This window comes from Enterobacter cloacae complex sp. IR5441 (genome assembly GCF_049238215.1).
Classification (GTDB): domain Bacteria; phylum Pseudomonadota; class Gammaproteobacteria; order Enterobacterales; family Enterobacteriaceae; genus Enterobacter; species Enterobacter hormaechei_C.
Window position 1 is genome coordinate 55,798 of record NZ_JBMKIA010000015.1, and the last position, 47,974, is coordinate 103,771.

Sequence of the window (47,974 nt, forward strand, 5' to 3'; positions counted from 1 at the left end):
CCCAGCGGTAGGGGAAGGAAAGGAGTTTTTACTTATGGAGCTGAATAAAAAGAAGACGATCACAAAGCGCCGAAGAAACGTGTAGGTCCGGGAAGCGAAGCGCCACCGGGCAATGACTGGCACCGGCGCGAACAAAAAAGCCGGGTGGCGGCGACGCCTTGCCCGGCCTACATACAGTATGCAAGTAAGTGAATGCTTACATTACGGATGCAAACGCCTGCGCCACGCGCTGGACGTTGCTGGCATTCAGACCCGCCACGCACATACGGCCGCTGGCGATCAGGTAGACACCGAACTCTTCGCGCAGGCGATCGACCTGCGCTGCGCTCAGTCCGGTGTAGCTGAACATCCCGCGTTGCTTGAGAAGATAATCAAAGTTATGCCCAGGCACGGCCTCTTTCAGGACGTTAACCAGCTCCTGACGCATCGACAGGATGCGCTTACGCATCGCTTCCACTTCCGCAAGCCAGGACGCTTTCAGCGTTTCGTCACCGAGAACTGTCGCCACCACCTGCGCACCAAAGTTCGGCGGGCTGGAGTAGATCCGGCGGACCGTCGCTTTCAGCTGACCGAGTACGCGTCCCGCGGCTTCGGCGTCTTCACACACCACGGACAGGCCGCCAACGCGCTCGCCGTACAGGGAGAAGATTTTTGAGAACGAGTTGCTGACCAGAGCGGGAAGCCCCGCGCTGGCAATCGCGCGAATGGCGTAGGCGTCTTCCTCCATACCCGCGCCAAAGCCCTGATAGGCGATGTCGAGGAACGGGATCAGGTTACGCGCCTTCAGTATCTCGATCACCGCATCCCACTGGGCATTGGTGAGGTCCGCACCGGTCGGGTTATGGCAGCACGGATGCAGCAATACGATACTGCGCTCCGGCAGGGTGTTCAGTTTTTCCAGCAGCGCATCAACGCGCACGCCGTTGGTTTCGCTGTCGAACCACGGATAGGTCGCCACCTTAAAGCCCGCGCCCTCGAAGATCGCAACGTGGTTTTCCCACGTCGGGTCGCTGACCCACACGCCGGAATCCGGGAAGTACTTTTTCAGGAAATCTGCGCCTACCTTTAGCGCACCCGAGCCACCCAGCGTCTGGATAGTCGCCACGCGCTTTTGCGCGAGCACCGCGTGGTCCGCACCAAACAGCAGCGGCGCGATAGTGTTGCGGTAGGTGTTTAATCCTTCCATCGGCAGATAAAGCGAAGCACCGTGCGGGGTTGCGTTCAGACGCGCTTCAGCTTCGGCAACGGCTTTCAACTGAGGAATGATGCCGTCTTCGTTGTAGTAAAGACCAATGCTGAGGTTCACTTTGTCGCTGCGAGGATCTTCTTTGAAACGCTCCATCAAGGAGAGGATAGGGTCGCCGGCGTAGGCGTCTACTTTCTGAAACACGCGATGTTCTCCGGATTATTATGAGGCAGGGCATTCAACAATAAACCGGAAGCGGAAGAAGATCGAGGGGATGTTAACAGAAGCGGGATGCATCGCATCCCGCTCATGCTTAGTCGACGTATTTCATTGCGACCCTTGAGGTAAGGCGCGTGATAAGTTCGTAAGCACTCACTTTTGTTATTTCAGCAATACGCTCTACCGGCAGGCCTTCACCCCACATCACCGCATCGTCCCCCGCTTTATCCTGCGCGTCGGGCCCAAGATCAACACAAATCATGTCCATCGCCACGCGACCGACAATCTTGACTTCGCGTCCATTGACCAGCACCGGCGTCCCCGTTGGCGCGGCGCGGGGATAGCCGTCGCCGTAGCCCATCGCCACCACGCCAAGACGCGTGTCGTGCTCGCTGGTCCAGGTGCCGCCGTAACCCACCGGCTCTCCCGCTTTGTGCTCACGCACGGCAATCAGCTTTGAAACCAGCGACATAACCGGCTTAAAGCCAAAGTCCGGCCCCCAGGGTTTGTTCTCCAGCGGCGAAACGCCATAAAGAATGATGCCCGGACGCGCCCAGTCGAAGTGCGACTGCGGCCATAGCAGGATCCCGCCGGACGCCGCAATGGAGCGCATCCCCGGTTTGCCTTCGCAGAAGGTGTTGAAGATATCAAGCTGCTGTTCCGTTGCGCCGCATTCAGGCTCATCGGCGCGGGCAAAGTGGCTGACGATATTCACTGGCTGACGCACATTTTTGCACTGACTCAGACGCTGATAAAACGCCTCCGCGCTTTCCGGCCGCACGCCCAGACGGTGCATGCCCGTGTCGAGCTTCATCCAGACGGTGACCGGCTCGCTCAGTTCAGCCGTTTCCAGCGCGGCCAGCTGTTCTTCGTTATGCACCGCCGTGTGCAGGTGCTGATCGGCAATGGTCGGCAGGTCCGAGGCTTCAAAAAAGCCTTCCAGGAGCAGTATCGGTTGCGTAATTCCACCTGCGCGCAGGCGGAGAGCTTCTTCGAGACGGGCGACGCCAAAAGCGTCGGCATCGGGGAGCGTTCGCGCGGTCTCAAGAAGACCGTGTCCGTAAGCGTTCGCTTTCACGACTGCAACGAGCTGACTGGCGGGCGCCAGTTCTCGCAGACGTTGCAGGTTGTGTCGCAGAGCGCGGCGGTTAATAACAACAGTTGCCGCTTGCATTTGAATTCCTTAGAAATTACTCATCATCATATTGAGGACCGGCATAGTTGTCGAAACGCGACCACTGGCCGTTAAAGGTCAGACGTACCGTACCGATGGGGCCGTTACGTTGCTTACCAATAATAATTTCGGCGATCCCTTTCAGATCGCTGTTCTCGTGATAAACCTCATCACGGTAGATGAACATGATTAAGTCGGCATCCTGCTCGATGGAGCCGGATTCACGCAGGTCGGAGTTGACCGGGCGCTTGTCTGCACGTTGTTCCAGAGAGCGGTTAAGCTGCGATAGCGCCACCACCGGCACGTGCAGCTCTTTGGCTAACGCCTTGAGCGAGCGGGAAATCTCGGCAATCTCCAGCGTACGGTTGTCGGAAAGCGACGGAACGCGCATCAGCTGAAGGTAGTCGATCATGATGAGGCCGATACCACCGTGTTCACGGGCGATACGGCGCGCGCGGGAACGCACTTCCGTCGGCGTCAGGCCGGAGGAGTCATCGATATAGATGTTCCGTTTTTCCAGCAAAATCCCCATGGTGCCCGAGATCCGCGCCCAGTCCTCATCGTCCAGCTGACCGGTACGGATGCGGGTCTGATCCACACGCGACAGGGACGCCAGAGAACGCATCATGATCTGTTCAGAGGGCATCTCAAGACTGAAGATAAGCACCGGCTTATCCTGCAACATCGCCGCGTTTTCGACGAGGTTCATCGCAAATGTCGTTTTACCCATCGACGGACGCGCCGCGACGATAATCAAATCCGATGGCTGAAGACCTGCCGTTTTCTTGTTGAGATCGTCATAACCGGTGTTCACCCCCGTCACGCCATCGTGCGGCTGCTGGAAAAGCTGCTCAATACGCGCAACCGTGGCGTCGAGCACATCGGCGATATTTTTCGGGCCTTCGTCTTTGTTCGCACGGCTTTCGGCGATTTTAAAGACGCGGGATTCCGCCAGGTCGAGCAGATCTTCGCTGGTGCGCCCCTGGGGATCGAAACCAGCCTCGGCGATCTCATTCGCCACCGAGATCATCTCGCGGACAACGGCACGTTCACGAACGATATCAGCGTAAGCGCTGATGTTCGCGGCACTCGGCGTGTTTTTTGACAGTTCTGCCAGATAGGCAAACCCGCCGACGCTGTCGAGCTGACCCAGACGCTCCAGCGATTCTGCGAGCGTAATCAGGTCAATCGGGCTGCCCGACTCCTGCAACCGCGCCATTTCCGTAAAGATGTGGCGGTGGGGGCGGGTATAGAAGTCTTCCGCGACAACGCGCTCTGCGACGTCGTCCCAGCGTTCGTTATCCAGCATTAAACCGCCCAACACCGACTGTTCCGCTTCAATCGAGTGCGGCGGGACTTTTAACCCGGCGACCTGATAATCACGCTCACGAGGTTCAGTCTGTTTGTTGAAGGGTTTGTTTCCTGCCATAGTGAATGGAGTTACCGAGATAAAGAGTGGGTCGAAAGATTACCACATTCTGGAGGAAGCATGGCAACACGTATTGAATTTCACAAGCATGGTGGCCCTGACGTACTCAAAGCGGTGGAATTTACCCCCGCTGCACCTGGCGAGAACGAAATCCAGGTGGAAAACAAAGCGATCGGCATTAACTACATCGATACCTATATTCGCGGCGGCCTCTATCCGCCTCCGTCGATGCCGAGCGGACTGGGCACCGAGGCGGCCGGTATCGTCAGCAAAGTGGGCAGCGCGGTTAAGCACATTAAGGAAGGCGATCGCGTGGTGTACGCGCAGTCGGCGCTGGGCGCTTACAGCTCCATCCATAACGTTCCGGCCGAGAAAGCGGCGCTTCTGCCAAATGCGATCGGCTTCGAGCAGGCTGCCGCCTCATTCCTGAAAGGGCTGACGGTCTATTATCTGCTGCGCAAAACCTACGAAATTAAGCCTGACGAGCAATTCCTGTTTCACGCAGCCGCAGGTGGCGTGGGGCTGATTGCCTGCCAGTGGGCGAAAGCCCTGGGCGCGAAGCTGATCGGCACCACAGGCAGCGCGCAAAAAGCGCAGCGCGCGCTGGACGCGGGCGCATGGCAGGTGATCAACTACCGGGAAGAGAGCTTCGTTGAGCGGCTGAAAGAGATCACTGGCGGCAAAAAGGTCCGCGTGGTGTATGACTCGGTGGGGAAAGACACCTGGGAATCTTCGCTGGACTGCCTGCAACGTCGCGGGCTGATGGTGAGCTTCGGAAACGCCTCCGGGGCAGTCACCGGCGTCAACCTGGGCATTCTGAATCAGAAAGGGTCGCTATATGTCACTCGCCCTTCCCTGCAAGGTTACATCACCAACCGGGAAGAACTTGAGGAAGCCAGCAACGAGCTGTTCTCGCTGATCGCCAGTGGGGTAATTAAAGTGGATGTGGCAGAGGCGCAGAAATATCCGCTGACCGATGCGCAGCGCGCGCATGAGGTGCTGGAGAGCCGGGCAACGCAGGGATCAAGTCTGTTAATTCCCTGAGCCATAAAAAGAAATTGGGCTTCCCGTGGGAAGCCCTTTCTTTTTTTAGTTCGGCTGTATGTAGGGTACAGCTCGATGAATTCTTTAGCGGCAGCCATAGTGACAGATTCGATAAGTAAATCCTATTCTGTTCTAAGGATTGCTGCCGGAAAAGTTGCAGGTATGTGACGTACACCTCAATACCTTAGTAACGGAAGCGGTTATTACGCTGATAAGTGGGCAGTTTTGGTGATTTAATCGCCCGTATCGCCCATACCACCGCAATCGTCAGAAGTAACCACGGCAAGAGTTTAATCGTCAGGGCAAATAAACCGCCAACAAACATCACCACCGTGGCCACGACGAGCGCGGCCAGGATACCGAGCAGCGATACGCCCGTGACCATCAGCATGATAAAGAAGCCAATCACAAAAAGTAGTTCCAGCATGGTGCTCTCCCACGAGTTCCCGAATGATGCTGCGATCGTTACAAGAAACATGCCAAAAATAAGTCTTTGTTCTGAAAGCAAAACGCCCCGCAATGTGTTGCAGGGCGTGGCGTATTTGACCATCTTTTAGCGAAATTTAACGTTTATCCGCAACCAGACGCAGCGCGTGTTCCAGGACCTCAATATCCGCACCGGCCTTATGCGCGTTCTCGCTGAGATAACGACGCCACTGGCGCGCGCCAGGAATGCCCTGGAACAGGCCAAGCATATGGCGGGTAATGTGGCCCAGATACGTACCATGACTCAGCTCGCGCTCAATGTACGGATACATGGCGCGCACTACTGCCACGGGATCGGTGTCAGCACCGTCAACGCCAAAGATTTCCCGGTCAACCGTCGCCAGAATGCCCGGATTCTGATACGCCTCGCGTCCGACCATCACGCCATCCATATGTTCGAGATGCGCTTTGGCCTCGTCCAGCGACGGAATACCGCCGTTGATCGACATGGTCAGGTGCGGGAAGTCGCGTTTTAGCTGGTACACGCGCGGGTAGTCCAGCGGCGGGATCTCGCGGTTTTCTTTCGGGCTGAGGCCAGAGAGCCAGGCTTTACGGGCGTGGATGATAAACATCTCGCATTCACCCTTCCCTGATACGGTGTTGATGAAATCACACAGGAACTCGTAGCTGTCCTGGTCGTCTATGCCGATACGAGTTTTGACCGTGACCGGGATAGAGACGACGTCGCGCATCGCTTTGATACAGTCCGCCACCAGATGTGCATTACCCATCAGACACGCGCCGAACATACCGTTTTGCACACGGTCGGACGGGCAACCGACGTTGAGGTTAATCTCGTCATAGCCGCGTTCTTCAGCCAGCTTCGCGCACTGCGCCAGCGCAGCCGGATCGCTGCCACCCAGTTGCAGCGCAACCGGATGCTCCTCTTCGCTGTACGCCAGATAATCGCCCTTGCCGTGAATAATTGCGCCGGTAGTGACCATTTCGGTGTACAGCAGCGTATGGCGGGAGAGCTGACGCAGGAAATAGCGGCAGTGTCTGTCCGTCCAGTCGAGCATTGGCGCAATGGAGAAACGGTGTGCAGGGAAAGCGGTCTGGAGTTCTGACGACATGGCGAAGTTTTAAGCATCTGGTGGAAAAGGGGCGCTACTATAGCACAAAGAAAAGCCGGAGGCGCAGCGCCTCCGGTGTACTTTAGAACGTCATGCTCAACTGTGCCCCTGCGCCCCAGGTCTCGTCTTCGCCATAAAGCCCCATCAGGTCAACGTGGACGGAGTTGAACGGCGCGAAACCGACACCGCCGGTAAAGACGTTGCTGTCGTTCCCTTTCATATCCGCACGATAACCGGCGCGTACTGCCAGCCAGCTCAGCGGCGTGACTTCGGCACCAACGCCAACGTACTGGGAGGTGTCTTCGCTTTTAAAGCCCTTGGTTTCGGTCAGATCGCCATCTGCGGTCAGCGTGACCAGATCGTTGTGCCAGGCGGCCCCGGCAGTGACCAGCGGACGGATCTGATAAGTGTCTTTATAACTCACCACCTCTCCCGTACGCCCGTTGCGGATGCGGATATCTTTGGTATCGATATCGCGCGACATCAGGTTTTGCCCGCTCACGCCGACTGTCCAGTTTTCACCGAAATCAGCAGCAATACCGGCATCGACGTTGAAGCCAGTGTCGTCGGTACGGTAGCGGCTGTCGTTCCACTTATTACTGTCGTAATCGTAGATTGAAGTGGTGTAGTTATAGAGCCAGGTTTTTTGCAGCTTCGGCGTGACGCCAACGGAAACCGGAACGCCGCCAAGATCGAACTGACGGGCCACCGCAATACCGTAGTCGGACACAATCGCCGCCCGACCAGACGCCGTAGAGTTAAGGTTTTTGGTGATCTGATCGGTACCGTTTAGCGCGGCATCCAGCGCCACACCGGCAGCCACCGCATCGCTTCGTTGTATACCGCGCAGATAATCAATGTCCTGCTGATCGATTGAAGAGCTGACCCGGCCATGGGCATAGCCTTTTGCCATAAAGGCCACGGAAAGAACATCGTTAGGGATACTGACGGCAATCCCCGCCCCTGCGGTGGCGTGTGCGGTCTTGCCTTTCAGGTAGTCCAGTTCATCAGCGAGATCTTTCGCTGCGCCCTGGAACTGATTGATCGAACCTAATGGATTGGTGATAACTTCAATGGGGGTCAGACTATCAACCACATCCTTGTAATGATTGATTTTGTCGTTAATGGTATCAATCTCGTCCTGAAGATTGTCTTCATCGGTCACCTGCACTCCAACGGACGGCAAAATGACCGTCACATCATCCTCTGGCTTAGATTTTGCCAGTAACGCGGGGTTGATTAACGCCCCGCTGCCATAGCTCCCTGCCGCGACACCCGTTCCGCCCATTGCGTCGCTACGCGCTTCCGTCCAGGTATTGGCTGCTCCCGCCTGATTTGCCATAAAAAAGGAGACAGCGATGCTAACCATCGAAAATTTAAAATGTTTTTTCACAGTGTGCTCGTAAATAGTTTGTTATTAGTTAACCCTGTCTGTTATCACCCAAACAGGAACGAACTATTGCTGTGAATAAGTGCAAAAAGACCCGCTATTTCCTTAAGTTAAATTCCATCCCGGCCTGTTGTAATATGTGACGACCATCAATATTTATAGAAGAGGAAATTATTTTCGCCCAGGTTTTCCATCGTGCGGCCCAAAAAACTGAGGCGGATGGTCGACCCAGCGGTCTTCGCGCGTCGCGGCATACACCGGATTGAGCGGATAGTAGATGCGGTTATGTTTTTTATTGGCCTCACCCACCACCAGTAAGCGCACCTCTTCATCGGTATTGTTGATAAAGGTGTGACACACGCCCGTCCCGGCTGGAAATCCCACGCTGTCTCCGGGTTCGAGCTTCCATAAATAGCCATTGATCCAGGCCTCAGGGTAACCCTCCAGAACGTAAACAAACTCCTCTTCGTCGCTTTCCGCATGCGGATAAGACGTACGGCGTCCGGGTGGCAGCCGTTCATGGTGAATACCAATGCGGCCGAGACCCAGCCTGCGGGCCAGCGGCGCGCCAACAGAAAAACGTTCGTTACTGTCAGGATACGTTGCGTCATCAGCGCCTTCCACGTCCCGCCAGTGCCGAATACAGTCAGGTCTTTTCATTTTGCGATCTCCTGATTTGCGATGCGTCAGGTATAGCACAGCCTGGCGGATCTCGGTGTTTTTAGCAGAACATGATAAAGTGAATGTTTTCACCCCTTACCATATCCGAGGTGCCCGATGGACAAGTCCACAAAAGAGCTGTTAGCGCAAGCTGAAAAGCTGTGCGCGCAACGCAATGTGCGCCTGACCCCGCAGCGCCTTGAGGTACTGCGTCTGATGAGCCTGCAACAGGGTGCCATCAGCGCCTACGATCTGCTCGATCTGCTGCGTGAAAGCGAGCCGCAGGCAAAACCGCCGACCGTTTATCGGGCGCTGGATTTCCTGCTGGAGCAAGGGTTTGTGCATAAAGTGGAATCAACAAACAGCTATGTGCTGTGCCATCTTTTTGACCAGCCAACTCACACGTCCGCCATGTTTATCTGCGATCGCTGTGGTGTGGTGAAGGAAGAGTGTGCGGAAGGTGTGGAGGATATTATGCATACGCTGGCAGCCAGAATGGGCTTTGCGCTGCGCCATAACGTGATTGAAGCCCACGGCTTATGTTCTGCCTGCGTGGAGGTGGAGTCATGCAGCCATCAGGATGCCTGTCAGCACGATCACTCTATCCTGGTGAAGAAAAAGCCGCGTTAAAGCCAAAGAAAAAGGCGGCTCAGGGCCGCCCTTGGGGATAGTGCCGGTTACCAGCGGTAGTCGTTACGGGTTTCCCAGTCTTTGACTTCGTTTTCCGCCTGATCTTTTTCGTAACCGTAGCGCTCCTGGATTTTGCCTACCAGCTGATCGCGCTTACCTTCAATGACGGTCATATCGTCATCTGTCAGCTTACCCCACTGTTCTTTCGCTTTACCTTTGAATTGCTTCCAGTTGCCGCCGATTTCGTCTTTATTCATAATCGTGTCCTCGTGTTAAGCGTCTATGAGTATCGTCCGCTTCGTTCTTTTCTGCTGGACGTGATTATTATTGTAGTTAAGGATTCGGCAGTTGTTTTTATATTCGGAATCTTTAACCGTTACGATATATCGTGCGGGGCTGGAAACCAGGTATTGTTTCGCCAGTGACGATGCCAGATAACGGCCAGCGAAAGGCCACGCAGTGAGAGAAACACCGCCAGCGCCAGCCACAGACCATGATTGCCGAGATACGGCAGGGTCAGCAGCGTCAGGCCGAACCCCGCCGCCGCGACGGCCATGCTGTTGCGCATCTCCGCCCCTCGCGTCGCACCAATAAACATGCCGTCCAGCAAATAGCACCACACGCCCACCACCGGTAATACTACCTGCCAGAAGATGTAGCGATCGGCCAGCTCACGTAGCGCGGGCAACGAGGTGAGTAGTGCGACAATATGCCCACCAAAACAGGCGTACACCAGAGCAAAGACCAGCGCTACCAGGCCCGCCTGACGACAGGCAGCACGCCAGACTTCACGTAACTGGCCGCTTTCACGCGCGCCATAGGCCTGCCCTGAATGCGCCTCCACGGCGTAAGCAAAACCATCCAGCGCGTAAGCGGTAAAGGTCAGTAATGTCATGAGCACTGCGTTGACGGCAACGATCTCAGGCCCAAGACGCGCACCAAAAACGGTTAATGCACCAAAGCAGAGTTGCAGCAGAAGCGAACGGAGCATGATGTCGCGATTAAGCGCCAGCAGCTTTCGAATGTTGCCGCGCCAGGCCGATTTCAGCAGATCCAGGGTGATACCGCGCATCGCCAGCACGCGCCAGACCATCCCCAAACCGATCAGCAGCGTACCGTACTCGGCAATCGCCGTGGCCAGCGCCGCGCCCCGGACGTTCATGTGCAGCCCCATCACCAGCCAGAGATCGAGCACAATGTTAAGCAGGTTGCCCACCACCAGCAGGATCACCGGCGCGCGGGCGTACTGCACGCCCAGCAGCCAGCCCAGCAGGACCAGGTTTGCCAGTGAAGCGGGCGCGCTGAGCCAGCGAATTTCGAGGAACCGCCGGGCCTGTTCCAGTACGGCATCGCTGCCGCCTACAATATGGAGCGCAAGATCAATCAGCGGCGTACGCAACAGAACGATTAACGCGCCGGCACCGAATGCCAGAATGAGCGGCTGAACCAGCGCACGCGCCAGACGCAGGGGATCTTTTGCACCATACGCCTGGGCCGTCAGGCCTGTCGTACTCATGCGCAGAAAAAGCAGCAGCATAAAGAGGAAGCTGGTCGCCGTTGCGCCGATCGCGACGCCGCCAAGATAAATCGGCGAATCGAGATGCCCGATAACCGCCGTATCCACCAGCCCCAGCAGAGGAACGGTAATATTGGAAAAAATCATCGGTAGCGCAAGACGCCACAACGCCTTATTGGCAGAAGTTAGCAATGCCATGGAAATTACCGGAATCAGAAAACAGGCCAGGCTGTAGAGGAACTACAGCCTGTCAGGAAGAGATTACAGCCATTCACCGTTGCGGATAACGCCGACCGCCAGCCCTTCAATAGAGAAGCTCTGCTCGCGGAGATCCACCACAATCGGGGAGAATTCATTGTTTTCAGGCAGAAGCTGCACGGTATTGCCTTGTTTTTTCAGGCGCTTAACCGTCACTTCATCATCAATGCGCGCCACCACGACTTGCCCGTTACGCACGTCCTGCGTTTTGTGTACCGCCAGCAGATCGCCATCCAGAATACCGATATCTTTCATGGACATTCCGCTAACGCGCAGCAGGAAATCGGCGCTCGGCTTGAACATGCCTGGGTCAACCTGATAGTGCCCTTCGATGTGCTGCTGCGCCAGCAGAGGTTCACCTGCGGCAACGCGGCCCACCAGTGGAATACCGCTCTCTTCTTCCACAAGCAGACGAATGCCGCGTGAGGCGCCGGAAACAATCTCAATCACGCCCTTACGCGCCAGCGCTTTAAGGTGCTCTTCGGCAGCATTAGGAGAACGGAAGCCCAGACGCTGCGCAATTTCTGCACGCGTGGGTGGCATACCCGTCTGGCCGATATGATCCCGAATGAGATCAAACACCTCTTGCTGCCTGGTCGTTAACGCTTTCATACCGCCCCCTGGGTGTATATACAGTTATGCTGTGAGTATATACAGTCAAAGGCGATTTTGGAACCAAAAACTGCACAAAAAACCAGGGACTTAATTATTCCTCGAGGCTCATCGGAAATGCGACCAAAGCAGCGTGACCCAGGTGATCGCCGCAGTGATAATCGCCAGCAGTACGGCAGCGGAACCCATGTCTTTCGCCCGGCCAGACAGTTCATGGAATTCCGACCCGATTCGGTCAACTACGGCCTCAATAGCGCTATTCAGAATTTCCACTATCATCACCAGAAGGACAGATCCGATGAGCAGTACGCGGGTGATAGCATCAACATCAAGGAAGCAGGCGATGACAACGGCAACGATTGCGGCAACCGCTTCCTGGCGGAAAGCGGCTTCATTAACCCATGCCGCGCGGAAACCTTTCCATGAATAACCGGCAGCTTTAATGATTCGAGTTAACCCAGTGGTATTATTGGCCATTAAAAGAACCTTTTATGATAAATAGCGTCTGTAACTAAAGCCGCAGCGCGTTTTGCTGCAACCTGAAGTATGACGGGTAACAACAGAAATTTTGCGCGCTTTCTGTTATCCTTGCGCCGCAATTGCATTATTAACCAGAGGCTTTACATCGTTTATGTCCGGCTGGCCACGAATTTACTACAAATTACTTAATTTACCATTAAGCGTCCTGGTAAAAAGTAAGTCTATCCCAGCAGAACCTGCGCTGGAATTAGGGCTCGATACGTCGCGCCCTATTATGTACGTTTTGCCTTATAACTCGAAGGCAGACCTGCTGACGCTTCGCGCTCAATGTCTGGCGCACGATTTACCTGACCCGCTTGAACCGCTGGAAGTCGACGGTACGCTGCTGCCGCGCTACGTGTTCATCCATGGCGGGCCGCGCGTGTTCACCTATTACACGCCGAAAGAAGAGTCCATTAAGCTGTTCCATGATTACCTCGATCTGCACCGCAGCAACCCCGATCTGGACGTGCAGATGGTGCCGGTGTCGGTGATGTTTGGCCGTCGTCCGGGGCGCGAAAAAGGGGAAGAGAACCCGCCGCTGCGTATGCTCAACGGCATTCAGAAGTTCTTCGCCGTCTCCTGGCTAGGACGCGACAGCTTTGTCCGCTTCTCACCTTCCGTTTCACTGCGCCGCATGGCGGATGAACACGGCACTGACAAAATCATTGCGCAAAAGCTGGCGCGCGTTGCGCGTATGCACTTTGCACGTCAGCGTCTGGCGGCCGTTGGACCACGTCTCCCGGCACGTCAGGATCTGTTCAACAAGCTGCTGGCTTCCAAAGCGATTGCCCGTGCCGTAGAAGACGAAGCGCGCAGCAAGAAAATTTCGCACGAGAAAGCGCAGCAGAACGCAATCGCGCTGATGGAAGAGATCGCCGCGAATTTCTCCTACGAGATGATTCGCCTCTCTGACCGTATCCTTGGCTTCACGTGGAACCGCCTCTATCAGGGGATTAACGTCCACAACGCCGAGCGCGTACGTCAGTTAGCGCACGACGGCCACGAGATTGTCTATGTGCCCTGCCACCGCAGCCACATGGACTACCTGTTGCTCTCTTACGTGCTCTATCACCAGGGGCTGGTGCCGCCGCATATTGCTGCCGGTATCAACCTGAACTTCTGGCCAGCAGGCCCGATTTTCCGCCGTCTGGGTGCGTTCTTTATTCGTCGTACCTTTAAGGGTAACAAGCTTTACTCCACCGTCTTCAGGGAGTATCTGGGCGAGCTGTTCAGCCGCGGTTATTCCGTGGAGTACTTTGTTGAAGGCGGTCGCTCGCGTACCGGTCGTCTGCTCGATCCTAAGACCGGCACGCTGTCGATGACCATTCAGGCCATGCTGCGTGGCGGTACGCGTCCTATCACGCTGGTGCCTATTTACATCGGTTATGAACACGTGATGGAAGTGGGCACCTACGCGAAAGAGCTGCGCGGTGCAACCAAAGAGAAAGAGAGTCTGCCGCAGATGCTGCGTGGGCTGAGTAAACTGCGCAACCTCGGCCAGGGCTACGTGAACTTTGGCGAGCCCCTGCCGCTGATGACATATCTGAACCATCATGTTCCGGAGTGGCGCGAGTCTATCGATCCTATCGAAGCGGTACGTCCGGCCTGGCTGACGCCAACGGTCAACGGCATTGCATCCGAGCTGATGGTACGCATCAACAATGCTGGTGCGGCAAACGCCATGAACCTGTGTTGTACTGCGCTTCTGGCCTCCCGCCAGCGTTCACTGACCCGCGAACAGCTGACCGAGCAGATTGACTGCTACCTGGATATCATGCGCAACGTGCCGTATTCCGTTGATTCGACCGTGCCGTCTGCCACCGCCAGCGAGCTGATCGATCACGCGTTGCAGATGAACAAGTTCGAAGTCGAGAAAGATACGATTGGTGACATCATCATTCTGCCGCGCGAGCAGGCCGTGCTGATGACCTACTACCGCAATAACATCACGCACATGCTGATGCTGCCGTCGCTGATGGCGGCCATTATTACCCAGCACCGCCGTATTTCGCGTCAGGAGCTGCTGCGCCATATTCAGGCCATCTACCCAATGCTGAAAGCGGAGCTGTTCCTGCGCTGGAGTAAGGATGAACTGGCGGCAGAGCTCGATAAAATGACGGCAGAGATGCATCGTCAGGGGCTGATTACCATCATTGATGATGAACTGCATATCAATCCGTCACGTTCCCGTACCTTGCAGCTCCTGGCTTCCGGTGCGCGTGAGACGTTGCAGCGCTACGCCATTACCTTCTGGTTGCTGAGTGCAAATCCGTCCATCAACCGCGGTACGCTGGAAAAAGAGAGCCGGACGCTGGCTCAGCGCCTTTCCGTTCTGCATGGCATTAACGCCCCGGAATTCTTCGACAAAGCGGTATTCAGCTCCCTGGTGCTGACGCTGCGCGACGAAGGGTACATTAGCGATACGGGCGATGCCGAGCCGGAAGAGACGATGAAGGTTTACCAGATGCTGGCAGAGCTGATTACCGCGGATGTGCGTTTGACGATTGAGAGTTCGACGCAGGGCGAGTGATGCTAAAGCCGGGTGGCGCTAACGCTTACCCGGCCTACATGTTCCGCTAAATCGTAGGCCGGGTAAGGCGAAGCCGCCACCCGGCTTTTTTATCACCAGTAACTCATCGCCAGGCCCAGAAACAGCACCAGCCCGACGTAGTTATTATTCAGAAACGCTTTAAAGCAGGCTTCACGCTCGCGTTTCGCGATCAGCTTCTGCTGATACGCAAACAGCAGCCCCGCCACCAGTACGGACCAGTAAAACTCCCAGTTCAGGCCGTTCAGGCGACCAATCGCCACCATCAGCGCCAGCACCGCCACCTGCAATATGCCGATGATAAGTTTGTCGTGACGACCAAACAGGATCGCCGTCGATTTGATGCCAATCTTGAGATCGTCATCGCGATCGACCATCGCGTATTGGGTATCGTACGCAACGGCCCAGAGAATATTCGCCAGGAACATCAGCCAGCAGCTGAGCGGAACGGACTCGCTGACCGCGGCAAACGCCATGGGAATCGACCAGCCAAATGCCGCACCCAATACCACCTGCGGCAGATGGGTGTATCGCTTCATGAACGGGTAAACCCAGGCCAGCGCCAGAGCAGCAACGGACAGCAGAATGGTCATGGTGTTAAGGGTTAACACCAGCATGAATGAGAGCAGCACCAGCACCACGAACAGAATGCGCGCCTCTTTCCCGGTCACCTGACCGCTCGGCAGAGGACGATTCGCGGTGCGCTTAACATGTCCATCAAATTTCCGGTCAGCATAGTCGTTAACCACACAGCCCGCAGCGCGCATCAGCCAGACGCCCGCCACAAACACCGCCAGGATCCACAGCGGCGGCACGCCCGGCGTGGCAACCCACAGCGCCCATAAGGTCGGCCACAGCAGCAGCAGCGCGCCAATGGGTTTATCAGTACGCATCAGGCGGTGATAGGCCAGCAGCTTATTCTGCGTCAGACTCCACTCCATTTTTTCTCCCTCTTAGTACAACGGCGATGCAGGCAAAAAGAGTTCCGTCAGTATTAACGGCTTGCCACTCAAACGAAGGCGGGAACGGCGCCCCCACAAATCGGCATCGCAACCAATTTCAATAAAATCACGGGTCAGTTCAGACGAGGTGAACAGATAGCGCCCCAGGGGCGTTTTGCCGAGGCGTTGCAATGCCAGCTCCGGCCCGGAAAGTGTAGACTCAGGAACCACCGTCCGCCCGGCAAGCCACGGCTCGCCATCTGCACACAGTAAAATTTCACGCAGCCAGTAGCGTTCTTCTTGCGGCAGCAGCGGCAGCTCGCTGGCAATCTCCGCAGGCGAGACAAACCCTTCCTGAATCATCGTCACCGTGACCGTTTTACCCTGTTGCTCAAAACGTTTTGTCATGGAATCTTCCAGCAGCAGCCAGTCCAGTTGCTCCGGGTCAAGCGCGGGTATTTGGTCGAAATAGCGTAGCGCACGCAGCTGCGTTAGCGCGGGGTGTGACATGCCAGACTCTCCGATACATAACGTAAAGGCATTGTATCGCAGATTGGCAAAATGAGGACGGACAAACCAAATTTAGCGATCACTATCGCAACAATGGTGCAACTTAGCCAAAAAAAGTGCGCCCGTGAAGGCGCACTAAACGACTAACAAAATCAGCACTGTGGGGAGACGGTTACCCCTTGCCTTTTACACTGCTGATAAAGGTGGAACGGGCAGTGGTTGAACCTAAACGCTCAGCTTCATCAAGCAGTTTCAGCGCTTTATCGACATCGCCGTTTTTAACCGCCTGCTTGATGGCGTTGTTAAAGTAAGTTTCAGTATCGTTAAGCACGGGCTCGGCTTTTTTCGCCGGGGCCGGGGCTGCGGCCGGTGCTGCGGCTGGCGCGGCGTACACAGGCGCGGCAGTATTACCCACCGTTACCGGACCCGGGCCAGATGAGCCAAACAGCGGGCCTACGAGTACGCTGGAGGCGCTGTTGGTGGAGACTTTCAGTTTGATCAGACCATCGGTGGTATGACGGGCAAGCGGGTCCGGAATATCCGGGACAGAGTTCCCCGTGCCTTTCGCATAGGCTTTTGCCGGGTCAACAAGCTTCGTTGTCTGTTGCAGATCTTTTTCAGTCGTGAACACCAGGACATAAATCTTCTGCTGACCCAGGGCTGGCGTCAGGCGCATAACGCCTTCCAGCCGATCGGCACTCATGACGCCAGGCTCCTGATAGCTGAAATAGTCACTTGGGAAGAACGCGGATGGCGTCATGTTCTGATCGAGGATCAGCACGTTAGGCGCGAAGACGCTGGTCTGTTTATTGACTTCACTGGTCAACGTCAGGGTCAGCTCGCCGATATTCGCCGGCACGCTGAAAGCCGCGACCGGACCGCTGATACCCGGCACGTTCAGTGACTGGCCCCCCGCTGAAAGCTGGGTAGTTTGTGTTTTCGATTGATCAACTGGCGTCCACACCAGTTGCTGTAGTGCCGCAGCCGGAATAGCTGGCGCAGCGCTGGTATTTTGAGGAACAAAATTCACATCTGCAAAGGTGACCGCAGGCGCACAGGCCAACAGCCCCGCAGAGAGGCACAGCGCGACGAGACTTTTCTTCATTTTCATTGTTATTACCTCTGATAGCGTGAGCACTGCGGTGGCCAGGCAATAGCGCGCAGCACCCTAAGGAGAGAGGGGCTTGCGCCCCTCTTTTCAGGTCATTACGTCAGGCTTGACGAATTACCACCAGATTTCCATCTGGGCGCCGAAGGTCCACTCATCGTTGTCGCCACGGCTGAAGGTTTTCGCGGAGGTGTCGCTATACGCTACGCCAGAGGTGTAGCCCGTATCGCCGTTGTTCGCGTAGCCCCATTTCTCATCCCACTTCGCGTAGGTTGCGAAGACGCGGATAGCCGGACGGGACCAGATGCTGTCGCCTGCCTGCCATTGCTGTGCCAGGGTGATTTTGTACTGGCTGTTTTTGTCGTCAGTTTTCTGAGATTTAACGTTGTCGTAGCCCACTTCCAGCAAGGTGCTCATGATCGGCGTCCATTTGAACATTGGACGAACACCCACGGTCCACCACTCGGTACCGTTGTTGTTGTCACGATCGATGTTCTGGTACATACCGACGTACATCAGGTCCCAACGGTCTGCCAGGGTGATTGCACCGTGGTCCAGCACGCGCCACATAGAGCCGTCGTTATCGATGCTGCCGCCCTGTGGAATACCTTTACCGTTAGAGGTCATGGAGTCCGTACCGTATTGCAGCACGAACTTGTTGAAGCCTTTCATCATGCTCTGGGTGTGTTCAGCGGTGAACAGCCAGCCATCTTTAGAGGCGCCAGGTTGCAGATAGTAGTCGTCAGGAATGTTGGTATGACCGTAGTCAACGCCCAGCTCCAGCGTACCGCCCGGGTTGGTCTCCAGACCGGCTAAGCGAACGTCGAAGACGTCGTTTGGTACAATATTGTCATAAACACGGTCGCCGTTCTCATCACGATCGGCGAAGGTTGCAGAACCGCCGGACTCAGAAGAACGGGTCGCTGCAAGAGAGAGTTTACCAAAGCCCAGATCGATGTTTTCAATACCGGCACCAGGACCAGAGATATCCCAGTAGTAGAAGTCGATCATGTGTACGTCATGACGCTGATAGAAGCGTTTACCGGCCCAGATGGTAGAGCCTGGCAGCCATTCAATCAGGTTTTTACCCTGCACGTTAGCTTCACGGAAGGCCGGGCTGGTGGATTCCCAGTCGTTCTGCTGAGAAACGGAGTACGCTACGTTGGTGTCGAAATAGAAGCTCTTGTCGCCTTCTTTCCACACTTCCTGGCCCAGTTTCAGTTCGGCGTAGGTTTCACATTCGTTACCGAGACGGTATTTACTTTGTGCGCCTGTTGCCTGGAAACATTGTTGTTCACCGCCACTTCCGGTCCAGCCAATGCCGGAACGAGCATAACCTTTAAAGTCTACGGCGCCCGCCTGGGCAGACAGGATGCCTGCCGCAATGGCGACAGCCAGAGGGACTTTGCGCAGAGTAATCATTATTCTATCTCCTGAGATCATTGCTTTTCTTTGTAATTGGAATGCTTAAACGCCTGGCTCTTTGTGCAACCGACGACATGCAGTGCCATCCTCACGGAACAGATGGCAACGCTCTGGCGGCAAACCGATAGCGAATGTGGCACCCTCTTCTACCAACACCACGTCATTCTGGCGGTAGACCAGGTTCTGACGGATGGCGGGGATCTGGATATGAATCTGTGTTTCGTGACCAAGCTGTTCGACGACCTGAACTTCACCTTCCAGCGTCACATCAGCGATGTGGCTCGGCAGTAAATGCTCAGGGCGGATACCGAGGGACATATTGGCCCCCACCTGTACGTTAGCGCTGTCGACCGGCAGCCAGACTTGCTGACGGTTTGGCAGCTCCACCTGTACCTGTTCGATTGCCGTCGCGGTCACTTTTACGGGCAGGAAGTTCATCTTTGGCGAGCCAATGAAGCCCGCAACAAAGCGGTCTGCCGGGTAGTGATACAGCTCCAGCGGTTTGCCCACCTGCGCCACGCGACCGGCGTCCAGCACCACGATTTTGTCGGCCAGCGTCATCGCTTCGACCTGATCGTGGGTGACGTAAATCATCGTGCGTCCAAGGCGTTTGTGCAGACGGGAGATTTCGATACGCATCTGGACGCGCAGGGCGGCATCCAGGTTAGAAAGCGGTTCATCGAGCAGGAACACGCGCGGCTCGGCCACCAGCGTACGGCCGATCGCCACACGCTGACGCTGACCACCGGAGAGCGCCTTCGGTTTACGCTCCAGCAGATGTGCCAGCTGGAGCACTTCCGCCACCTGGGTGACGCGCTGGTTAATGGTCTCTTTTTTCGCGCCGGCCAGCTTCAGGCCAAAGGACATGTTCTCGGCAACGGAAAGATGCGGATAAAGGGCATAAGACTGGAACACCATGCCCACGCCGCGTTCAGCTGGCGGGATGTCGTTCATTCGCGTATCACCAATAAATAAATCGCCACTGGTGATGGTTTCAAGACCGGCAATCATACGCAGCAGAGTCGATTTACCACAGCCTGATGGACCCACGAACACCACAAACTCACCTTCGTGGATGTCCAGATTGATGTCTTTTGACACCACTACGTCGCCCCAGGCTTTCGTTACATTACGCAGCTGTACGCTCGCCATGCCCTTCTCCCTTCGTTACAACCTGTCACCGACAGAAACATTCAAGATAAGTTCACTATGCGTGTTCCATTACTTTCGTGAATCCTCCACCCCCCGGCTTTTTTATGGGGGAGGAGGCGGGAGGATGAGAGAGCAGGCTCTGTGACCGCAGCGGAGGGGCTGAGGCGAAAATCGTGAAGCGGCCTGCAAAATTCAGTGGGTTTTTATGTGCGCCAGCACTCATAACTTAAATTTATGTTACAGGGATCACACAAACAGGGGGTGGGGCGTAGGGACTGGGAGGATGGAAAGAGGATGTCAAATAAGGAGACTGAGTCACGTTGAACCACCTTATGTATCCACGAGCACATCACCAATAAAGGATGGCAGATATGAAGATCAAGACTGGCGCACGCGTTTTCGCATTGTCCGCCCTCGCAGCAATGATGATTTCCGCACCGGCTCTCGCCAAAATTGAAGAAGGTAAGCTGGTTATCTGGATTAACGGCGACAAGGGCTATAACGGTCTGGCCGAAGTGGGCAAAAAATTCGAGAAAGACACCGGTATCAAAGTCACCGTAGAACACCCGGACAAACTGGAAGAGAAGTTCCCGCAGGTTGCGGCAACTGGCGATGGTCCGGACATTATCTTCTGGGCGCATGACCGTTTCGGGGGCTACGCGCAGTCTGGCCTGCTGGCAGAAGTTACGCCAGACAAAGCCTTCCAGGACAAACTGTTCCCGTTCACCTGGGACGCCGTTCGCTATAACGGCAAGCTGATCGCTTACCCAATCGCGGTTGAAGCGCTGTCTCTGATTTACAACAAAGACCTGGTGCCAAACCCGCCGAAGACCTGGGAAGAGATCCCTGCTCTGGATAAAGAGCTGAAGGCGAAAGGTAAATCCGCCCTGATGTTCAACCTGCAAGAGCCGTACTTCACCTGGCCGCTGATTGCTGCCGACGGCGGTTACGCGTTCAAGTTTGAAAACGGCAAATATGACGTGAAAGACGTGGGCGTGGACAACGCAGGTGCGAAAGCGGGTCTGACCTTCCTGGTTGACCTCATCAAGAACAAACACATGAATGCGGATACCGACTACTCCATCGCGGAAGCGGCGTTCAACAAAGGCGAAACCGCGATGACCATCAATGGTCCGTGGGCCTGGACCAACATCGACAAGAGCAAAATCAACTACGGCGTGACCCTGCTGCCAACCTTCAACGGCAAGCCGTCTAAACCGTTCGTGGGCGTGCTGAGCGCAGGCATCAACGCCGCCAGCCCGAACAAAGAGCTGGCGAAAGAGTTCCTCGAAAACTACCTGCTGACCGATCAGGGTCTGGATGAAGTGAACAAGGACAAGCCGCTGGGCGCCGTTGCGCTGAAATCCTTCCAGGATCAGCTGGCGAAAGATCCGCGTATTGCGGCCACCATGGATAACGCCCAGAAAGGCGAAATCATGCCGAACATCCCACAGATGGCTGCGTTTTGGTACGCCACCCGTACCGCGGTCATCAACGCTGCAAGCGGTCGCCAGACTGTCGATGCCGCACTGAAAGATGCTCAGGGCCGTATTACTAAGTAAGTCTGAAAAACGGCGGGTGGCGCGTGCGCTTACCCGCCCTACGACTACGGCACGATCCGTAGGTCAGGTAAGCGCAGCGCCACCTGACGATAAGTTTCCACCGTTGTAGAGGAAGAACCCCATGGATGTCATTAAAAAGAAACACTGGTGGCAAAGCGACGCACTGAAGTGGTCAGTGATAGGTCTGCTGTGTCTGCTGGTGGGTTACCTTGTTGTTTTAATGTACGTGCAAGGGGAATACCTGTTTGCCATCATGACGCTGATTTTAAGCTCGGTTGGCCTGTATATTTTCGCCAACCGTAAAGCGTACGCCTGGCGCTATGTCTACCCGGGCGTTGCCGGGATGGGGCTGTTTGTCCTCTTTCCGCTGATCTGCACCATCGCGATTGCCTTTACCAACTACAGCAGCACCAACCAGCTCGCGCAGGAGCGTGCCACCCAGGTGCTTCTGGATCGTTCTTACCAGGCGGGTAAAACCTTTAACTTCGGCCTGTATCCCACGGGTGACGAGTGGAAGTTAGCGCTCACTGACGGTGAGAGCGGCAAAACCTATCTTTCCGACGCGTTCAAATTTGGCGGCGAGCAGAAGCTGGCCTTAAAAGAGGCTGCGGCCCTGCCGGAAGGTGAACGTGCGAACCTGCGTATCATTACCCAGAATCGTCAGGCGCTGACCCAGCTCACCGCCGTGCTGCCAGACGAAAGCAAAGTGACCATGAGCTCGCTGCGCCAGTTCTCCGGCACGCAGCCGCTTTATACTCTGGCGGATGACGGCACGCTGACCAACAACCAGAGCGGCGTGAAGTACCGTCCGAACAACGATATCGGTTTCTATCAGTCGGTGAATGCCGACGGCAGCTGGGGCGACGACAAACTCAGCCCGGGCTATACCGTCACCATCGGCTGGGACAACTTCACCCGCGTATTTACCGACGAAGGCATCCAGAAACCGTTCTTCGCCATCTTCGTCTGGACGGTGGTCTTCTCGGTGCTGACCGTGATCCTGACCGTGGCCGTAGGCATGGTGCTGGCCTGCCTCGTGCAGTGGGAGTCCCTGAAAGGCAAAGCGATTTACCGCGTGCTGCTGATTCTGCCCTACGCCGTGCCGTCGTTTATCTCGATTCTGATTTTCAAAGGGCTGTTTAACCAGAGCTTCGGTGAAATCAACATGATGCTGAGCGCGCTGTTCGGCATCAAACCGGCCTGGTTCAGCGACCCGACCACCGCTCGCTCGATGATTATCATCGTCAACACCTGGCTCGGTTATCCGTACATGATGATCCTGTGCATGGGGCTGCTGAAGGCTATCCCGGACGACCTGTACGAAGCCTCGGCGATGGACGGCGCGGGTCCGTTCCAGAACTTCTTCAAAATTACCCTGCCGCTGCTCATTAAGCCGCTGACGCCGCTGATGATCGCCAGCTTCGCCTTTAACTTTAACAACTTTGTGCTGATTCAGCTGTTGACCAACGGTGGCCCGGACCGTCTCGGCACCACCACGCCGGCAGGCTATACCGACCTGCTCGTGAGCTACACCTACCGCATCGCCTTCGAGGGCGGCGGCGGTCAGGACTTCGGCCTGGCGGCGGCGATTGCCACCCTGATCTTCCTGCTGGTGGGCGCCCTGGCGATTGTGAACCTGAAAGCCACACGTATGAAATTTGACTAAGGAGGGCACTGAACATGGCAATGGTACAACCCAAATCTCAGAAACTGCGCCTCCTCGCGACGCACTTAGGCCTGCTGATTTTCATCGCGGCGATCATGTTCCCGCTGCTGATGGTTATCGCCATCTCCCTGCGCTCGGGGAACTTCGCCACCGGGAGCCTGATCCCGGACGAAATCTCCTGGGAGCACTGGAAGCTCGCGCTGGGCTTCAGCGTGGAACATGCGGATGGCCGCGTCACGCCGCCGCCGTTCCCGGTGCTGCTGTGGCTATGGAACTCGGTAAAGGTGGCGACCATCACTGCGATCGGCATCGTGACGCTCTCCACCACCTGCGCTTACGCCTTCGCCCGTATGCGTTTCCCGGGCAAAGCGACGCTGCTGAAAGGGATGCTGATTTTCCAGATGTTCCCGGCCGTGCTGTCGCTGGTGGCGTTGTATGCCCTGTTTGACCGTCTTGGGCAGTATGTGCCGTTCATCGGCCTGAACACTCACGGCGGCGTGATCTTCGCCTATCTTGGCGGCATCGCCCTGCACGTGTGGACCATCAAAGGCTATTTCGAAACCATCGACGGTTCGCTGGAAGAAGCGGCGGCGCTGGATGGGGCGACACCGTGGCAGGCGTTCCGTCTGGTGCTGCTGCCGCTGTCGGTGCCGATTCTGGCGGTGGTGTTTATCCTGTCGTTTATCGCCGCCATCACCGAAGTCCCGGTCGCCTCACTGCTACTGCGCGATGTGAACAGCTACACCCTTGCCGTCGGTATGCAGCAGTACCTCAACCCGCAAAACTACCTGTGGGGCGACTTTGCCGCGGCGGCCGTCCTCTCTGCCATCCCGATTACCGTGGTGTTCCTGCTGGCCCAGCGCTGGCTGGTCAACGGCCTGACGGCGGGCGGTGTGAAAGGTTAAGTTTCATTTGTTATGCCACTGCAACCCTCAACTTTAGACGTATTGTATTGAACCAACTTGTGACTGTTATTCGGCGGCCTCCGGGCCGCCATTTTTTTTTATTCGCGTTTCAGCCGCTTCGAGTTGCACAGCCAGAGGGTGATCACCAGCAGCAGGATCGCCGCCGAGTAGATCAGCACGTCGAGCGGGGATTTATGATCGACGATGATCAGCCGCACAATGGCGGTGATGCCAATGTAGACAAAATAGCGCAGCGGGAAGTGAAAGCCGGACTGAAAGTACTTCACAATCAGGGCGATAAATTCAAAGTAGAGAAAGTAGACCACCAGGCCTTCCACCAGCGCGTATTTGCTGGTTTGCTCAGGGGCGAACAGCACATCCGCCAGATGCACCGTCTCTTTACCCAGAAAAACGACCAGGATCAGGCCAAGGCTCAGCAGACCGAGGTTCAGCACGGTCTGGAGTATCGTTGAGATAAACTCAACGCGCGGACGAGTCAGGGATGTCATACAGCACCTCATTCTCCAGGGCGAGGTTCCTGTATAACGCAAAAATGTGACGGGGATCTATATTTTTTGTTTATGTTTTGTCCAGATGAACATTCTTGCCGGGCGGCACTGCGTTTGCCCGGCCTACAAAAACACTCTCGTAGGCCCGGTAAGCGCAGCGCCACCGGGCAAATAAGCATCAGCGGAAGTTAATGTTCTTATCGCTGGTCATATCATACAGCTGGAATTTACGTCCAAGCTGCTGACCGCCGTCGCGCGTCAGCGGCGTCCAGCCCACTGCCGCACGGCTGCGGGTTGGGCCTGATGAGAACAGATCCAGCGGAATCGACACGTACACCCCTTTGGTGAAGTCCCCTTCCCCGTACTCGTCTGGCGAAACGTTGGTGATGGTGGCATAGCCGCCCACCACCACGCCGCTGTCGAAGTGTTTGGAGATATCCAGCGTACCGCCCTTATCACCCGCCAGATACTGGCCGACGCTGGCTTTCACCAGCACGTCCTGCGCGAACGACGGCGTCCAGTAGGCGGTCAGGTGGCCGGTTTTGACGCTGTAGTCGGTGAACTTCATCATGTCCTGCGCGCTGCGCCAGTCACGCTGTTTCACGTAGTTGGCATCAACCCCAAACGCCCAGTTGCTGTCGACAGGACGATAAAGCACTTCTGCCCCGGCGCCGCCGAACATGGTTTCCAGATAGCCACCGTAAACCTGGCCGTAGAAGCCATTGCCGAAGTACTGGAAGTAGTTGGCCTGGAGGTTATTCACGTAGATATCGTTCTGCACATATTCGCGAACGCGGGTACGCACGCGCGGCAGTTTTGAATCGTTCGGCGGGTTGGTGTAGTTAAATTTGTCGTAGTTGTTAGCAATGTTGCCGAACAGACTACCGGTGGTCAACAGGTGGTCGGTCACCCACAGATCCGCCGTCGCCATCGCCCCCAGCTGATACATGTAGAAGTTTTCCGGCCCACCCACGGACTGGTTCAGCACCGGATCGATATGGAAATCGAAGCGGGATTTATCGATATACCAGCCCTGCTCGGTGCTCTCTGGCACCACCGGCTCAACGCGTTTTTGTACCAGCTCGGTTTCATGTCCCAGCGGTTCGCCTTCAAGATGACGCTTAAGGCTGGCAACATCGGTTTCGATTGTGACCTGCGGCAGGTTGAGGCGGTTCTCCGTCACGCGGATCGTGCGGATCCCCTCCGGCAGATCGTTCATGACGATCCGGTTGGCGCGCTCGATCCCTTCGCGGGAGTCGCGGTATTTTACCTGCTCGCCGGTGACGTACAGCGTATCGCCTTTGGTCTGGATCTTTGGATCCGCCAGGCCCGCGTTATATTTCAGCAGCGTCAGCTGATTCGCTACCACGGAGTGCTGAATGATCGCATCCTGCGGCTCCGGCTGATATTTTGGCCGCGGGTTGTCATTGTAGTGCGGCCGCATGTCGTTAAAGTTAGTGCGCAGGGTAAAGCCAAACATTAGGGTATTACCGCGCTCATAGCTGAGGTTAACGTCGGCCCAGTCGGTGACGCGGTAAATGGCGCCGACGTTAAACTTGCTCTTTTGCTCAATTTTCCCGGCGAAGTCCTGCGAGTAGTCGTTTCCTTCGTACTCCAGCTTCAGGCGTAACGGCTGCCACGGTGTTTGATACTCCACGCCACCAAACAGCGAGGCCGGGCCGTGGAACATCTGGTCCCCGTTGATGGAGCCCGCTTTCTGGTAGCTGTTATCGCGGTAGCAGTATTTATCGCTGTAGGTACAGAACGGATTTTTGACGTTGCCGCTGGTGCCGAGATAGCCCCATCCCAGACCGAGTGAGAAATCAAACGGTCCCCAGGCTTTGCTGGCCACGATGTATTCCGCGTCAAACAGGCCGGTCCCGCCGATATCCTTCGCACCAACGGAGACCTGCGGCATCCAGTAGCTCTCTTCCCACAGGCGCAGCTTCACGTCGAAAGCTTTGTCTTTATAAGTCTGGTCGCCGGAGAAGGCATCCACGCTGCTGTACTGTTTTGTACGCACGTCGGTGTAGCGCAGCGTGGTCTCCAGCCAGGGGAACAGCTGCACGGACGCAGAGTAGTAACGGTACTGATCGTTATCACGATAGTTAAGGCTGATTTCCCCCTCGCGGGCCATACGCGCGGTTGGGGTTTGCAGTAAGCCCACGCCGCCAAAATCGGACTGCGACGGGCCGATGGGTGCCGGATACGTTTCTGCATGACAGGCGGCACTCACGCACAGTGCAAGCATGCTGTAGAGATAGGTTTTTTTCATTATTCCGGTATCCGCTGTATCAGGGAGCGAAGGATATCGGCATTAAGCCCGTCATACGCTTTCGTCCAGAAATGGTCGGCAAAACCGACAAAAATGATGCTGCCTGGCATAGGTTCGATATGGCGTTTATTCCAGTAAGCCACCGGCGCTTTCTGCGTATGCCCGTCCGGATAGACCACCCAGGCATAGCTGTTATCCGCTCCGCTGAGCAGACTTTGCTCGTCGAGATAGCTCGCCACGTCCCGGCCCGGCGTAAACGGCTTTTTGCCAGGGCTGCTGAGAAGCCCCATCACGGTGACGGTGGAAGGCTGAGCCGGAAGCCACAGGGTATAGTCCCCTTCCAGCGACGGATTGCCGTTTTCCGCAACGCGCACCTCATCCGGATCCAGATTCACCTTCTGGCGCCCCGTCACCTTAACCGCCTGAAGCTGTTGACGCAGGCTAGTAATGGCCGCGGCATCGTCGGTATCTTCCTGTTGTGCCAGCCCGCTCAGTCGGGCGAGCAGCGCCTGATGTTTTTGTTCCGCTACGATCGTCGCCTGACGCTCGCTGATCACCGCCCCGGTCCACCAGCTTTTCGCCAGCCTCGGCTGCCCCACCAGATCGAGCAGATGCCCGGCATTGGTTAAGGTTTTAGGTTTTTCGCTGTCCGGGGTGTAGACCTGTACCGTTCCCGCAGACCACGCCAGCGGCGAGGTCAGGCTGGCGAGAAGCGCAATGTGGATGAACATTTTCATGATTTCGCCGCCTTGATCAGGGTGGTCTTCACCGGGAAGAAACCGGCACCGAGATACTGTAAGGACTGGCGGATTTGCCCCTCTTCGTCCACCCAGAAGCGGTTATGCCAGGTGGCTTGATCGGTTGTCACTTCTTCATCCAGCACGCGCACCTGCGTTTCGTCGCTGCCCACTTTGACACTGTCCGTACCGTCCCAGCGGAAGGTGGAGCGGGCCGTGGCGTAGCGCACCTGTTTATGCTCGGTCCAGCCCATCGTGCGCGTCCAGCTTGCGCCATCGACGATCTGATTCGGCTTGATGAGCGGATCTTCAGCCAGGTTGTTCACCTCAAGCAGGTTGTCGCCGCCGAGCAACGTTTTCACGATGCGGGAATGCTGCGTCACGATGGTGGCCTGATCCTGCGTCACCCATTTCTGCTGCCCGTTTTCATCGAAAGCGAGCACCACAAACAGTTGCGGACCATCGTTTAGCTGCATGTACTGGCTGGCATACGGCATGTTCTGAAGTTCGTCATCGGTCAGATGCACGCCCGGCGTGCCGAACATGCTGTCCCACAGTGAGTGGCCCAGCCCTTTGGTGGTAGCTGAGCACGCCTGCAACAGCAGGCAAATCAGGATGATTGCAGGTCGCTTCACGACTCTTCTCCGAAGGGGCGAAATAACCACACCGAAGTGTGGTTATGATTAAAACACCCGTTATTACTGGGTGCTGGTCGTCGTAGTGGTCGTGGTTCCGGTATTGGAGCCATCACCGCCACCGGTTGCCGCCAGCGCGACACCCACGGCTGAACTTACGGCGCTGGTGCTGGCTGCGGTCGAACTCCCCGCAGACGCAGACGTCGCTGCCGACCCTGCAGCTTCCCCGACCTGGACCGGAGCTGCATAGACAGACGTCGCCGCAAGCGCAGATATGGCAAAAATGCCATACAGTACTTTCTTCATAACAATTTCCCTTCAATGAATGAATGGAGATTTGCCCGAAAAGAAATTCAGGCGGATTCGAGTATACACAACTAAAGCAGTGGGTTTACCGTGGGGGTAAATAGGGATGAGGTTTTCAGACTAATGGTTAAAAATGGAAGGAAAAAAGAATCAAGGAAATATATAATCAATGTAAATCAACCATTTATAATATAAGAACATTAAATCATCACTCCGTATTTTCTTAAAATAAACCTCAGCAATTAACGGGGTTACCGTCTTTTTCGGATTAAACTCAGCTTCAGAATTTGAGATAACTAACAGACATCAGGAATTATCCGATAAAAAAATGCCGGCATATCGCCGGCATTGTTCATGACATATTTATTACGCACGCCAGGCTTTATAACGGTTAATCAGACCATTGGTGGAGCTGTCGTGGCTGTCGATCGCTTTATCGTCACCCAGCTCTGGCAGAATGCGGTTTGCCAGCTGTTTGCCCAGCTCAACGCCCCACTGGTCAAAGGTGAAGATGTTCAGAATAGCGCCCTGAGTGAAGATTTTGTGCTCGTAGAGGGCAATCAGCGCACCCAGGCTGAACGGCGTGATTTCGCGCAGCAGAATGGAGTTAGTTGGACGGTTGCCTTCGAACACTTTAAACGGCACAACGTGCTCCAGCGTAGCCGGATCTTTACCCTGGTCACGGTATTCCTGCTCAACCACCTCGCGGGATTTACCGAACGCCAGCGCTTCGGTCTGGGCGAAGAAGTTAGACAGCAGCTTCGGATGGTGGTCGGACAGTGGGTTGTGCGTAATCGCCGGGGCGATGAAATCGCACGGTACCATTTTGGTGCCCTGGTGGATCAGCTGGTAGAACGCGTGCTGACCGTTGGTGCCCGGCTCGCCCCAGATGATTGGGCCAGTCTGGTAATCCACCGCGTTGCCGTTACGGTCAACGTACTTGCCGTTGGATTCCATGTTGCCCTGCTGGAAGTAGGCCGCAAAGCGGTGCATGTACTGGTCGTACGGCAGAATCGCTTCGGTTTCAGCGCCGAAGAAGTTGTTGTACCAGATCCCGATCAGCGCCAGCAGCACCGGCAGGTTTTTCTCAGGCGCGGTGGTGGAGAAGTGTTTGTCCATCGCGTGCGCGCCGGAGAGCAGTTCAACGAAGTTGTCGAAGCCCACGGACAGGATGATGGACAGACCGATCGCAGACCACAGTGAGTAGCGGCCGCCCACCCAGTCCCAGAACTCAAACATGTTCGCGGTATCAATACCGAACTCACCCACCGCTTTACCGTTGGTGGACAGCGCCGCAAAGTGTTTCGCCACGTGCTTTTCGTCGCCCGCGGTTTTCAGGAACCAGTCGCGCGCGCTGTGGGCGTTGGTCATGGTTTCCTGAGTGGTGAAGGTTTTAGACGCCACCAGGAACAGCGTGGTTTCCGGGTTCACCTTTTTCAGCACTTCAGCGATGTGAGTCCCATCGACGTTGGACACGAAGTGCATGTTGAGGTGGTTTTTGTACGGGCGCAGCGCCTCGGTCACCATGAACGGGCCGAGGTCAGAGCCGCCGATACCGATGTTTACGACGTCGGTGATCGCTTTGCCGGTGTAGCCTTTCCAGCTACCTGAGATGATCGCTTCAGAGAAGGTTTTCATCTTTTCCAGCACCGCGTTCACTTCCGGCATCACATCTTTGCCGTCTACGATAATTGGCGTATTGCTACGGTTACGCAGGGCCACGTGCAGGACGGCACGGTCTTCGGTGCGGTTGATTTTCTCACCGGAGAACATGGATTTGATGGCATCTGCCAGCTCAGTCTCTTTCGCCAGATCTTGCAGCTTCGCCAGCGTCTCTTCGGTGATACGGTTCTTGGAGAAATCCACCAGCATCAGGTCATCGAAGGTGGCGGAAAACTTGCTGAAACGATCGGCATCTTTCGCGAACAGATCCGCGATAGTGACGTCTTTCATTTCATCAAAATGTTTCTGTAGTGCCTGCCATGCAGCGGTCCGCGTTGGGTTGATGTTTTTCATAGCAATACTCTTCTGATTTGAGAATTGTGACTGCGGTCGATTGTAGCGCCTGCAAATAAAAATTGTGATGGTTTTTATGCCATTGCCCTGGTCTGCATCAAACGCAGGTGAAAAGACCCGAAAAGTATAGCTGCTGTCGCGCCCTTCCGGCGTGGCGAAATGTTGGTCAAAAAGGGGGAAAAAGGAGCATAAAATATGGGCCTGTTATAAGTCCTGTTTCTGAGGGGTACCCCCCCATGAAAAATCCGCATAATCCCAGCATTGACAGGACCTCCCCCGCATTTTATTTATAGGGCCGTATTTTGCGCCTGCACCTGTTCTCGCTTCATTCTTGTGCCAAGGTCGCTCTATTCATTCCCTGACACGAGGTTGTTATGACGAGTTTTGTGGTCGCCAAGTTTGGCGGCACCAGTGTGGCAGACTACGATGCCATGAACCGCAGCGCCGATGTGGTGCTGGCCGATCCGAATACCCGCCTGGTGGTGCTTTCCGCCTCAGCCGGCGTGACGAACCTGCTGGTTTCCCTGTCTGAAGGACTGGAAGCGACCGAGCGTTTCGTGAAGCTGGATGCACTGCGCAAAATTCAGTTCGACATTCTCGAGCGTCTGCAAAACCCGAACGTCATTCGTGAGGAAGTGGAACGCCTGCTGGAAAATATCACCACCCTGGCAGAAGCCGCGTCGCTGGCCACCTCCAGCGCACTGACCGATGAACTGGTCAGCCACGGCGAACTGATGTCCACACTGCTGTTCGTTGAGATCATGCGCGAGCGCAATATTCAGGCGCAGTGGTTCGACGTGCGTAAAGTGATGCGCACCAGCGACCGCTTTGGCCGCGCCGAGCCGGACGTGGAAGCCCTGGCTGAGCTGACTAACCAGCAGCTTGCCCCGCGCCTGGATGAAGGCATAGTGATCACCCAGGGCTTTATCGGCAGCGAAGCCAAAGGGCGCACAACCACGCTGGGCCGTGGCGGTAGCGACTACACCGCCGCCCTGCTGGGTGAAGCCCTGCACGCCACCCGCGTGGATATCTGGACGGACGTGCCGGGTATCTACACTACCGACCCGCGCGTGGTCTCTGCGGCAAAACGTATTGACGTGATCGCCTTTGAAGAAGCGGCTGAAATGGCGACTTTCGGCGCGAAAGTGCTGCACCCGGCCACGCTGCTGCCCGCCGTGCGCAGCGACATTCCGGTCTTCGTTGGCTCCAGTAAAGATCCAAAGGCGGGCGGGACGCTGGTCTGCAAGAAAACCGAGAACCCGCCGCTGTTCCGCGCGCTGGCCCTGCGTCGTAAGCAGACGCTGGTTACCCTGCACAGCCATAATATGCTGCACTCCCGTGGATTTCTGGCGGAAGTGTTTGGCATCCTGGCGCGCCACAATATCTCCGTGGACCTGATCACCACGTCAGAAGTCAGCATCGCGCTGACGCTCGACACCACCGGCTCCACCTCTACCGGCGACACCCTGCTGACGCAGTCGCTGCTGATTGAGCTTTCCGAGTTGTGCCGCGTGGAGGTGGAAGAAGATCTGGCGCTGGTGGCCATCATCGGTAATAAGCTGTCGCGCGCGTGCGGCGTGGGTAAAGAGGTGTTCGGCGTGCTCGACCCGTTCAATATCCGCATGATTTGCTACGGCGCGTCCAGCTACAACCTCTGCTTCCTGGTCCCTGCCGATCAGGCCGAGCAGGTCGTGCAGAAACTTCATCAGAATTTGTTTGAATAAAATTCGTTAGCACGATAAACAATATCAATAAGCCGGGCACAGACCCGGCTTTTTTATAACAAAACAACACGACAATACTGCAAGGAATTCACTATGCTCTCCGCTATCACCCGGCTGTTCCCGTTATGGGCGCTGCTGCTCTCTGTACTCGCGTATTACACTCCTGCCACGTTCACGGGCATTGGTCCGTGGGTCACCACGCTGCTGATGCTGATTATGTTCGGCATGGGCGTGCATCTGAAAATTGACGACTTCAAACGCGTGCTGTCTCGCCCGGCACCGGTTGCCGCAGGGATTTTCCTGCACTACCTGGTGATGCCGCTCGCGGCCTGGCTGCTGGCGATGGCCTTTAAGATGCCGCCCGACCTTTCCGCCGGGATGGTGCTGGTGGGGAGCGTCGCCAGCGGTACGGCATCTAACGTCATGATCTATCTGGCGAAAGGCGACGTGGCGCTCTCCGTCACCATCTCGTCCGTTTCCACGCTGGTGGGCGTGATTGCCACGCCGCTGTTAACCCGCCTGTATGTGGACGCGCATATCCAGGTGGACGTGATGGGCATGCTGCTCAGCATCCTGCAAATCGTGGTGATCCCGATTGCGCTGGGGCTGGTGATCCACCATCTCTTCCCGCGGGTAGTGAAAGCGGTTGAGCCGTATCTGCCCGCGTTTTCGATGGTCTGCATACTGGCCATTATCAGCGCCGTGGTAGCCGGTTCCGCATCGCACATTGCTTCGGTGGGCTTTGTGGTGATCGTCGCGGTTGTGCTGCATAACACTATTGGTCTGCTGGGCGGTTACTGGGGCGGGAAGCTGTTTGGCTTTGACGAATCCACCTGCCGCACGCTGGCGATCGAAGTGGGGATGCAGAACTCCGGCCTGGCGGCGGCGCTGGGTAAAATTTACTTCTCACCGCTGGCAGCGCTACCGGGGGCGCTGTTCTCTGTCTGGCACAACCTGTCCGGTTCGCTGTTAGCAGGATACTGGTCCGGTAAGCCGATTGATGACCAACCGAAAAAAGATGCGGTGAAACAGGGTTAATTGACACGGCTTGCTTTACACTGAAGCCTCCCCATCAGGAGGCTTCAGCAATGGCTACACCACGTTTGACCCAGAAAGACATGACCGAAGCCGAGCAGCGCGAACTGAAAACGCTTCTCGACCGCGCCCGCATCGCGCATGGCCGCACGCTGACGAACGCCGAAACCAATCAGGTTAAAAAAGAGTACATCGATAAACTGATGGCGCAACGTGATGCCGCGGCGAAAAAAGCCCGCAAGCTGAAAAAAGAGCAGGCTTATAAACCCGATGCAGAGGCGACTTTTTCCTGGTCCGCCAGCACATCAACCCGTGGAAGGCGCTAATCAGCGCCCTTTCTTTTTGCGCCCCGGCTGGGTAAAGCGTTTTCCGTTGCCCGGCTTGCCCCGCCCTTTCTCTTCCGCCTGCGGTGCCTTCACCACCGGACGCTTAATCGCCTGCGTTTTCGGTTTGGCTTTAGCTTTCGGCTTCGCTTCGGACGAGGAGTTCTCGATAAGTTTGAACAGCTCGATCAGCTCGTCATCCGTTAAGTCACGCCACTCGCCCAGCGGGATCCCGGACAGGCTGACGTTCATGATGCGCGTGCGTTCCAGCTTCGTCACTTCATAACCGAAGTACTCGCACATGCGGCGGATCTGGCGATTCAGGCCCTGCACCAGCGTGATACGAAACGCAAACGGCGCCTCTTTTCTGACTTTACACTTCTTCGTCACGGTGCCCAGAATCGGCACGCCTGCGCCCATTCCCCGGATGAACTCGTCCGTGACCGGCTTGTTCACCGTAACAATGTACTCTTTCTCATGGTCGTTACCGGCACGCAGAATTTTGTTCACCAGATCGCCGTGATTAGTCAGGAAAATTAACCCCTGAGAGTCCTTATCCAGGCGACCAATCGGGAAGATACGGCTGCTGTGGTTCACGAAATCAACAATGTTGTCCCGCTCGCCATCTTCCGTAGTGCTGACAATCCCAACCGGCTTGTTCAACGCGATAAACACCAGGTCTTCGGCATCACGCGGTTCGATGACCTGACCATTCACTTTCACCACATCGCCAGGCACTACCTGATCGCCAATGGTGGCGCGTTTGCCGTTAAGAAACACGTTACCCTGTTCAATGTAACGGTCAGCCTCGCGACGTGAGCAGATCCCGCTCTCGCTAATGTATTTGTTTAATCGGGTTGATTGAGTTGGCAGCATAGTTTCTCCTGTGAAGGGCGAAATATACCTTACCTTGCGCCTGACAAAAAAGTCCTAGTAACCGCTGATCAGAAAATCGAGTGCATCCCGCAATGAAGCACTGCTGTTAGTAAGATCGGCAACGCGTTCACCTAACTCTTTTGAAGAGATGCCTGACAGCATATGCATCATGACAACGCAGGACTTACCCGCGATTTCAACGACAGGGCACACTTTCGCAGGCGGACGAATGCCGCCCAACTGGCTTAATTCAACGGCGGGAGCAACCAGTACATGTTTCATCACATTAGCAACAGGGTGCTGCATATTAATAAGCCATGGATATGCTTTTTTCCCATTACCTTCATTCGCATAAGCAAAATATTGCTCCATCAGAATGACCTCTGAAAGTCACTAAAGGAGCCGTTTTCATCAACCCACTGGTTAATGGCCTCTATAGACGCTTTATTTTCTGCTAACCACTCTGCGCGCTGATGCGCACGAAACTGCTCCTGTAGAGCGGCCGTGAGTACAGCAGAGAGATTGAGCTTAAGACGTCGCGCTTCTTCAAGAATTTCTGGTGCTAACGAAACATTGACTGATTTTTTAATGCCATTAGTAGTGCGCATGATAACCCCCATTGGAATGCGCATGAATTGGCGAAGTGTAGCGTAATAAACGAGCATTTTCTATTCCCTTAAAAATGCAAGGCCTTAAGAATGAATTGCTCTTTAGAAGGTGTCACGCCTCACAAAAGGGTTTTGCGAGGCGCTTTCAGAGATTAATACTCATCCCGCTCATCGTCTTCATCCGGCTGCTCCATCACGCTGTACGCCACCGCACAGAACAACGAGTTCAGGCGCTTCATATCCCCCAGCAGCCCCAGGTGGAGTGAGCTGGTCTCGATACTCTGCACGTTCTGCTGGTGCAGACGCTCAACGTGGGCGTGTGAGTAGCGGCGATTAAGGATGCGGAAACGATGCTTATTGCGGCGCAGGCGGCGCGCGCTCGGCACGTCGCTGGAGAAGAAGACCGACATCGCCAGCTTCAGGTTGCTGACCAGCTGTTCGTGCAGCGCTTCCAGCTCTTTCAGCCCTTCAACAGAAAACGCCCGGCGTGCGGCCAGGGATTTGTCTGCGATTTCACTGCCCATACGCTCGACAATATCCGAAGCCTGCTCCAGGTTAAGCGACATCTCGATGATTTCCGCCCAGCGGCGCGACTCCTCTTCCGCCAGCTCGTCCTGGGGGATCCGCGCCAGATAGAGCTTGATGGCGGTATACAGCACGTTGATATCGTCCGCCAGCCTGCGCAGCTCTTTTTCTTCGCGCGGCTCGCCGTGCATCACCTTTTGCAGCCCTTCCAGCATGGTTTCCATCGCGTCGCCCATGCGCAGCGTTTCGCGGGCGGCATTGGCGATTGCCAGCGCAGGAGTATCCAGCACCGAGGTGTCCAGATGCTTCGGTTTAAGGCGCGCGTCCAGCTCCGGTTCATCACGAATAAGCCGCTCGCAGAAGCGGGCCATCGGCGCGGCAAACGGCACCATTGCCAGACAGCGCACCAGGTTGTAGAAGACGTGGAAGTAGATCACCAGTTCCGCTTTCGGCAGAGAGAGATTGTCCATCAGGTTCGCCAGCGGGTGTACAAACGGCAGAATGATCAGGCTGCCCACCAGCTTGAAGAGCAAACTCCCCAGCGCCACCCGGCGGGCGGCAGCGTTGGCGGCGCTGTTGTTGAGCATCGCCAGCAGGCCAGAGCCGAGGTTGGCACCGATCACCAGGCACAGCGCCACCGGGAAGGAAATTACCCCTGCGGCGGTTAAGGTCGCCGTCAGCAGGACCGCTGCCAGGCTGGAGTAGCTGACGATGGCGAATACCGCGCCGATCAGCGCATCCAGCATAATATCGCCGGTTAACGAGGCGAAGATGACCTGCACACCGTTGGCCTGGGTGATCGGCGTGACAGCCTGCACAATCAGCTCCAGTGCCAGCAGGATCAGCCCGAGGCCAATACCGACGCGGCCAAGCTGCCCGGCACGGCTTTGCTTACGGCCGAGGAAAAAAATGACGCCGATAAAAATCAGCAGTGGCGACAGCCAGGAGAGATCGAATGTCAGGATACGCGCCATCAGCGCGGTACCGACGTCGGCGCCAAGGACAATCACCAGCGCCGGGGCGAGCGCCACCAGATCCTGCGCCACGAACGAGGTGACGAGCATGGTGGTGGCGTTGCTGCTTTGCACCAGCGCCGTGACGCCAATACCCGCGCAGAAGGCGAGCGGCTTCTTCTCAACGCTGCCGCTGAGAACGGTACGTAAACGTGCGCCAAACACGCGCATCACGCCGGTACGAACGATATGGGTGCCCCATACCAGCAGTGCGACTGCGGAGAGCAGGTGTAACAACGTCAACACGGTAGGTATTCCTCCTTATCGTTATTCGTTTTCCTGAGGTTCAGTATAAGGGTTTAAACGTAAGAAAGAGACAAGGCACCATAGCGGTGCCCTGTTTGTTGTAAGGAAAAGTGACGTTAGTCTGCGTCGTAGCCCAAATTCGGCGCCAGCCAGCGTTCCACCTCTGACACGCTCATGCCTTTACGCAGGGCGTAATCCTCAATCTGATCGCGCTGAAGCTGTGCCACGGCGAAGTACTTGCTGTCCGGATGGCTGAAGTACCAGCCAGAAACGGACGCGCCCGGCCACATGGCGAACGACTCGGTGAGCTTCATGCCGGTATGCGCTTCGACGTCCAGCAACTTCCAGATAGTGCCCTTCTCGGTGTGTTCCGGGCAGGCCGGATACCCCGGCGCCGGACGAATGCCCTGGTAGTTTTCGCGGATCAGCTCCTCGTTGCTGAGGTTCTCATTCGCCGCGTAGCCCCAGTACACCTTACGCACGCGCTCGTGGAGGTACTCAGCAAAGGCTTCCGCCAGACGGTCGGCGATCGCTTTCACCATGATTTTGTTGTAATCATCGTGCTGCGCGTCGTACGCATCCGCCAGCGCGTCTTCTTCCAGACCACCGGTTACGGCGAACGCGCCGATATAGTCGGCTTTACCGGAGAGTTTCGGTGCGACGAAATCCGCCAGGCAGTAGTTGGCAAAGCCCACTTTCTCGGTTTGCTGGCGCAGGTGATGGCTTACGGCCAGCACGTGGGTGCGGGTTTCATCGCGGTAGATTTCCACGTCGTCGCCCACTCGGTTCGCCGGGAACAGCCCCACCACCCCGCGCGGGTTGAGGGCTTTCTCTGCGCTCAGCCTGTCGAGCATGTCGTTGGCATCTTTAAACAGACGCTTCGCCTCTTCGCCCACCACCTCATCTTCAAGAATGCGCGGATATTTGCCCGCCAGAGACCAGGTCATGAAGAACGGCGTCCAGTCGATGTAGTTACGCAGCGTTTCGATGCTGGCCGTCACGTCCTGCACGCCCAGACGGTGTGCGACCGGCGGCGTATAGCTGGACCAGTCGAACGCCAGATCGTTATCGCGCGCCGCCTGAAGCGAAACCGGCGGCGTGCGCGGTTTCTTACGTCCATGCTGAATGCGGACGGTTTCATACTCTTTGCGGGTGCGGGCGACAAAGTCATCGCGCTGGGTGTCGGACAGCAGCGCGGAGACCACGCCCACGGTGCGCGAGGCGTTTTGGACATACACCGTTGGCCCACTGTAGTTCTGCTCGATTTTCACCGCCGTGTGGGCTTTGGAGGTGGTTGCCCCGCCAATCAGCAGTGGAATGGTGAAGCCCTGGCGCTCCATCTCTTTTGCCACGTTGACCATTTCGTCCAGCGAAGGCGTAATCAGCCCGGAAAGACCAATCAGATCCGCATTCACTTCGCGCGCGGTCCTGAGGATTTTATCCGCCGGGACCATCACGCCAAGATCGATAATTTCGTAGTTATTACACTGCAACACCACGCCAACGATGTTTTTGCCGATGTCGTGTACGTCGCCCTTCACGGTGGCGATGACCATTTTACCGTTACTGGAGCCCTTCTCTTTGCTGGCTTCGATAAAGGGTTCCAGATACGCCACCGCCTGCTTCATGACGCGGGCGGATTTCACCACCTGCGGCAGGAACATTTTGCCCTCGCCGAACAGATCGCCGACCACGTTCATGCCGTCCATCAGCGGCCCTTCGATCACTTCAATCGGACGGGCGGCCTGCTGACGCGCTTCCTCGGTATCCTGCTCGATAAACTCGGTAATGCCTTTTACCAGCGAGTATTCCAGACGCTTATTCACATCCCAGGAGCGCCATTCGGCCTGTTGAACGTTGGCTGATTCGTCAGATTTACTGCCGCGGTATTTTTCCGCCAGATCCAGCATGCGTTCGGTGGCGTCGTCACGACGATTGAGGATCACGTCTTCTACGGCGTCGCGCAGCTCGGCTGGCAGATCGTCGTAAATTGCCAGCTGGCCGGCGTTGACGATCCCCATGTCCATCCCGTTGCGGATGGCGTAGTAAAGGAACACGGCGTGGATCGCCTCACGCACCGGGTCGTTGCCGCGGAACGAGAACGAGACGTTCGACACGCCGCCGGAGATCAGCGCATGCGGTAGCTCGCGTTTAATGTCTTCACACGCGCCGATGAAGTCCTGGGCGTAGTTGTTGTGCTCTTCGATGCCGGTCGCGACGGCGAAGATGTTCGGGTCGAAGATGATGTCTTCCGGCGGGAAGCCCACCTCTTCGGTCAAAATTTTGTACGCGCGGCGGCAAATCTCAATCTTGCGCTCGCGGGTATCGGCCTGGCCCACTTCATCGAAGGCCATCACCACCACGGCGGCTCCGTAGCGACGGACCAGCTTCGCGTGGTGGATAAAGGTATCGACGCCCTCTTTCATCGAGATGGAGTTAACGATGCCTTTGCCCTGAATGCACTTCAGCCCTTTTTCGATGACTTCCCATTTGGAAGAGTCAATCATGATCGGCACGCGGGCGATATCCGGCTCACCGGCAATCAGATTGAGGAAACGCACCATTGCCGCTTCGGCGTCGAGCATCCCCTCGTCCATGTTGATATCGATAATCTGCGCGCCGCTTTCCACCTGCTGGCGAGCAACGTCCAGCGCTTCGCTGTACTTCTCTTCTTTGATCAGGCGCTTGAACTTCGCAGAACCGGTAACGTTAGTACGTTCACCCACGTTCACAAACAGGCTGTCGTCGCCGATGGTCAACGGCTCCAGGCCGGACAGACGACAGGCTACCGGAAGCTCGGGTAGCTTGCGCGGTGGAAGCCCGGCGACGGCGCGGCTCATGGCGGCGATATGCTCAGGCGTGGTGCCGCAGCAGCCGCCGACGATGTTGAGGAAACCAGATTCGGCCCATTCGCGGATTTGCGCCGCCATGGTGTCGGCATCCAGATCGTACTCACCAAACGCGTTCGGCAGACCGGCGTTCGGGTGGGCGGTGACGTAGCACTCTGCGATGCGCGAAAGCTCCTGCACGTACTGGCGCAGCTCGTCCGGCCCCAGCGCGCAGTTCAGGCCGAAGGAGAGCGCTTCGGCGTGGCGCAGGGAGTTATAAAACGCTTCGGTTGTCTGGCCGGACAGTGTACGGCCAGAAGCGTCAGTGATGGTGCCGGAAATCATGATCGGCAGGTCAACGCCCAGCGCCTCGAACTCCTCTTTCACCGCGTAAATTGCCGCTTTGGCGTTGAGGGTGTCGAATACGGTTTCAATCAGGATCAGATCGGAACCGCCTTCTACCAGCGCTTTAGTGGACTCACGATACGCGGCCACCAGCTGGTCAAAGGTGATGTTCCGAAACGCCGGGTCGTTGACGTCCGGAGAAATCGACGCGGTGCGGTTGGTTGGACCCAGCACCCCGGCTACGTAGCGCGGCTTGTCCGGCGTACGGGCCGTCCATTCGTCGGCGCAGGCGCGCGCCAGCTTCGCCGCTTCAAAGTTGATCTCCGCCGACAGGGATTCCATCTGGTAATCCGCCATGGCGATGGTTGTCGAGTTGAAGGTGTTGGTTTCAACAATATCCGCACCCGCTTCGAAGTAAGCGTTGTGGATATCCCTGATGACAGACGGTTTGCTTAACACCAGCAGGTCATTGTTCCCTTTCAGGTCACAAGGCCAGTCGGCAAAGCGCTCGCCGCGGAAATCGTCTTCACTCAGACGATAGCCCTGGATCATGGTGCCCATGCCGCCGTCCAGCACCAGAATTCGTTCATTTAACTGCGCACGCAGTTGCTCTACTTTGCTGCTCACACTTGCTCCCGACAACGCTCAACATGGCCAAAAGGCTGCGTTCCATACTGGCATAATCTCGCAGGGTCGAAAAGTCACACAGCGGTAACATGAGACATGTTCACTATCACTCCTCCGATCAGTCAGGAAAGCGGTTGCAAAACCACCAAATAAAACGAAAATGATTTCCACGATACAGAAAAAGGAGTTCGTCATGGTTACGACCGTTCCCGCTAAACGCGGCAGAAAACCTGCTGCAACCACCGCTGCACAACCTGGCGGACAGGTTCAATCCCTGACGCGCGGCCTGAAACTGCTGGAATGGATAGCCGAATCGCATGGTAGCGTGGCCCTGACGGAGCTGGCGCAGCAGGCTGGCCTGCCGAACTCCACCACGCACCGTCTGCTGACCACCATGCAGCAGCTGGGCTTCGTGCGTCAGGTGGGCGAGCTGGGGCACTGGGCGGTGGGGGCGCATGCGTTTATTGTCGGCAGCAGCTTCCTGCAAAGCCGCAACCTGCTGGCGATTGTCCACCCGATTCTGCGCAAGCTAATGGAGGAGTCCGGCGAGACGGTAAACCTGGCCGTACTGGATCAGAGCGATCACCAGGCGATTATCATCGACCAGGTGCAGTGTACGCAGCTGATGCGCATGTCCGCACCGATTGGCGGCAAGCTGCCGATGCACGCCTCTGGCGCAGGGAAAGCGTTTCTCTCGCAGCTGAGCGAAGAGCAGGTAACGGGGCTGCTGCACCGTAAAGGACTGCACGCCTATACCCACGCCACGCTGGTGTCGCCCGTGCATCTGAAAGAAGATCTGGCTCTGACCCGCAAGCGCGGCTATTCGTTTGATGACGAAGAACATGCCCTCGGGCTGCGCTGCCTCGCGTCCTGCATTTTTGACGAGCACCGCGAGCCGTTTGCCGCTATCTCCATCTCCGGGCCGATTTCACGTATGACCGACGACCGCGTCACCGAGCTGGGCGCGATGGTGATTAAGGCGGCGAAAGAGGTGACGCTGGCGTATGGTGGGATTCGTTAAACGTGCATTGCCGCCTGATGCCCTCACCCCGGCCCTCTCCCACAGGGAGAGGGAGAAAAGCGGATGCAAAACCGCTGCTTGCGGCGGTAAGCGTAGACATCTTCCACGTGCCCATTTTTGATCCGCGTTTGCAGCCCGCGCCAGTAGCTGGCGCGGAACAGATCGGCATGCATCTCTTCGAATAGCGGCCCGATACGCGGGTCTGCACATAACCAGTGGCGAAATTCTTCCGGAAACACATCGCCAGGCGACACGCTGTACCATGGTTCACCGGACAGCTCATCTTCCGGGTAACGGGGCGGCGGGATATCGCGAAAGTTCACCTCGGTCATGTAGCAAATTTCATCGTAATCATAGAACACCACCCGCCCGTGACGGGTGACGCCGAAGTTTTTAAACAGCATGTCGCCGGGAAAAATATTGGCGGCGGCGAGCTGGCGAATCGCATTGCCGTACTCTTCAATGGCGTCTCGTAAAGCCTGGCCTTCGGACTGCTCCAGCCAGATATTTAACGGCACCATCCGGCGCTCAATGTAGAGATGGCTAATCGCAATCTTATCGCCAAGATCGGTAATTTTCGTCGGCGCTTCCTGCATTAGCAGCGACATCAGCGACGGATCGATCTGCTGCTTATCCAGCACAAAGTTTTCAAACTCCTGGGTATCCGCCATTCGCCCGACGCGATCGTGCTCTTTAACCAGCTGATAGCAGGCGCGGACGTGAGCGGCGGTCATCTCTTTCTGCGGGGCAAATTTATCCTTAATCACCTTAAACACGCGGTCGAAGCCCGGCAGTGTGAAAACCAGCATCACCATGCCGCGGATCCCCGGCGCTTCGATAAACTGCTCATCAGCCGTGGTGACATAACGCAGGTATTCTCGATAACTTTCCGTTTTGGCATGCTTCTGACAGCCAATCGCCATATACAGCTCGGCGGTGGTTTTGCCCGGCAGGATCTCGCGCAGCCACTCCACCAGGGCGGCAGGCAGTGGGGCATAGACCATGAAATAGGAACGGGCGAAGCCAAATACGATACTGGCCTCAGCGCTGGTAGTCAGGCAGGTATCGACAAACAGTTCGCCGTCGTCGGTACGGTGAATCGGTAGCAGAAACGGCACGATGGCTGTCGGCGTAACCAGTTTGCCCACCAGCCAGGCGGCCTTATTCCGGTAGAAAAGCTCGTTGGCAACCTGCAAATGGCTGCGGCTGAGCACCGCCTCGCCGAAGGTTTCACTGAGATATGCGTGGATATAGCCGATATCCCGGGGTTTATTCTCCCACGGCAGGCGCAGCGGCAAATCCGTTAAGACGCGGTGCAGGAGCTTTTCCCAGCCGCGATCAGGAAAGAAATCTTTCGCCAGCGGACGCGGGATGGTACGGAAGCGGCGCTCCGGCTGGGAGCTGAAGATAAATAACCGCTCAGGAGATAATGAGCGGTGGTCAAATAACCGGCAATAGACGGAGTTAAAAAAGCTCTCCGCAATCTCGAAGCGCGGGTAGTCGGGTAACAGATGGGTGTAATGCTCTTTCACGCGCAGTAAAAATTCCGCATCCGGGCTTTTACCGTCGGTGATACAGCGCAGTTGCTCCACCACCAGACCTACGTGGTGATCATAAAGATGGATACGCTGCTTCATGGCCTGCTGAACCGCATGCCAGTCGGCGTGCTCAAAACGCTGTTGCGCGCCGGAGGTGACTTCCAGAAAGCGGCCATACTGGGCATCGAAGCCCTGCAAAATAGTTTGGGCAATCAGTAATTCCAGACCACGCGACATATATTCCCCCTCACCCCAACCCTCTCCCCGAGGGGGGAGAGGGGGAAAAGATTAGAACTGTGCTTCTTCCGTCGAGCCCGTTAATGCTGTGACGGAGGAGGCCCCGCCCTGAATAATCGTGGTCACATTATCGAAGTAGCCGGTTCCCACTTCCTGCTGGTGCGAAACGAAGGTATATCCTTCTTTGCCCGCCGCAAATTCTGGCTGCTGCACCTTCTCAACATAGTGTTTCATGCCTTCGCCCTGCGCGTAGGCGTGCGCCAGGTCGAACATGTTGAACCACATGCTGTGGATACCCGCCAGGGTGATGAACTGGTACTTGTAGCCCATATCTGACAATTGCTGCTGGAAGCTGGCGATGGTCGTATCGTCCAGATTCTTTTGCCAGTTGAAGGACGGCGAACAGTTATAGGCCAGCAGCTTGCCCGGATACTTCGCATGAATCGCATCGGCAAAGCGCTTCGCCAGCGCCAGATCCGGCATGGAGGTTTCACACCAGACCAGGTCGGCGTAAGGGGCATACGCCAGGCCGCGGCTGATCGCCTGTTCAATACCGGCATGTGTGCGATAGAACCCTTCGCTGGTACGTTCGCCGGTAATGAATTCGCTGTCATACGGGTCGCAGTCAGAGGTGATCAGGTCCGCCGCGTCAGCATCGGTACGGGCAATCACCAGCGTCGGCACGCCGAGCACGTCAGCAGCCAGACGCGCGGCAACCAGCTTCTGGATCGCTTCCTGGGTTGGCACCAGCACTTTCCCGCCCATATGCCCGCACTTCTTCACCGACGCCAGCTGATCTTCAAAGTGAACGGCCGCTGCACCGGCCTCAATCATGGATTTCATCAGCTCAAAGGCGTTCAGCACGCCGCCGAAACCGGCTTCCGCATCGGCGACGATCGGCAGGAAATAGTCGATAAAACGCGGATCGTGGGGTTCGATACCCGCGGCCCACTGGATCTGATCCGCACGGCGGAAGGTATTGTTGATCCGATCCACCACTGACGGCACCGAGTTCGCCGGATAAAGAGATTGATCCGGATACATGCTGGAGGCAAGGTTAGCATCCGCCGCGACCTGCCAGCCGGAAAGATAGATAGCCTCAATGCCGGCCTTCGCCTGCTGCAATGCCTGACCGCCGGTCAGCGCGCCGAGGCTGTTGATATAGCCTTTTTTAGACCCCCCATGCAGCAGATCCCACATTTTCGCCGCGCCGTTCTGCGCCAGCGTACATTCCGGGTTAACCGAGCCGCGTAACTTCACCACTTCCTCTGCGCTGTACGGACGGCGAATGCCTTCCCAGCGCGGTTGGGTCCACTCTTTTTGTAACTCTTCGATCTGTTGGGTACGGGTTTTCATGTGCAGATGCTCCATATTGTTATGTGGTGAATTACGCCAGGAAGCGGTAGCCCGGCAGGGTCAGGAAGTCGATTAAGTCATCAGAGGTGGTGATTTGCTCCATCAGACGTGCGGCATCGTCAAAACGCCCACTGCTGAAGCGGTGCTCGCCCAGTTCGTCCTGGATGACCCGCATCTCTTCGGCCAGCATCTGACGGAACAGGGCTTTGGTTACCGGTTTGCCGTTGCTGAGCGTTTTTTGATGATGGATCCACTGCCAGATGGAGGTACGTGAAATTTCCGCCGTGGCGGCATCTTCCATAAGGCCGTAGATCGGCACGCAGCCGTTGCCTGAGATCCATGCCTCGATGTACTGCACGGCGACGCGAATGTTGGCGCGCATCCCCTCTTCCGTGCGTTCGCCCGCACACGGCGCCAGCAACTGTTCTTCTGCGATTGGCGCATCGTCTTCACGGGTGACAAACAGCTGGTTTTTGTTGTCGCCGAGTACGCGGTTAAAGACTTCCATCGCCGTATCGGCCAGACCAGGATGGGCAATCCACGTCCCGTCGTGGCCATTACGGGCTTCCAGCTCTTTATCGGCTTTCACCTTGTTGAGCACCTGATTGTTACGCTCTGCATCTTTGCTCGGGATAAACGCCGCCATACCGCCCATCGCAAAGGCGCCGCGTTTGTGGCAGGTCTTAATCAGCAGGCGCGAGTAGGCGCTGAGGAACGGTTTATCCATGGTGACAACCTGACGATCCGGCAATACCCGGTCGGCATGGTTTTTCAGGGTTTTGATGTAGCTGAAGATGTAATCCCAACGGCCGCAGTTCAGGCCCACAATATGGTCACGCAGCGCATGGAGGATCTCATGCATCTGGAATACGGCAGGCAGGGTTTCAATCAGCAGCGTGGCCTTAATGGTGCCGCGCGGCAGGCCAAAGCGGTCTTCTGCGTAGCTGAAGACTTCACTCCACCACGCCGCTTCCTGCCAGGACTGGGTTTTCGGCAGATAGAAATAGGGGCCGCTGCCTTTCGCCAGCAGGTTTTTATGGTTGTGGAAGAAGTACAGCGCAAAGTCGAACAGGCTGCCCGGAATCGCTTCTCCGCGCCAGGTAACGTGTTTTTCTGGCAAATGCAGACCGCGTACGCGACAGATCAGCACCGCCGGATTCGGTTTGAGCTGGTAAATTTTACCGGCTTCGTTGGTATAGCTGATGGTGCCGTTGACGGCGTCGCGCAGGTTGATCTGCCCGTCGATAACTTTCTGCCAGTCCGGCGCGAGGGAATCTTCGAAGTCCGCCATAAATACTTTGACGTTGGCATTCATGGCGTTGATCACCATTTTGCGCTCTACCGGACCGGTGATCTCTACGCGACGATCCTGTAAATCTTCAGGGATTCCGCGGATTTTCCATTCACCATGACGAATGGAAGCAGTTTCCGAAATAAACCCTGGCAACTTGCCGTTATCGATCTCCTGCTGTTGATGAATGCGTGCCGCCAGCAGTTTATTACGCTGTGGCGTAAAGCGAGTCACCAGTTCAGTCAGAAACTCTACCGCTTCCGCCGTCAAAACTTGCTGTTCTTGTTCACCATTCGGCTGGGTAAAGGTCAGTTCATCGACCGTTGTTGCCTGTTGAGTCATCGTTCTGCTCCTCATCAAAGATCCAAATCACGCCCCCGACGCGAGCGAAAGATCGTTGTGTAGTTTTCGCTCAGCAGAATTAAGACTATCTATAATTTTTCCAAAATCAAAAACAATTTCCATTTTAATTTATATCAAATCACAACTGCATGATTAATATGGAATTAAAGTTTTCTTCGATGTTGAGTTGGATTTCGGAAATAAAAAAGGCACCCGAAGGTGCCTGATCTGAATAGCTGAAACGCTTTAGGATCGTTGAATGCAGACGATTACTCCAGCGTCGGATTCATGTGGCGCAGATCGTACGGCGTAATCTGGTAGACGTAATAGTTGAGCCAGTTGGTAAACAGCAAATTTCCGTGGCTACGCCAGGTTGCCCGAGGCGTGTTTTGCGGATCGTTTTTCGGGAAATAGTTGTACGGGACATCCGGATTCAGACCCGCTTCAACGTCACGAAAATACTCTGACGCGAGGGTATGCGGATCGTACTCAGGATGGCCGGTAACGAACGCGATGCGTTTGTCTTTACTGGCGAACAGGTAGGCATCGCCGTCTTCCGTTTCGGCCAGGATTTCCAGGTCGGTGTAATCGCGGATCAGCTGTGCCGGAAAATCGGCGTAGCGAGAATGCGGGGCCAGGAAAGTGTCATCGAAACCACGCGTCAGCAGCGCATGCGGGTGAAGAATGTGGTGTTCGTATACGCCAGAAAGTTTGTCGCTGCGGGTTTGCTTGGGAATGCCATAGAGGATATTCAGTGCGGCCTGTACCGCCCAACAGACAAACAAGGTGGACGTGACGTGATCTTTTGCCCACTCCAGCACCTGCCTGATCTGTGGCCAGTAGGCAACGTCATTAAATTCCACCAGACCCAGCGGTGCGCCGGTGACGATCAGTCCATCGAAATTCTCATCGCGAATATCTTCAAAATTACAGTAGAAGTTATTCAGATGCTCAGCAGGCGTGTTGCGTGACTCACGCGCGTCAATGCGCAGCAGCTGGATATCAACCTGAAGCGGAGAGTTGGAGAGCAAGCGCAGGAACTGGTTCTCCGTTTCGATCTTCTTTGGCATCAGATTAAGGATCAGCACCTTCAGCGGGCGAATTTCCTGACCAGAAGCACGCGAAGTTGTCATTACGAAGACATTCTCTTCACGCAAGAAATTGACGGCTGGTAGCTCGTCCTGCACCCGAATCGGCATAACCTTAAATCCTCACAGCATACGTATAAACGTTTAGACATCCAGACAGCTAACGATACCCAGAAACGGGGTTAATGTCGAGTCTGCAAGCGAAAGGTGAGAAAGTTTCAAGGAGGGAGAGCATGTAGGGCGGGTAAAGCTGGGCCACCACCCGACTTTTCAGAACGTACAAAGCAAAAAACCCCGCACCTTACGGTACGGGGTTCTTCTTAATTGATGCCTGGCAATTCCCTACTCTCACATGGGGAGACCCCACACTACCATCGGCGCTACGGCGTTTCACTTCTGAGTTCGGCATGGGGTCAGGTGGGACCACCGCGCTAAAGCCGCCAGGCAAATTCTGTTA

Annotated in this window: 41 protein-coding genes and 1 rRNA gene; 10 read left to right on the forward strand and 32 right to left on the reverse strand. The window is 56.1% G+C overall.

Annotated elements, in window-relative coordinates:
• Positions 1-196: 196 nt before the first annotated feature.
• The 3 genes from tyrB to dnaB all read right to left on the reverse strand — a co-directional run bounded on the left by tyrB (position 197) and on the right by dnaB (position 4,008).
• The gene (gene tyrB, locus ACOTX5_RS16530) at positions 197-1,390 is read right to left on the reverse strand and encodes an aromatic amino acid transaminase (protein WP_017382625.1); all 1,194 of its coding nucleotides are present in this window, start codon (positions 1,388-1,390) and stop codon (positions 197-199) included.
• 109 nt (positions 1,391-1,499) lie between these two features.
• A complete protein-coding gene (gene alr, locus ACOTX5_RS16535; RefSeq protein WP_023295763.1) occupies positions 1,500-2,579 on the reverse strand; it encodes an alanine racemase in 1,080 nt (359 codons plus the stop codon).
• Positions 2,580-2,595: 16 nt separating this feature from the next.
• Positions 2,596-4,008, reverse strand: a complete 1,413-nt coding sequence (gene dnaB / locus ACOTX5_RS16540; RefSeq protein WP_003860298.1) for a replicative DNA helicase — start codon at positions 4,006-4,008, stop codon at positions 2,596-2,598.
• A 60-nt stretch (positions 4,009-4,068) separates the two neighbouring features.
• Here dnaB and ACOTX5_RS16545 point away from each other — a divergent pair, with 60 nt between their 5' ends.
• Complete coding sequence (locus tag ACOTX5_RS16545) at positions 4,069-5,052, forward strand: quinone oxidoreductase (RefSeq protein WP_045911465.1); 984 nt, start codon at positions 4,069-4,071, stop codon at positions 5,050-5,052.
• 184 nt (positions 5,053-5,236) lie between these two features.
• Here ACOTX5_RS16545 and pspG read toward each other — a convergent pair whose 3' ends face one another.
• The 4 genes from pspG to ACOTX5_RS16565 all read right to left on the reverse strand — a co-directional run bounded on the left by pspG (position 5,237) and on the right by ACOTX5_RS16565 (position 8,661).
• Positions 5,237-5,479 (reverse strand): envelope stress response protein PspG, encoded by a 243-nt coding sequence (pspG, locus tag ACOTX5_RS16550; RefSeq protein WP_047726976.1) that lies wholly within the window; start codon positions 5,477-5,479, stop codon positions 5,237-5,239.
• Positions 5,480-5,615: 136 nt separating this feature from the next.
• Positions 5,616-6,611, reverse strand: coding sequence for a tRNA dihydrouridine(20/20a) synthase DusA (dusA, locus tag ACOTX5_RS16555; RefSeq protein WP_047726974.1), 996 nt, complete (start codon positions 6,609-6,611; stop codon positions 5,616-5,618).
• Between the two features lie 82 nt (positions 6,612-6,693).
• Positions 6,694-7,980 carry a conjugal transfer protein TraF gene (gene traF, locus ACOTX5_RS16560; protein ID WP_176601513.1) on the reverse strand — a complete coding sequence of 429 codons (1,287 nt, stop codon included), beginning with the start codon at positions 7,978-7,980 and terminating at the stop codon, positions 6,694-6,696.
• Positions 7,981-8,172: 192 nt separating this feature from the next.
• The gene (locus ACOTX5_RS16565; protein WP_017382621.1) at positions 8,173-8,661 is read right to left on the reverse strand and encodes a cupin domain-containing protein; all 489 of its coding nucleotides are present in this window, start codon (positions 8,659-8,661) and stop codon (positions 8,173-8,175) included.
• Between the two features lie 117 nt (positions 8,662-8,778).
• Here ACOTX5_RS16565 and zur point away from each other — a divergent pair, with 117 nt between their 5' ends.
• Complete coding sequence (gene zur, locus ACOTX5_RS16570; RefSeq protein ID WP_032103677.1) at positions 8,779-9,291, forward strand: zinc uptake transcriptional repressor Zur; 513 nt, start codon at positions 8,779-8,781, stop codon at positions 9,289-9,291.
• Between the two features lie 47 nt (positions 9,292-9,338).
• On the opposite strand, the gene ACOTX5_RS16575 is transcribed toward zur, so the two are convergent.
• The 4 genes from ACOTX5_RS16575 to ACOTX5_RS16590 form a co-directional block, all read right to left on the reverse strand.
• A complete protein-coding gene (locus ACOTX5_RS16575; protein ID WP_003860314.1) occupies positions 9,339-9,548 on the reverse strand; it encodes a CsbD family protein in 210 nt (69 codons plus the stop codon).
• Between the two features lie 119 nt (positions 9,549-9,667).
• The gene (gene dinF / locus ACOTX5_RS16580; protein ID WP_045911480.1) at positions 9,668-11,005 is read right to left on the reverse strand and encodes an MATE family efflux transporter DinF; all 1,338 of its coding nucleotides are present in this window, start codon (positions 11,003-11,005) and stop codon (positions 9,668-9,670) included.
• Positions 11,006-11,068: 63 nt separating this feature from the next.
• Positions 11,069-11,677 (reverse strand): transcriptional repressor LexA, encoded by a 609-nt coding sequence (lexA, locus tag ACOTX5_RS16585; protein WP_003860318.1) that lies wholly within the window; start codon positions 11,675-11,677, stop codon positions 11,069-11,071.
• A gap of 108 nt (positions 11,678-11,785) precedes the next feature.
• Positions 11,786-12,154 (reverse strand): diacylglycerol kinase, encoded by a 369-nt coding sequence (locus tag ACOTX5_RS16590; RefSeq protein WP_017382619.1) that lies wholly within the window; start codon positions 12,152-12,154, stop codon positions 11,786-11,788.
• 154 nt (positions 12,155-12,308) lie between these two features.
• Between ACOTX5_RS16590 and plsB the strand changes: the two genes are divergently transcribed.
• Complete coding sequence (gene plsB, locus ACOTX5_RS16595) at positions 12,309-14,729, forward strand: glycerol-3-phosphate 1-O-acyltransferase PlsB (RefSeq protein WP_039272026.1); 2,421 nt, start codon at positions 12,309-12,311, stop codon at positions 14,727-14,729.
• Between the two features lie 92 nt (positions 14,730-14,821).
• Here the strand turns inward: plsB and ubiA are convergent, their stop codons facing one another.
• The 5 genes from ubiA to malK form a co-directional block, all read right to left on the reverse strand.
• A complete protein-coding gene (ubiA, locus tag ACOTX5_RS16600) occupies positions 14,822-15,688 on the reverse strand; it encodes a 4-hydroxybenzoate octaprenyltransferase (RefSeq protein WP_015570176.1) in 867 nt (288 codons plus the stop codon).
• A 12-nt stretch (positions 15,689-15,700) separates the two neighbouring features.
• Positions 15,701-16,198: a chorismate lyase gene (gene ubiC / locus ACOTX5_RS16605; RefSeq protein WP_015570175.1), complete on the reverse strand. Its 498-nt coding sequence runs from the start codon at positions 16,196-16,198 to the stop codon at positions 15,701-15,703.
• Positions 16,199-16,370: 172 nt separating this feature from the next.
• Positions 16,371-17,309, reverse strand: a complete 939-nt coding sequence (gene malM, locus ACOTX5_RS16610) for a maltose operon protein MalM (RefSeq protein WP_015570172.1) — start codon at positions 17,307-17,309, stop codon at positions 16,371-16,373.
• A 114-nt stretch (positions 17,310-17,423) separates the two neighbouring features.
• Positions 17,424-18,731, reverse strand: a complete 1,308-nt coding sequence (locus tag ACOTX5_RS16615; RefSeq protein ID WP_045911484.1) for a maltoporin — start codon at positions 18,729-18,731, stop codon at positions 17,424-17,426.
• A gap of 42 nt (positions 18,732-18,773) precedes the next feature.
• Positions 18,774-19,883: a maltose/maltodextrin ABC transporter ATP-binding protein MalK gene (malK, locus tag ACOTX5_RS16620; RefSeq protein WP_003860329.1), complete on the reverse strand. Its 1,110-nt coding sequence runs from the start codon at positions 19,881-19,883 to the stop codon at positions 18,774-18,776.
• A 371-nt stretch (positions 19,884-20,254) separates the two neighbouring features.
• On the opposite strand from malK, the gene malE reads away from it, so the two are divergent.
• The 3 genes from malE to malG all read left to right on the forward strand — a co-directional run bounded on the left by malE (position 20,255) and on the right by malG (position 24,016).
• Positions 20,255-21,445 carry a maltose/maltodextrin ABC transporter substrate-binding protein MalE gene (gene malE / locus ACOTX5_RS16625; RefSeq protein ID WP_017382618.1) on the forward strand — a complete coding sequence of 397 codons (1,191 nt, stop codon included), beginning with the start codon at positions 20,255-20,257 and terminating at the stop codon, positions 21,443-21,445.
• 121 nt (positions 21,446-21,566) lie between these two features.
• Positions 21,567-23,111 carry a maltose ABC transporter permease MalF gene (gene malF, locus ACOTX5_RS16630; RefSeq protein ID WP_017694723.1) on the forward strand — a complete coding sequence of 515 codons (1,545 nt, stop codon included), beginning with the start codon at positions 21,567-21,569 and terminating at the stop codon, positions 23,109-23,111.
• Between the two features lie 14 nt (positions 23,112-23,125).
• A complete protein-coding gene (gene malG, locus ACOTX5_RS16635; RefSeq protein ID WP_003860332.1) occupies positions 23,126-24,016 on the forward strand; it encodes a maltose ABC transporter permease MalG in 891 nt (296 codons plus the stop codon).
• A 98-nt stretch (positions 24,017-24,114) separates the two neighbouring features.
• Here the strand turns inward: malG and psiE are convergent, their stop codons facing one another.
• From psiE to pgi, 6 genes are all read right to left on the reverse strand, one after another.
• Positions 24,115-24,525 carry a phosphate-starvation-inducible protein PsiE gene (psiE, locus tag ACOTX5_RS16640; protein WP_000202963.1) on the reverse strand — a complete coding sequence of 137 codons (411 nt, stop codon included), beginning with the start codon at positions 24,523-24,525 and terminating at the stop codon, positions 24,115-24,117.
• A 178-nt stretch (positions 24,526-24,703) separates the two neighbouring features.
• On the reverse strand, positions 24,704-26,800 hold the full coding sequence (locus ACOTX5_RS16645; protein WP_045911481.1) for a YjbH domain-containing protein: 2,097 nt from the start codon (positions 26,798-26,800) through the stop codon (positions 24,704-24,706).
• Positions 26,800-27,537 (reverse strand): capsule biosynthesis GfcC D2 domain-containing protein, encoded by a 738-nt coding sequence (locus ACOTX5_RS16650; RefSeq protein WP_015570167.1) that lies wholly within the window; start codon positions 27,535-27,537, stop codon positions 26,800-26,802. The genes ACOTX5_RS16645 and ACOTX5_RS16650 overlap by 1 nt, the downstream gene beginning before the upstream one ends.
• The gene (locus ACOTX5_RS16655) at positions 27,534-28,172 is read right to left on the reverse strand and encodes a YjbF family lipoprotein (RefSeq protein WP_003860339.1); all 639 of its coding nucleotides are present in this window, start codon (positions 28,170-28,172) and stop codon (positions 27,534-27,536) included. Before ACOTX5_RS16655 ends, ACOTX5_RS16650 begins: the two co-directional genes overlap by 4 nt.
• A 63-nt stretch (positions 28,173-28,235) precedes the next feature.
• Positions 28,236-28,478 carry an exopolysaccharide production protein YjbE gene (gene yjbE / locus ACOTX5_RS16660; protein WP_003860341.1) on the reverse strand — a complete coding sequence of 81 codons (243 nt, stop codon included), beginning with the start codon at positions 28,476-28,478 and terminating at the stop codon, positions 28,236-28,238.
• Positions 28,479-28,844: 366 nt separating this feature from the next.
• Positions 28,845-30,494, reverse strand: a complete 1,650-nt coding sequence (gene pgi / locus ACOTX5_RS16665; protein WP_059452967.1) for a glucose-6-phosphate isomerase — start codon at positions 30,492-30,494, stop codon at positions 28,845-28,847.
• A gap of 374 nt (positions 30,495-30,868) precedes the next feature.
• Here pgi and lysC point away from each other — a divergent pair, with 374 nt between their 5' ends.
• From lysC to ACOTX5_RS16680, 3 genes are all read left to right on the forward strand, one after another.
• Positions 30,869-32,218, forward strand: coding sequence for a lysine-sensitive aspartokinase 3 (gene lysC, locus ACOTX5_RS16670; RefSeq protein WP_006810501.1), 1,350 nt, complete (start codon positions 30,869-30,871; stop codon positions 32,216-32,218).
• 93 nt (positions 32,219-32,311) lie between these two features.
• Entirely contained in the window at positions 32,312-33,256 is a 945-nt protein-coding gene (panS, locus tag ACOTX5_RS16675; protein WP_015570166.1) for a ketopantoate/pantoate/pantothenate transporter PanS, read from the forward strand.
• A gap of 50 nt (positions 33,257-33,306) precedes the next feature.
• Complete coding sequence (locus ACOTX5_RS16680; protein WP_017382612.1) at positions 33,307-33,579, forward strand: DUF3811 domain-containing protein; 273 nt, start codon at positions 33,307-33,309, stop codon at positions 33,577-33,579.
• Here the strand turns inward: ACOTX5_RS16680 and rluF are convergent, their stop codons facing one another.
• From rluF to metH, 5 genes are all read right to left on the reverse strand, one after another.
• The gene (gene rluF, locus ACOTX5_RS16685) at positions 33,580-34,452 is read right to left on the reverse strand and encodes a 23S rRNA pseudouridine(2604) synthase RluF (RefSeq protein WP_003860347.1); all 873 of its coding nucleotides are present in this window, start codon (positions 34,450-34,452) and stop codon (positions 33,580-33,582) included.
• 54 nt (positions 34,453-34,506) lie between these two features.
• On the reverse strand, positions 34,507-34,824 hold the full coding sequence (locus ACOTX5_RS16690) for a CcdB family protein (protein WP_017382610.1): 318 nt from the start codon (positions 34,822-34,824) through the stop codon (positions 34,507-34,509).
• A complete protein-coding gene (locus ACOTX5_RS16695) occupies positions 34,824-35,117 on the reverse strand; it encodes a type II toxin-antitoxin system CcdA family antitoxin (RefSeq protein WP_017382609.1) in 294 nt (97 codons plus the stop codon). Before ACOTX5_RS16695 ends, ACOTX5_RS16690 begins: the two co-directional genes overlap by 1 nt.
• A 95-nt stretch (positions 35,118-35,212) precedes the next feature.
• The gene (locus ACOTX5_RS16700; protein WP_003860350.1) at positions 35,213-36,844 is read right to left on the reverse strand and encodes a Na/Pi cotransporter family protein; all 1,632 of its coding nucleotides are present in this window, start codon (positions 36,842-36,844) and stop codon (positions 35,213-35,215) included.
• 116 nt (positions 36,845-36,960) lie between these two features.
• Positions 36,961-40,644, reverse strand: coding sequence for a methionine synthase (metH, locus tag ACOTX5_RS16705; protein WP_017694724.1), 3,684 nt, complete (start codon positions 40,642-40,644; stop codon positions 36,961-36,963).
• A gap of 193 nt (positions 40,645-40,837) precedes the next feature.
• On the opposite strand from metH, the gene iclR reads away from it, so the two are divergent.
• Positions 40,838-41,665: a glyoxylate bypass operon transcriptional repressor IclR gene (gene iclR, locus ACOTX5_RS16710; RefSeq protein ID WP_003860353.1), complete on the forward strand. Its 828-nt coding sequence runs from the start codon at positions 40,838-40,840 to the stop codon at positions 41,663-41,665.
• Positions 41,666-41,688: 23 nt separating this feature from the next.
• Here iclR and aceK read toward each other — a convergent pair whose 3' ends face one another.
• The 5 genes from aceK to rrf form a co-directional block, all read right to left on the reverse strand.
• Entirely contained in the window at positions 41,689-43,440 is a 1,752-nt protein-coding gene (aceK, locus tag ACOTX5_RS16715; RefSeq protein ID WP_045615770.1) for a bifunctional isocitrate dehydrogenase kinase/phosphatase, read from the reverse strand.
• A 51-nt stretch (positions 43,441-43,491) separates the two neighbouring features.
• Positions 43,492-44,796, reverse strand: coding sequence for an isocitrate lyase (gene aceA, locus ACOTX5_RS16720; protein ID WP_045911482.1), 1,305 nt, complete (start codon positions 44,794-44,796; stop codon positions 43,492-43,494).
• Between the two features lie 31 nt (positions 44,797-44,827).
• Positions 44,828-46,429: a malate synthase A gene (gene aceB, locus ACOTX5_RS16725; protein ID WP_045911483.1), complete on the reverse strand. Its 1,602-nt coding sequence runs from the start codon at positions 46,427-46,429 to the stop codon at positions 44,828-44,830.
• A 269-nt stretch (positions 46,430-46,698) separates the two neighbouring features.
• The gene (metA, locus tag ACOTX5_RS16730) at positions 46,699-47,628 is read right to left on the reverse strand and encodes a homoserine O-acetyltransferase MetA (protein WP_017382604.1); all 930 of its coding nucleotides are present in this window, start codon (positions 47,626-47,628) and stop codon (positions 46,699-46,701) included.
• A gap of 218 nt (positions 47,629-47,846) precedes the next feature.
• Positions 47,847-47,962: ribosomal RNA gene (gene rrf, locus ACOTX5_RS16735) — 5S ribosomal RNA — on the reverse strand.
• Between the last annotated feature and the right edge of the window lie 12 nt (positions 47,963-47,974).

Excerpts from the sequence above, each read along its gene's own strand:
- lexA (WP_003860318.1), bottom strand. The coding sequence starts at position 11,677 with ATGAAAGCGTTAACGACCAGGCAGCAAGAGGTGTTTGATCTCATTCGG.
- aceK (WP_045615770.1), bottom strand. The coding sequence starts at position 43,440 with ATGTCGCGTGGTCTGGAATTACTGATTGCCCAAACTATTTTGCAGGGC.
- lysC (WP_006810501.1), top strand. The coding sequence starts at position 30,869 with ATGACGAGTTTTGTGGTCGCCAAGTTTGGCGGCACCAGTGTGGCAGAC.
- dinF (WP_045911480.1), bottom strand. The coding sequence starts at position 11,005 with ATGGCATTGCTAACTTCTGCCAATAAGGCGTTGTGGCGTCTTGCGCTA.
- metA (WP_017382604.1), bottom strand. The coding sequence starts at position 47,628 with ATGCCGATTCGGGTGCAGGACGAGCTACCAGCCGTCAATTTCTTGCGT.
- ACOTX5_RS16645 (WP_045911481.1), bottom strand. The coding sequence starts at position 26,800 with ATGAAAAAAACCTATCTCTACAGCATGCTTGCACTGTGCGTGAGTGCC.
- iclR (WP_003860353.1), top strand. The coding sequence starts at position 40,838 with ATGGTTACGACCGTTCCCGCTAAACGCGGCAGAAAACCTGCTGCAACC.
- malG (WP_003860332.1), top strand. The coding sequence starts at position 23,126 with ATGGCAATGGTACAACCCAAATCTCAGAAACTGCGCCTCCTCGCGACG.
- rluF (WP_003860347.1), bottom strand. The coding sequence starts at position 34,452 with ATGCTGCCAACTCAATCAACCCGATTAAACAAATACATTAGCGAGAGC.
- ubiA (WP_015570176.1), bottom strand. The coding sequence starts at position 15,688 with ATGGAGTGGAGTCTGACGCAGAATAAGCTGCTGGCCTATCACCGCCTG.
- ACOTX5_RS16565 (WP_017382621.1), bottom strand. The coding sequence starts at position 8,661 with ATGAAAAGACCTGACTGTATTCGGCACTGGCGGGACGTGGAAGGCGCT.
- ubiC (WP_015570175.1), bottom strand. The coding sequence starts at position 16,198 with ATGTCACACCCCGCGCTAACGCAGCTGCGTGCGCTACGCTATTTCGAC.
- ACOTX5_RS16590 (WP_017382619.1), bottom strand. The coding sequence starts at position 12,154 with ATGGCCAATAATACCACTGGGTTAACTCGAATCATTAAAGCTGCCGGT.
- ACOTX5_RS16575 (WP_003860314.1), bottom strand. The coding sequence starts at position 9,548 with ATGAATAAAGACGAAATCGGCGGCAACTGGAAGCAATTCAAAGGTAAA.
- panS (WP_015570166.1), top strand. The coding sequence starts at position 32,312 with ATGCTCTCCGCTATCACCCGGCTGTTCCCGTTATGGGCGCTGCTGCTC.
- ACOTX5_RS16690 (WP_017382610.1), bottom strand. The coding sequence starts at position 34,824 with ATGGAGCAATATTTTGCTTATGCGAATGAAGGTAATGGGAAAAAAGCA.
- aceB (WP_045911483.1), bottom strand. The coding sequence starts at position 46,429 with ATGACTCAACAGGCAACAACGGTCGATGAACTGACCTTTACCCAGCCG.
- malE (WP_017382618.1), top strand. The coding sequence starts at position 20,255 with ATGAAGATCAAGACTGGCGCACGCGTTTTCGCATTGTCCGCCCTCGCA.
- pspG (WP_047726976.1), bottom strand. The coding sequence starts at position 5,479 with ATGCTGGAACTACTTTTTGTGATTGGCTTCTTTATCATGCTGATGGTC.
- pgi (WP_059452967.1), bottom strand. The coding sequence starts at position 30,494 with ATGAAAAACATCAACCCAACGCGGACCGCTGCATGGCAGGCACTACAG.
- malF (WP_017694723.1), top strand. The coding sequence starts at position 21,567 with ATGGATGTCATTAAAAAGAAACACTGGTGGCAAAGCGACGCACTGAAG.
- ACOTX5_RS16695 (WP_017382609.1), bottom strand. The coding sequence starts at position 35,117 with ATGCTCGTTTATTACGCTACACTTCGCCAATTCATGCGCATTCCAATG.
- ACOTX5_RS16545 (WP_045911465.1), top strand. The coding sequence starts at position 4,069 with ATGGCAACACGTATTGAATTTCACAAGCATGGTGGCCCTGACGTACTC.
- yjbE (WP_003860341.1), bottom strand. The coding sequence starts at position 28,478 with ATGAAGAAAGTACTGTATGGCATTTTTGCCATATCTGCGCTTGCGGCG.
- aceA (WP_045911482.1), bottom strand. The coding sequence starts at position 44,796 with ATGAAAACCCGTACCCAACAGATCGAAGAGTTACAAAAAGAGTGGACC.
- zur (WP_032103677.1), top strand. The coding sequence starts at position 8,779 with ATGGACAAGTCCACAAAAGAGCTGTTAGCGCAAGCTGAAAAGCTGTGC.
- malK (WP_003860329.1), bottom strand. The coding sequence starts at position 19,883 with ATGGCGAGCGTACAGCTGCGTAATGTAACGAAAGCCTGGGGCGACGTA.
- malM (WP_015570172.1), bottom strand. The coding sequence starts at position 17,309 with ATGAAAATGAAGAAAAGTCTCGTCGCGCTGTGCCTCTCTGCGGGGCTG.
- ACOTX5_RS16680 (WP_017382612.1), top strand. The coding sequence starts at position 33,307 with ATGGCTACACCACGTTTGACCCAGAAAGACATGACCGAAGCCGAGCAG.
- alr (WP_023295763.1), bottom strand. The coding sequence starts at position 2,579 with ATGCAAGCGGCAACTGTTGTTATTAACCGCCGCGCTCTGCGACACAAC.
- psiE (WP_000202963.1), bottom strand. The coding sequence starts at position 24,525 with ATGACATCCCTGACTCGTCCGCGCGTTGAGTTTATCTCAACGATACTC.
- plsB (WP_039272026.1), top strand. The coding sequence starts at position 12,309 with ATGTCCGGCTGGCCACGAATTTACTACAAATTACTTAATTTACCATTA.
- dnaB (WP_003860298.1), bottom strand. The coding sequence starts at position 4,008 with ATGGCAGGAAACAAACCCTTCAACAAACAGACTGAACCTCGTGAGCGT.
- traF (WP_176601513.1), bottom strand. The coding sequence starts at position 7,980 with ATGGTTAGCATCGCTGTCTCCTTTTTTATGGCAAATCAGGCGGGAGCA.
- dusA (WP_047726974.1), bottom strand. The coding sequence starts at position 6,611 with ATGTCGTCAGAACTCCAGACCGCTTTCCCTGCACACCGTTTCTCCATT.
- ACOTX5_RS16650 (WP_015570167.1), bottom strand. The coding sequence starts at position 27,537 with ATGAAAATGTTCATCCACATTGCGCTTCTCGCCAGCCTGACCTCGCCG.